57 protein-coding genes, 1 other RNA gene and 2 pseudogenes (2 of these 60 running past the window's edge) are annotated in these 55362 nt (G+C 63.5%); 32 read left to right on the top strand and 28 right to left on the bottom strand.

From position 1 onward, the window contains the following. Positions 1-1525, top strand: the 3' portion of a protein-coding gene (locus tag D3242_RS05160; protein ID WP_064983881.1) for an NAD(P)/FAD-dependent oxidoreductase. Its footprint begins 278 nt before the window's first position; 1525 of the gene's 1803 nt are visible here — the last part of the coding sequence; its start codon lies off the left edge, out of view; its stop codon occupies positions 1523-1525. A 276-nt stretch (positions 1526-1801) separates the two neighbouring features. Here the strand turns inward: D3242_RS05160 and tmpB are convergent, their stop codons facing one another. Together tmpB and tmpA are read right to left on the bottom strand one after the other, a co-directional pair. Then, the gene (gene tmpB, locus D3242_RS05155; RefSeq protein WP_038647641.1) at positions 1802-2386 is read right to left on the bottom strand and encodes a (R)-1-hydroxy-2-trimethylaminoethylphosphonate oxygenase; all 585 of its coding nucleotides are present in this window, start codon (positions 2384-2386) and stop codon (positions 1802-1804) included. Further along, positions 2383-3534 (bottom strand): 2-trimethylaminoethylphosphonate dioxygenase, encoded by a 1152-nt coding sequence (gene tmpA / locus D3242_RS05150; protein WP_019858997.1) that lies wholly within the window; start codon positions 3532-3534, stop codon positions 2383-2385. Before tmpA ends, tmpB begins: the two co-directional genes overlap by 4 nt. Positions 3535-3651: 117 nt before the next feature. Between tmpA and D3242_RS05145 the strand changes: the two genes are divergently transcribed. Next, positions 3652-4539, top strand: a complete 888-nt coding sequence (locus D3242_RS05145; RefSeq protein WP_019858998.1) for a LysR family transcriptional regulator — start codon at positions 3652-3654, stop codon at positions 4537-4539. Positions 4540-4544: 5 nt separating this feature from the next. Here D3242_RS05145 and D3242_RS05140 read toward each other — a convergent pair whose 3' ends face one another. After that, the gene (locus D3242_RS05140; protein ID WP_064983879.1) at positions 4545-4853 is read right to left on the bottom strand and encodes a hypothetical protein; all 309 of its coding nucleotides are present in this window, start codon (positions 4851-4853) and stop codon (positions 4545-4547) included. Between the two features lie 4 nt (positions 4854-4857). Next, positions 4858-5421 (bottom strand): XRE family transcriptional regulator, encoded by a 564-nt coding sequence (locus D3242_RS05135; RefSeq protein WP_064983878.1) that lies wholly within the window; start codon positions 5419-5421, stop codon positions 4858-4860. A 154-nt stretch (positions 5422-5575) separates the two neighbouring features. Here D3242_RS05135 and D3242_RS05130 point away from each other — a divergent pair, with 154 nt between their 5' ends. Beyond that, positions 5576-7408: an ATP-binding protein gene (locus D3242_RS05130; RefSeq protein WP_038647649.1), complete on the top strand. Its 1833-nt coding sequence runs from the start codon at positions 5576-5578 to the stop codon at positions 7406-7408. A 250-nt stretch (positions 7409-7658) separates the two neighbouring features. Here the strand turns inward: D3242_RS05130 and D3242_RS05125 are convergent, their stop codons facing one another. Together D3242_RS05125 and miaA are read right to left on the bottom strand one after the other, a co-directional pair. Further along, complete coding sequence (locus D3242_RS05125; protein ID WP_019859002.1) at positions 7659-8450, bottom strand: GGDEF domain-containing protein; 792 nt, start codon at positions 8448-8450, stop codon at positions 7659-7661. 105 nt (positions 8451-8555) lie between these two features. Then, a complete protein-coding gene (gene miaA / locus D3242_RS05120) occupies positions 8556-9521 on the bottom strand; it encodes a tRNA (adenosine(37)-N6)-dimethylallyltransferase MiaA (protein WP_064984303.1) in 966 nt (321 codons plus the stop codon). Here miaA and serB point away from each other — a divergent pair. Together serB and D3242_RS05110 are read left to right on the top strand one after the other, a co-directional pair. Further along, positions 9511-10398 carry a phosphoserine phosphatase SerB gene (serB, locus tag D3242_RS05115; RefSeq protein WP_081296078.1) on the top strand — a complete coding sequence of 296 codons (888 nt, stop codon included), beginning with the start codon at positions 9511-9513 and terminating at the stop codon, positions 10396-10398. The genes miaA and serB overlap by 11 nt on opposite strands. After that, positions 10395-10967 carry a GNAT family N-acetyltransferase gene (locus D3242_RS05110; RefSeq protein ID WP_064983873.1) on the top strand — a complete coding sequence of 191 codons (573 nt, stop codon included), beginning with the start codon at positions 10395-10397 and terminating at the stop codon, positions 10965-10967. The genes serB and D3242_RS05110 overlap by 4 nt, the downstream gene beginning before the upstream one ends. A gap of 32 nt (positions 10968-10999) precedes the next feature. On the opposite strand, the gene D3242_RS05105 is transcribed toward D3242_RS05110, so the two are convergent. From D3242_RS05105 to D3242_RS05080, 6 genes are all read right to left on the bottom strand, one after another. Beyond that, on the bottom strand, positions 11000-12514 hold the full coding sequence (locus D3242_RS05105) for a DegQ family serine endoprotease (RefSeq protein ID WP_019859007.1): 1515 nt from the start codon (positions 12512-12514) through the stop codon (positions 11000-11002). 149 nt (positions 12515-12663) lie between these two features. Continuing rightward, a complete protein-coding gene (locus D3242_RS05100; protein WP_019859008.1) occupies positions 12664-12852 on the bottom strand; it encodes a DUF2065 domain-containing protein in 189 nt (62 codons plus the stop codon). A gap of 3 nt (positions 12853-12855) precedes the next feature. Next, positions 12856-13821, bottom strand: coding sequence for a protease modulator HflC (gene hflC, locus D3242_RS05095; RefSeq protein ID WP_019859009.1), 966 nt, complete (start codon positions 13819-13821; stop codon positions 12856-12858). Continuing rightward, positions 13821-14936 carry an FtsH protease activity modulator HflK gene (hflK, locus tag D3242_RS05090; protein ID WP_019859010.1) on the bottom strand — a complete coding sequence of 372 codons (1116 nt, stop codon included), beginning with the start codon at positions 14934-14936 and terminating at the stop codon, positions 13821-13823. The genes hflC and hflK overlap by 1 nt, the downstream gene beginning before the upstream one ends. A gap of 169 nt (positions 14937-15105) precedes the next feature. Further along, a complete protein-coding gene (locus tag D3242_RS05085; RefSeq protein WP_019859011.1) occupies positions 15106-15624 on the bottom strand; it encodes a dihydrofolate reductase in 519 nt (172 codons plus the stop codon). Then, on the bottom strand, positions 15624-16640 hold the full coding sequence (locus D3242_RS05080) for a DUF4424 domain-containing protein (protein ID WP_064983871.1): 1017 nt from the start codon (positions 16638-16640) through the stop codon (positions 15624-15626). Before D3242_RS05080 ends, D3242_RS05085 begins: the two co-directional genes overlap by 1 nt. 233 nt (positions 16641-16873) lie before the next feature. Between D3242_RS05080 and cobF the strand changes: the two genes are divergently transcribed. The 8 genes from cobF (at position 16874) to D3242_RS05040 (ending at position 26701) form a co-directional block, all read left to right on the top strand. Next, positions 16874-17650 carry a precorrin-6A synthase (deacetylating) gene (gene cobF, locus D3242_RS05075; protein WP_064983869.1) on the top strand — a complete coding sequence of 259 codons (777 nt, stop codon included), beginning with the start codon at positions 16874-16876 and terminating at the stop codon, positions 17648-17650. Positions 17651-17981: 331 nt separating this feature from the next. Next, a complete protein-coding gene (locus tag D3242_RS05070) occupies positions 17982-19517 on the top strand; it encodes an FGGY-family carbohydrate kinase (protein ID WP_027047004.1) in 1536 nt (511 codons plus the stop codon). Continuing rightward, positions 19514-20290 carry a DeoR/GlpR family DNA-binding transcription regulator gene (locus D3242_RS05065; protein WP_064983867.1) on the top strand — a complete coding sequence of 259 codons (777 nt, stop codon included), beginning with the start codon at positions 19514-19516 and terminating at the stop codon, positions 20288-20290. The genes D3242_RS05070 and D3242_RS05065 overlap by 4 nt, the downstream gene beginning before the upstream one ends. Then, positions 20287-22038 carry a glycerol-3-phosphate dehydrogenase/oxidase gene (locus D3242_RS05060; RefSeq protein WP_064983865.1) on the top strand — a complete coding sequence of 584 codons (1752 nt, stop codon included), beginning with the start codon at positions 20287-20289 and terminating at the stop codon, positions 22036-22038. Before D3242_RS05065 ends, D3242_RS05060 begins: the two co-directional genes overlap by 4 nt. A 323-nt stretch (positions 22039-22361) precedes the next feature. After that, on the top strand, positions 22362-23021 hold the full coding sequence (locus D3242_RS05055) for a DUF2291 family protein (RefSeq protein ID WP_064983863.1): 660 nt from the start codon (positions 22362-22364) through the stop codon (positions 23019-23021). Further along, entirely contained in the window at positions 23018-24598 is a 1581-nt protein-coding gene (locus D3242_RS05050; protein WP_064983861.1) for a sugar ABC transporter ATP-binding protein, read from the top strand. The genes D3242_RS05055 and D3242_RS05050 overlap by 4 nt, the downstream gene beginning before the upstream one ends. Then, positions 24561-25715: an ABC transporter permease gene (locus tag D3242_RS05045; RefSeq protein ID WP_064983859.1), complete on the top strand. Its 1155-nt coding sequence runs from the start codon at positions 24561-24563 to the stop codon at positions 25713-25715. The genes D3242_RS05050 and D3242_RS05045 overlap by 38 nt, the downstream gene beginning before the upstream one ends. 56 nt (positions 25716-25771) lie before the next feature. Beyond that, a complete protein-coding gene (locus D3242_RS05040) occupies positions 25772-26701 on the top strand; it encodes a D-ribose ABC transporter substrate-binding protein (protein ID WP_019859021.1) in 930 nt (309 codons plus the stop codon). Positions 26702-26774: 73 nt separating this feature from the next. Here the strand turns inward: D3242_RS05040 and D3242_RS34450 are convergent. From D3242_RS34450 to modA, 6 genes and pseudogenes are all read right to left on the bottom strand, one after another. Continuing rightward, positions 26775-26898, bottom strand: a pseudogene (locus D3242_RS34450) (molybdenum ABC transporter ATP-binding protein); the annotation flags it as partial. Beyond that, positions 26889-27638 carry a class I SAM-dependent methyltransferase gene (locus D3242_RS05035; protein WP_019859022.1) on the bottom strand — a complete coding sequence of 250 codons (750 nt, stop codon included), beginning with the start codon at positions 27636-27638 and terminating at the stop codon, positions 26889-26891. The pseudogene D3242_RS34450 and the gene D3242_RS05035, both read right to left, overlap by 10 nt. Before the next feature lie 173 nt (positions 27639-27811). Continuing rightward, positions 27812-28153, bottom strand: coding sequence for a winged helix-turn-helix domain-containing protein (locus D3242_RS05030; RefSeq protein WP_010910183.1), 342 nt, complete (start codon positions 28151-28153; stop codon positions 27812-27814). Between the two features lie 91 nt (positions 28154-28244). Next, entirely contained in the window at positions 28245-29357 is a 1113-nt protein-coding gene (gene modC / locus D3242_RS05025) for a molybdenum ABC transporter ATP-binding protein (protein ID WP_019859023.1), read from the bottom strand. After that, complete coding sequence (gene modB / locus D3242_RS05020) at positions 29354-30058, bottom strand: molybdate ABC transporter permease subunit (protein WP_038647670.1); 705 nt, start codon at positions 30056-30058, stop codon at positions 29354-29356. Before modB ends, modC begins: the two co-directional genes overlap by 4 nt. Before the next feature lie 20 nt (positions 30059-30078). After that, entirely contained in the window at positions 30079-30873 is a 795-nt protein-coding gene (gene modA, locus D3242_RS05015; protein WP_019859025.1) for a molybdate ABC transporter substrate-binding protein, read from the bottom strand. A 211-nt stretch (positions 30874-31084) separates the two neighbouring features. Between modA and D3242_RS05010 the strand changes: the two genes are divergently transcribed. Further along, a complete protein-coding gene (locus tag D3242_RS05010; RefSeq protein ID WP_019859026.1) occupies positions 31085-31294 on the top strand; it encodes a TOBE domain-containing protein in 210 nt (69 codons plus the stop codon). 12 nt (positions 31295-31306) lie between these two features. Here the strand turns inward: D3242_RS05010 and D3242_RS05005 are convergent, their stop codons facing one another. Beyond that, entirely contained in the window at positions 31307-32101 is a 795-nt protein-coding gene (locus D3242_RS05005) for a thymidylate synthase (protein WP_019859027.1), read from the bottom strand. 181 nt (positions 32102-32282) lie between these two features. Beyond that, positions 32283-32594: a DUF2853 family protein gene (locus D3242_RS05000; protein WP_064983857.1), complete on the bottom strand. Its 312-nt coding sequence runs from the start codon at positions 32592-32594 to the stop codon at positions 32283-32285. A 169-nt stretch (positions 32595-32763) separates the two neighbouring features. On the opposite strand from D3242_RS05000, the gene ssrA reads away from it, so the two are divergent. Further along, positions 32764-33124: a transfer-messenger RNA gene (ssrA, locus tag D3242_RS04995) on the top strand. Between the two features lie 111 nt (positions 33125-33235). Beyond that, positions 33236-33786: pseudogene (locus tag D3242_RS04990) on the top strand (AAA family ATPase). 45 nt (positions 33787-33831) lie between these two features. Here D3242_RS04990 and D3242_RS04985 read toward each other — a convergent pair. Further along, the gene (locus D3242_RS04985) at positions 33832-35037 is read right to left on the bottom strand and encodes a multidrug effflux MFS transporter (protein WP_064983855.1); all 1206 of its coding nucleotides are present in this window, start codon (positions 35035-35037) and stop codon (positions 33832-33834) included. Positions 35038-35224: 187 nt separating this feature from the next. Between D3242_RS04985 and D3242_RS04980 the strand changes: the two genes are divergently transcribed. The 4 genes from D3242_RS04980 (at position 35225) to D3242_RS04965 (ending at position 37046) form a co-directional block, all read left to right on the top strand. Further along, positions 35225-35914 (top strand): TetR/AcrR family transcriptional regulator, encoded by a 690-nt coding sequence (locus tag D3242_RS04980; protein WP_019859030.1) that lies wholly within the window; start codon positions 35225-35227, stop codon positions 35912-35914. Between the two features lie 146 nt (positions 35915-36060). Next, a complete protein-coding gene (locus D3242_RS04975; RefSeq protein ID WP_019859031.1) occupies positions 36061-36597 on the top strand; it encodes an SspB family protein in 537 nt (178 codons plus the stop codon). Positions 36598-36613: 16 nt separating this feature from the next. After that, entirely contained in the window at positions 36614-36808 is a 195-nt protein-coding gene (locus D3242_RS04970; protein WP_019859033.1) for a DUF4169 family protein, read from the top strand. 10 nt (positions 36809-36818) lie between these two features. Then, positions 36819-37046 (top strand): ribbon-helix-helix domain-containing protein, encoded by a 228-nt coding sequence (locus D3242_RS04965; protein ID WP_019859034.1) that lies wholly within the window; start codon positions 36819-36821, stop codon positions 37044-37046. On the opposite strand, the gene D3242_RS04960 is transcribed toward D3242_RS04965, so the two are convergent. Further along, positions 37043-38839: a chloride channel protein gene (locus tag D3242_RS04960; RefSeq protein WP_081296077.1), complete on the bottom strand. Its 1797-nt coding sequence runs from the start codon at positions 38837-38839 to the stop codon at positions 37043-37045. The genes D3242_RS04965 and D3242_RS04960 overlap by 4 nt on opposite strands. A gap of 140 nt (positions 38840-38979) precedes the next feature. On the opposite strand from D3242_RS04960, the gene D3242_RS04955 reads away from it, so the two are divergent. From D3242_RS04955 to D3242_RS04945, 3 genes are all read left to right on the top strand, one after another. Beyond that, entirely contained in the window at positions 38980-39426 is a 447-nt protein-coding gene (locus D3242_RS04955; protein WP_019859036.1) for a MarR family winged helix-turn-helix transcriptional regulator, read from the top strand. A 124-nt stretch (positions 39427-39550) separates the two neighbouring features. After that, positions 39551-39856, top strand: a complete 306-nt coding sequence (locus tag D3242_RS04950; RefSeq protein WP_027047009.1) for a hypothetical protein — start codon at positions 39551-39553, stop codon at positions 39854-39856. A 32-nt stretch (positions 39857-39888) separates the two neighbouring features. Further along, a complete protein-coding gene (locus tag D3242_RS04945; protein WP_051112902.1) occupies positions 39889-40776 on the top strand; it encodes a sigma-70 family RNA polymerase sigma factor in 888 nt (295 codons plus the stop codon). A 74-nt stretch (positions 40777-40850) separates the two neighbouring features. Here the strand turns inward: D3242_RS04945 and D3242_RS04940 are convergent, their stop codons facing one another. Beyond that, positions 40851-44843, bottom strand: coding sequence for an AsmA family protein (locus D3242_RS04940; RefSeq protein ID WP_064983852.1), 3993 nt, complete (start codon positions 44841-44843; stop codon positions 40851-40853). A 133-nt stretch (positions 44844-44976) separates the two neighbouring features. On the opposite strand from D3242_RS04940, the gene D3242_RS04935 reads away from it, so the two are divergent. Continuing rightward, a complete protein-coding gene (locus D3242_RS04935; RefSeq protein WP_064983850.1) occupies positions 44977-45963 on the top strand; it encodes a Dyp-type peroxidase in 987 nt (328 codons plus the stop codon). Between the two features lie 30 nt (positions 45964-45993). Here the strand turns inward: D3242_RS04935 and D3242_RS04930 are convergent, their stop codons facing one another. Then, the gene (locus D3242_RS04930) at positions 45994-46515 is read right to left on the bottom strand and encodes a hypothetical protein (RefSeq protein ID WP_019859041.1); all 522 of its coding nucleotides are present in this window, start codon (positions 46513-46515) and stop codon (positions 45994-45996) included. A gap of 179 nt (positions 46516-46694) precedes the next feature. On the opposite strand from D3242_RS04930, the gene D3242_RS04925 reads away from it, so the two are divergent. Then, entirely contained in the window at positions 46695-47162 is a 468-nt protein-coding gene (locus D3242_RS04925; protein WP_167470414.1) for an Imm26 family immunity protein, read from the top strand. Between the two features lie 34 nt (positions 47163-47196). On the opposite strand, the gene D3242_RS04920 is transcribed toward D3242_RS04925, so the two are convergent. Continuing rightward, positions 47197-48627, bottom strand: a complete 1431-nt coding sequence (locus tag D3242_RS04920; RefSeq protein ID WP_027047010.1) for an FAD-binding oxidoreductase — start codon at positions 48625-48627, stop codon at positions 47197-47199. 102 nt (positions 48628-48729) lie between these two features. Here D3242_RS04920 and D3242_RS04915 point away from each other — a divergent pair, with 102 nt between their 5' ends. Then, the gene (locus D3242_RS04915; RefSeq protein WP_064983849.1) at positions 48730-49209 is read left to right on the top strand and encodes a thioesterase family protein; all 480 of its coding nucleotides are present in this window, start codon (positions 48730-48732) and stop codon (positions 49207-49209) included. Between the two features lie 246 nt (positions 49210-49455). Beyond that, positions 49456-49653 (top strand): hypothetical protein, encoded by a 198-nt coding sequence (locus tag D3242_RS04910; protein WP_013894716.1) that lies wholly within the window; start codon positions 49456-49458, stop codon positions 49651-49653. 39 nt (positions 49654-49692) lie between these two features. Here the strand turns inward: D3242_RS04910 and D3242_RS04905 are convergent, their stop codons facing one another. After that, complete coding sequence (locus D3242_RS04905) at positions 49693-50172, bottom strand: Lrp/AsnC family transcriptional regulator (protein ID WP_069092469.1); 480 nt, start codon at positions 50170-50172, stop codon at positions 49693-49695. Positions 50173-50261: 89 nt separating this feature from the next. Between D3242_RS04905 and D3242_RS04900 the strand changes: the two genes are divergently transcribed. The 3 genes from D3242_RS04900 (at position 50262) to D3242_RS04890 (ending at position 52897) form a co-directional block, all read left to right on the top strand. Continuing rightward, a complete protein-coding gene (locus tag D3242_RS04900) occupies positions 50262-51161 on the top strand; it encodes an EamA family transporter (RefSeq protein WP_064983846.1) in 900 nt (299 codons plus the stop codon). A gap of 145 nt (positions 51162-51306) precedes the next feature. Then, positions 51307-52458, top strand: coding sequence for a histidine kinase dimerization/phosphoacceptor domain -containing protein (locus D3242_RS04895; protein ID WP_064983844.1), 1152 nt, complete (start codon positions 51307-51309; stop codon positions 52456-52458). Then, positions 52451-52897 carry a response regulator gene (locus D3242_RS04890; protein ID WP_064983842.1) on the top strand — a complete coding sequence of 149 codons (447 nt, stop codon included), beginning with the start codon at positions 52451-52453 and terminating at the stop codon, positions 52895-52897. Before D3242_RS04895 ends, D3242_RS04890 begins: the two co-directional genes overlap by 8 nt. Here D3242_RS04890 and D3242_RS04885 read toward each other — a convergent pair. Then, positions 52894-53742 (bottom strand): dienelactone hydrolase family protein, encoded by an 849-nt coding sequence (locus D3242_RS04885; protein ID WP_051726923.1) that lies wholly within the window; start codon positions 53740-53742, stop codon positions 52894-52896. The two genes, D3242_RS04890 and D3242_RS04885, sit on opposite strands and share 4 nt — an antisense overlap. A gap of 282 nt (positions 53743-54024) precedes the next feature. On the opposite strand from D3242_RS04885, the gene D3242_RS33450 reads away from it, so the two are divergent. Both D3242_RS33450 and D3242_RS04880 read left to right on the top strand, forming a co-directional pair. Further along, entirely contained in the window at positions 54025-54180 is a 156-nt protein-coding gene (locus D3242_RS33450; protein ID WP_019859049.1) for a hypothetical protein, read from the top strand. Between the two features lie 9 nt (positions 54181-54189). After that, the gene (locus tag D3242_RS04880) at positions 54190-54627 is read left to right on the top strand and encodes a hypothetical protein (RefSeq protein WP_064983840.1); all 438 of its coding nucleotides are present in this window, start codon (positions 54190-54192) and stop codon (positions 54625-54627) included. 31 nt (positions 54628-54658) lie between these two features. Here D3242_RS04880 and D3242_RS04875 read toward each other — a convergent pair whose 3' ends face one another. Then, a protein-coding gene (locus tag D3242_RS04875) for a glucose/quinate/shikimate family membrane-bound PQQ-dependent dehydrogenase (RefSeq protein WP_064983838.1) crosses the window boundary here: on the bottom strand, positions 54659-55362 show its final stretch. Its footprint extends 1615 nt past the window's final position; only the last 704 of its 2319 coding nucleotides appear in the window; its start codon lies off the right edge, out of view — the gene reads right to left on this strand; the stop codon is at positions 54659-54661.

Here is a 55362-nt window from a genome sequence, read left to right as displayed (position 1 = left end):
CAGTTTCGAGACCGAAGTGGCGCGCGGCTTTGGCCATATCAGGCTTAAGGAAGGCAAGATCTGGACTCTGCTGACCACCATGGTCGAATTGAAAGGCCACGAGGAACCGGCCGGCTTCGCGCGGCCGATGGGGGCTAAGCATGGCTCGGGCAAGAACCGTCCGACATGGAAGGAAGAGCGTGAGAAGGAAGCCGCCGAGCTCGGCTTCAAGACGCAGCCCTACACGCTCATCATCGGCGGCGGCCAGGGCGGCATCGCGCTCGGCGCAAGGCTGCGGCAGCTCGGCGTACCGACCATCATCGTCGAGAAGAACGAGCGCGCCGGCGACAGCTGGCGCAAGCGCTACAAGTCGCTATGCCTGCACGATCCGGTCTGGTACGACCATCTGCCCTATATCGATTTCCCGAAGAACTGGCCGGTCTTCTCACCCAAGGACAAGATCGGCGACTGGCTGGAAATGTACACCAAGGTGATGGAGCTGAACTACTGGTCCTCGACGGAGGCCAAGAGCGCCTCCTATGACGACAAGAAGAAGGAATGGACCGTCGTCGTCCGCCGCGACGGCAAGGACATCACCTTGAAGCCCAAGCAATTGGTGCTGGCGACGGGACAGTCCGGCAAGGCCAATATGCCGAAATTCAAGGGCATGGAGAGTTTCAAGGGCGATCAGCACCACTCCTCGAAACACCCTGGCCCCGATGACTATGCCGGGAAAAGAGCCGTCGTCATCGGCTCCAACAATTCCGCCCATGACATCGCGGCGGCCCTTTGGGAAGCCGGCGCCGACGTCACCATGGTGCAGCGCTCGAGCACCCATATCTCCAGATCCGACACGTTGATGGAGATCGGACTGGGTTCGCTCTATTCGGAGCAGGCGCTGCAGAATGGCATCACCACGGCCAAGGCCGATTTGATCTTCGCCTCCCTGCCCTACAAGATCCTGCACGAGTTCCAGATTCCGGCCTATGCCGAGATGAAGAAGCGCGACGCGGCGTTCTACAAGGGACTGGAAAAGGCCGGTTTCATGCTCGACTGGGGCGACGACGAGTCCGGCTTGTTCATGAAGTACCTCAGGCGCGGCTCTGGCTATTATATCGATGTCGGCGCCTCCCAGCTGATCATCGATGGTTCGATCAAGCTGAAGAGCGGTGTCGCCGTCGAAGAGATCAAGCCGCATTCGGTTCTGCTCAGTGACGGATCCGAACTGCCCGCGGACCTCATCGTCTACGCCACCGGCTACGGGTCGATGAATGGCTGGGCCGCCGATCTGATATCGCGCGAAACCGCCGACAAGGTCGGGAAATGCTGGGGCCTCGGCTCCAACACCACCAAGGATCCCGGCCCCTGGGAAGGCGAATTGCGCAACATGTGGAAGCCGACGCAGCAGGAAGCGCTGTGGTTCCATGGCGGCAATCTGCACCAGTCGCGCCACTATTCGCAGTTCCTGTCGTTGCAGCTGAAGGCCCGGCATGCCGGCCTGCCGACGCCCGTCTACGGGCTGCAGACGGTGCACCACAAGGGATAGCGGGACTGGGTGGTCAGCTGCGGCCGGCACCAGGAAGGCGCGGCAAATGCCGCGCCTCCAGAATGCATCGCTATGCGCGCGGAATGTCTGTGACGTCGAGCGTTTCGGACCGGCTCGCCGGATCGAGGGAAGCTGGCTTGCCGACGAAGGCGCCGGGCTGCACCGGGGGGAACGCCTTCGGTATGACCGCGCTCTCGGCATTCCTCGGACCTGTGTGGCGTCACCGCCCCTTGCCCGTCGAAGCAGAAGCACATGGGTTTTGGTGATGAACCGCCGTTAGGCGTGGTTGGCGAAATCGCGCACCACGCGCTGCAGCAACGGCATGTAGTCGCGAAACGCCCGCGTCTTCATGTTCGCAACCTTGCCGCCCTCGTCCCAGATACGGACCCGCACCGCTTCCTCGTGGAACGGGTTTTTGCGGAAATCGGCCACCTCGTCGGCGCTCATTGGTCCGCCCTGCAGCGACAGCGTGTGGACCGAAGCCGGCGACAGCCTGGAGAAATAGGTCGGGTCGGTGGCGCAGAGATAGCGCTTGGCCGCGACATGCAGCCTCACACATTCGACGATGACCGGCGGGAAGAACGGCGCCAGCACCTCGCCGCCGGCCTCATCATGGTGCTTGTCCTCGACATCGTCGGGCGAATAGGTGCCGAACTCGCTGGTGTAGTGGCCAATGTCGTGCAGCAGCGCGGCCGCCACCAGCACTTCGGGCGCACCATCCTGCTCCGCCAGCCAGGCCCCCTGCAGCATGTGCTCGGACATGGTCACCGGCTCGCCGAGATAGGATTCCGCGCCCCGGCGCTCGAAAATGTCGGCGATGAATTCGACGATATTGTCCGCGTTCAAATCCTGGCCGCTCATTCCGCGGCCTCCTTGAAGCTGTGCTCGATCGCCGCAAGCGTCGACAGCAGGCCGTCCTTGTCGGCGTAGCAACCCTGCAGCCAGCGTTTGCCGGTGCCGGAAAACGCCTTGCGGGCATGCATGACACGCGTGTTGTCGACGATGAAGGCCTGGCCAGGTTGAAGCTTGAACGTCACTTCGAAGGCGGGATCCTCGATCAGCTCGGCGAACCGGCGATAGGCGGCATAGTAGGCGTCCATATCGGCGAACGACACGTCGACGACAGGCGCCAGCGAACGGTTGTTGAAGCGGATGCAGATCAGCTCGCCATCCGGTCCGAGCTCGATCATCGGCCGCTTCGCCTGCAGCCGCACGCCGGACGAGCCGGCATATTCGAAGCGCGCCGGACAGGAACTCAACAGCCGGAAGCCTTCAGCGTTTTCGGCCTGCAGCGCGGCCGCAACGGCAAAACCGTCGACCACGCTGGACTCGCCGCCCTCCACCGTGTTCTCGACACAGGCCAGGATCTGCAGCGTCGGCACCGGATCGCGATAGGGATTGTCGGTGTGCGCCTGGAGGCCGAGATTGGTGTAGGCGAGATTGTTCGGATTGACCTCGGCGCGCACTTCGAACCAGCGGCCGTAATTGGTCTCCCTGATATAGCCGAACAGGTCGGAGACCTTGCACAACGCCCCGGACTCCGCCGGCAGGCCGTCCATTACCGCAAAGCCGTAGGTTCGTACCGCCGAAAGCCATTCGCGCAGGACGCTGCGGCCATGAAAGGCCGCCTTGTAGCTGGCGCGCGGCACCGAATTCTGCATCGTCGCCTTGGTCCAGCGCTGGATGATATCGCCCGTCCAGCCGGGTTCGCGAAGCTCGTCGCGGTCATAGGCGTTGGCGCTGAGCCACTGCGCGGGAAAGCTGACCGTCTTTGCCTCCGGCACGAAGCTAACTTCCAGCGCGCCGCCCTTGATCGCGGCCGCGCCGATCCTCGTCTCGGCCGGAATGTCGAGGATGGTGATCAGCCGCTGGCCATTGCCGGCGCTGCGCGTCTTGTCGTCCAGCGCATTGTCACGCAGCCACATGGCGTGAAAGCGGGTGCGTCTCCCACCCTGCCAGCCAAGTTCGATCGTTCTGCCTTCGTCGCCAATCAGCGCGTGGGTGAGCATGGATCCGTTCCTGTCCTCTACGCCCGCGGCCCGGTCCGCAGGGTTTCGATTGCATGTTGGCAACAAGGCAGGCATAACTCAAATTATCATTTTTTAGCCAAAGACCACAAATTTCTAATGTCTCAAAAACCCATTCCCGCTCTGCCTCCCCTCGACTGGCTGCGCAGTTTCGAGGCCGCGGCACGGCTGTCGAATTTCACGGCGGCCGCGGCCGAACTCGGCCTGACCCAAGCGGCCGTCAGCCAACATATCCGGCTGCTCGAGGAGCGGTTGAAGACGCGCCTGTTCTCGCGGCTGGCGCGCGGCGTCGCGCTGTCGCCCGAGGGTGCCGCCTATCTGCCGCACATCCAGTCGGCTTTCGCCACCATCTCCAGCAGCACGACCGAACTGTTCGAGCCGCGCGCGCTGCAGACCGTATCGATCCGGGTGCCGATCTCCTTCGCCTTGCTGATACTGGTCCCGGCGCTGCCCGATCTCGCCCAGGCGCTGCCGCGCATCCAGCTCGATCTGGTGACGATCCATCGGCCGACCGATTACGACTTGCCGGGCTCGGCGCTCGACATCCGTTTCGGCAACGGCTCCTTTCCCGGACGCGAGGCCGACAGGCTGACTGCCGAGCGCCTTGTGCCGTTGGCAAGTCCGACCCTCGCCGGTGCCGCCGACTGGACAGCCCTGCCGCTGCTTCTGGTCGCCGGCGCGCGCGAAATGTGGGCGGAATGGTTCGCGGCCGCTGGACTGGCCGGCCACCCCCAGCGGTCGCATCGCTTCGACAGTTTCGTCGCGGCGATGGAAGCGGCGAGCGCTGGCACCGGCGTGCTTCTGGGGTCGCGGCCGCTAGTCGACGCTGCGCTCAAGGCCAGGAGCCTAGTGCCGCTTTCCGATTTCGAGCTCTCCAGCAGCTCAGGCCATTTTCTGACCAGCGCATCGACCGCGCGCCTGACCAGTGCCGAACAGGATTTCCGCCAGTGGTTGCTGGGGCACCTATCCAGAAAGGCCCCGACGTAGAGGCCTCAATCGAGAAGGCGCACGCGGCGTCGCTTGCGCGCGGCCTTGATGGCGCTGATCCGCTCGGTGTCTTCTTCTCGCAGATGCCGTCCACGCTCCAGGATCTCGAGCGTGTATTCCTCATAGGTCAGGCCCAGCCGTTCGGCCTTGTCCATGCGCATCAGCATGATTTCGCGGCTCGGCGCCTTCCATGCCTTGGCGTGCGCGACCTGCCAGGCCAGGAAAATATAGGGGTCGCCCTTGCCCCAGGGTGGCCCCTTATACTCATCAAGAGGCGGCCCCCCATTGTGGGAGCGCTTTGGCCGTCTCGCCATGATCTCAGCCCCTGACCAGCGCGACGAGATAGTCGGCGCCCGCCTCCAGGGCATGGAAGGTGCAGTCCGACGGCGCGCCGAGCGCCAGGCAGTCGCCGGGCTCGAGCCTGTGCACCACATCGCCCTCGGTGAATTCGAGCCGTCCGGAAATCAGCCAGATCTGCTGCTTGATGAAGGCGTAAGAAGCCGCCGGCAGACTGACCCTGGCGCCCGCCGGCAGATGCACCTTGATCAGTTCGAGCGGCATGTCGCCGGCCGGTGACAGATGCCGCCTGACATAGCCTGTACCGTGATCGCGCCACACCGGCTGATCGGCCTCGCGCTGCAGCCCGCCGCCTTGCAATTCCGCGCGCGCGATGAGGGTCGACAGCGTCATGCCGAACGCTGCCGCGATGCGCACCAGAAGGGCCGCCGTCGGGCTGGTCATGCCACGCTCGATCGTGCTCAGCATGGCCTTGGAAACACCGGACCGCTCGGCAAGCTCGGCCAGCGACCAGTCCCGCATGACCCTTTCGGCGTGGATCCGCCTGCCGATGGTCGAAGAAATATCGTTCGTTATATCGCCCATTCGTCCACTATAGCGAAATGCCTGAGATGGAGAAGAGCCGTGTCGCGACAATTTTCGCCAGGCGCTTAATCCTCTCTACACCATCCGACCTCATCCGGCCTTAACCCCATTCCGGTAGGGTCTGATATCAAGGGAAATGGGGATTGGCCTGTCCATGTATGTCGAACGCGAAGCTTCCGTCGGAGAACCGACATCGCAGGAGCGCCGCAACGCAGAGCAGAACGACCGGCGCATCCTGGGCAACGTCGTGCAATGCGACGGCGCGCGCGCCACCATCGCCGCCTATGCCGACGATGTCGACGGCGCGGTGACAGGCCTTTGGACGGTCGGCAAGATGATCTCGATCAATCTGGGCACGACCCGAACCGTTGGCCTGGTCTACGGCATCGGCAAATCGGACCGCGCCTGGAGCAGTGAAGGCCAGAACCCCATCGAGGTCAGCATCGAGCTGATCGGTGAAGTACGCGATGGGGCCGAGCCCGGAGCCAAGCCGATCTTCGACCGCGGCATCACCACCTATCCGCATATCGGCGCGGTTGCGCATCGCATCCGCAGCCGCGATCTGCAGGCCGTCTACGATCTGGCCGGCCGCCATTCCATCACCATTGGTTCGCTGTCGCAGGACGAGGCGATCGCCGCCAACATCGCCATCGACGACACGCTGGCGCGCCATTTCGCCATTGTCGGCACCACCGGCGTCGGCAAATCCACCGCCGTCTCCCTGCTGCTGCGCAAATCGATCGCGGCGCGGCCGGATCTGCGCATCCTGATCCTCGACCCGCACAATGAATTCGCGGCGTCGCTGCCGGAATATTGCGTCAAGGTCGATTCCAAGACGCTCGACCTGCCGTTCTGGATGTTCAAGCTCGAGGAATTCGCCGAGGTGCTGTTTCGCGGCCGTGAAACGGTTCCGGAAGAGATCGACGCCCTGCGCGACCTCATTCCGCTGGCCAAGAGCCTCTACCGCAACCCGAATTCAGGTGCCTATCTCAGGCGCGGCAACGACGCGTTGACCGCCGATACGCCGGTTCCTTACCGCATCGCGGACCTGCTCAAGCAGATCGACGAACGTATGGGCATGCTCGAAAGCAAGAACGAGCGCCCGACGCTCAAATCGCTGAAGACGCGCATCGAATCGGCGTCCGCCGATCCGCGCTATCGCTTCATGTTCAGTTCGCGCCTGATCGAGGATACCATCCACGAGACGATCGGCAACATCTTCCGCGTGCCGCATCACGGCCGGCCGGTGACCTGCTTCGAGATGGCCGGCATGCCTTCCGAAGTGGTCAACTCCGTCTGTTCGGTGCTGGCGCGCCTGGCCTTCGACCTCGCTCTGTGGAGCGAGGGCAAGCTGCAACTGCTGTTGCTGTGCGAGGAAGCGCATCGCTACATGCCGGCCGATCCGCGTCTCGGCTTCGCGCCGACCAGGCACGCGCTGTCGCGCATCGCCAAGGAAGGCCGCAAATATGGCTGCTATCTCGGCGTCGTCACGCAGCGCCCCGGCGAGCTTGACCCGACCATCCTGTCGCAATGTTCGACCTTCTTCGCCATGCGGCTCGCCAACGAGCAGGACCAGGCGATTATCCGCTCGGCCATCGCCGACTCCTCCGCCTCCACGCTTGCCTTCCTGTCGTCCATGGGACAGCGCGAAGCCATCGCCTTCGGCGAAGGCGTGGCGACGACCATGCGGCTGAAATTCGAAAGACTGCCCAGCCACCTGCTTCCCGGCGCGGCCAAGCGCGAACAGATCGAGTCGCCAAAGGCCGGCGACGATGTCGACCTGGTGGCGATCGTCGAGCGGCTGCGCAACGTGCCGAAACCGACGCCGCAGGCGATGGCCTTCGCCGAAGTGGTCGATTCCGGTCGCCAGGCCGGCGATCCCGACTACCGCAAGCCGGCAACCGGGCGCGTGCAATCGGATGACGATTTCGACATGCGCTACGGCCTGAAGCCCGCCACCTTCGGCCTGCGCCCCCAGAACGACTGAGCCTCCAGCGTCACGCCCATTGCCGGCAGTTCCGAGAAGCCGCGCCAAACTTCCATGGCTCTTCTTCGTTCGAACGCTTGGGTAAATCCCGTCAGGAAATTCGTCAGGCTGAGTCGGCTGGTGCTGATTTCGAGAACCGGAGCGGAGCGGACTTTTGGTCCGTAAGCTCAGTTCTACTGCGACGCAGTAGAACGGGGAAGCGCAGAAAACGGCAGCAGACGGCCGGCCTCACGAATTCAATGATGGGATTTTAGGCGCAGACGCGGTTGCGGCCCTGCCTCTTCGCCTCATAGAGCTGGCGGTCGGCACGGCGATAGAACTCCTCGGCCGTTTCCTTGCGGTCCCAGACGGCAAGGCCGACGCTGGTGGTGATCTTGAGCCGGACGTTGCCCGAAAGGATCGACATGTTGGCGATCGCCTTGCGGATGCGCTCGGCGAATTTGGCCAGCAGCTCCGCCTCCATGTTGGGCGTGACCACGGCAAACTCCTCGCCGCCCAGCCGTGCCACCACGTCGTGGAAACGTGTCATGTCCTTGAGGCAACTGGCGACGGCCCTGAGCACCTCGTCGCCGACATCGTGGCCGTGCGTGTCGTTGACCTGCTTGAAATGGTCGAGATCGAGGATCATCAGCCCGACCGGCTTTTCGATGCGGCGGAACTCCTCGAGATATTCCTTAAGCGCATCGTCGAAATAGCGTCGGTTCTGCATGCCGGTCAGGCTGTCTGTCAGCGCGGCGTGCTCGAGCGTTTCGGAGCGAGCGCTGAGCGAAACCGTCATGGCGCGCAGCTTGCCTTCTTCCGTCGCCTGTTTGCGGATCAGCGGATAGATGAAGAAGATGCCGAAAAACAGCGCGGTCGCAAGCAGCACGCCGGTCGCGAACAACAGCTTGTTGAGGTAGATGACCTTGTCCAGGCCCGACTGGGTATGGAGTTCCGTGGCGAAGGATTGCAAGAGCCCATAGGCGTGCAGCGTCACCAGGCCAGCGGCCAGGATCACGAAAATAAAGACGAAAAAAGCGGATTCCGCCTTATGGAAACGCATCTGCTCCCCAATGGAAAAGTGCCCATCGACCTTATGGCACGGACCGCCTTACGGAGCGTTAATCCCGGCAACTTCGGCGCGAACCCTTCCGTCATGGTCAACTTTTTAAGTTGCATTAGCAACAAGTGTTTGGATCGTGGTTTCGAGATCGTCACCGGGGCGCAATCTCTGCCATTCCGGCCCCAGCTGGTGGCGAAACCACGTCGCCTGCCGCTTGGCGTATTGCCGGGTTGCAATCTTGGCGCGCTCGATCGCCTCGGGAAAGCTCAACTCTCCAGCCATCGCCGCCTGCAGGTCGCGAACGCCGATCGCCTTCATCGCCGGCAGATCGGGATCGAGGCGAAGGGCCGCAAGCTGCCTGACTTCCTCCAGCGCTCCCTTGTCCAGCATCTGGTCGAAGCGCCTCTCGATGCGATTGACCAGCGCGGCCCGATCCGGCTCGATGACCAGGAAACGCGCCGTCTGCCTGTCGATGAGCGGCCGGCCGCGCTCCGCCTGCCATTCCAGGATCGATCGGCCGGAGGCGTCGAGCACTTCGAGCGCCCGCACGATGCGCTGGCTGTCGGTAGGCTTGAGCTGCATGGCGGCTCTCGAATCCTCGCGCAGCAGCAGGCCGTGCAGCTTGACCGCGCCTTGCTCTTTCAGCTCGTAGCGCCAGCGGTCGCGGATGCGCGGCGGAATGTCAGGCATTTCCGAAATACCCTCGGCCAGCGCGCGAAAATAGAGGCCGGTGCCTCCGACAAAGACCGGCCGCCGCGACAGCACGCCGTCGTCGATGAGTTTCATCACATCGCGCAGCCACGCGCCCGTCGAATAGGCGGTAGCGGGATGAACGTGGCCGTAGAGGAAATGCGGCACCCGTGCGAGGTCGGCCGCTTCCGGCCGGGCGGTCAGCACATCGAGCACCGAATAGCCCTGCATGGAATCGGTGTTGACGATGACGCCGCCTGCACGTTCGGCCAGTTCGAGCGCCAATGCCGACTTGCCGCTGGCGGTCGGCCCGGCTATCAGGATCGCGTTCTTCACGCGGCCTTCGCCCGCATCCGTGCCGGAATTCTCGATGCCGCTCATTGCCACGCTTGTTTCCCGTCCCGCTGACCGCGCCCTATCGCCGTCGCTTGCGAATATGGCCTCGCGGTCGGTGGGCGCAAGCACTGTCGTCTGGCTGGCCGAAGGCATTGCCTGCGATCTAGCCCTGCCGCAAGAGGCTGACACCGCCAATACCACGGCTACCCTGCGTGCCGCATTGGCCGGGGAACCGGTCGACCTGATCGTCCAACAGGCCGAAACGCGCCGCAAGAAAATCCTCATCGCCGATATGGATTCGACCATGATCGACCAGGAGTGCATCGACGAGCTGGCCGACGAGATCGGCGTCAAGGAGCACGTCGCGGCGATCACCGCGCGATCGATGAACGGTGAGATCGCCTTCGAGCCGGCGCTGCGCGAACGCGTCGCGCTGTTGAAGGGGCTCGATGCCGCCGTCGTCGACCGCATCGTCGCCAATCGGCTGACATTGGCCTCGGGCGGCCGCGCGCTGGTCCAGACCATGCGCGCCAATGGCGCCTGGGCGGCGCTCGTCTCGGGCGGCTTCGAAGTGTTCACGACCCGCATCGCGGCCATGCTGGGCTTTCAGGAGAACCGCGCCAACCGCCTGCTCGAACAGGATGGACGCTTTACCGGCCTGGTCGGCGAGCCGATCCTCGGCCGCGCCGCCAAGGCCGACGCGCTGCTCGAAATATCCGCACGCCTTGGCCTGACGCCGGCCGACGCCATCGCCGTCGGCGATGGCGCCAATGACCTCGATATGATCCGGCTTGCCGGCACCGGTGTGGCGCTTCACGCCAAGCCGACCGTGGCGGCGCAGGCCAAGGTTCGCATCGACCATGGCGACCTCACCGCACTGCTCTATCTGCAGGGCTATCGCCAGGAAGAGTTCGTCCAATGAAACCCATGCGCACCGAACGCCTCATCCTGCGCAATTGGGAAGAGCGTGACCGCGAGCTCTTCCATCGCATCAATTCGGACGAGCGCGTCATGGAATTCTTCCCGTTCCGTCGTGACCGTGCCGCGGCGGACGCCAAGATGGACGAATTCCGCGCCTGGATCGATGAGGACGGCTATGGCTTCGCCGCGGCCGAGATTGCCGCGACCGGCGAATGTATCGGTTTCGTCGGTCTCCTCGATACCGATCACGTGCCATCCCTGCCGGCCGGTACCATCGAGATCGGCTGGCGGCTGGCGCCCGAATTCTGGGGCAAGGGCTATGTCACCGAGGCCTCGGAAGCCTGGCTGGCTTACGGTTTCGAGACATTGGCCGTCGACGAGATCGTCTCCTTCGCGGTCGCAGCAAACCACCAGTCGACCGCCGTGATGAAACGCCTCGGCATGACAGCCGATCCCTCAGCCGATTTCGATCACCCCGACATTCCCGACAGCCACCCAAAGCTCAAGCGACATGTGCTCTACCGGCTTTCGCGCGAGAATTGGCGGGCAAGAAAAAAGGCGGCTGGTTAGCCGCCTTTTTTGGGAATCGCCGGATTGAAATCTCAATCCATCCGTATCGTCACGAAACGCAACTCACCGGTCTTCGACGCCAGCATCAGGAGCGCGTTCTTGCGGCCCTGCTCCTTCAGCGCGCCGATCCGGTCCATGACGTCCTTGGGCGTGGCGACCGATTCCTGCGCGATCTCGGTGATCACCTCGCCCGGCTGGATGCCGCGCTCGGCGGCGGCCGAATCCTTGGCCACGTCCGTGATGACGACGCCGGAGACATCGCCGGCGATGCTGAACTTCTTGCGCGTCTCGTCATTGAGCTCGCCGACGGTCATGCCGAGCACCGAGGCGGTCGAGACGGCTGGAGCCTGTTTGCCCTTGTCCTGGTCGGTGTTGCCGTTCTCGCCGCTGGCAAGCTTCTCGCCATCCTCGAGCCGGCCAAGTGTCACCTTCACCGTCTGCTCGACGCCCTTGCGCACGATCAGCACATCGACGGCCTTGCCGACAGGGCTTTCGGCGACCACGCGCGGCAGGTCACGCATTTCATGGATGTCCTTGCCGTCGAACTTGATGATGACGTCACCGGCCTGGATGGTGCCGTTGTCGACGGGGCCGCCCTTGATGACGCCGGCGACCAGCGCGCCCTTGGCGGTCGCCATGCCGAGGCTTTCGGCGATGTCGTCCGTCACCGGCTGGATGCGCACGCCGAGCCAGCCGCGCCGCGTCTCGCCAAACTGGCGCAACTGGTCGACGACGCCCGAGGCAAGCTGCGAGGGAATGGAGAAGCCAATGCCGATCGAGCCGCCGGACGGCGAGATGATCGCGGTGTTGATGCCGATGACTTCGCCGACGCTGTTGAACAGCGGCCCGCCCGAATTGCCGCGATTGATCGCGGCATCGGTCTGGATGAAATCGTCATAAGGACCGGAATTGATGTCGCGGTTGCGCGCCGAGACGATGCCGACCGTGACTGTGCCGCCAAGGCCGAATGGATTGCCGACCGCCATCACCCAGTCGCCGACGCGCATCTTGGTGGAATCGCCGAACTTCACCGCGGTCAGCTTGTGGCCCTTCGGATCGACCTTCAGCACCGCGACGTCGGTCTTGGTGTCGGTGCCGACCAGCGTCGCCTTCAGGGTCACGCCATCGGAGAAATTGACTTCGATGTCGTCGGCGTCGGCGATCACGTGGTTGTTGGTGACGACGATGCCTTGCTCGGCATCGATGACGAAGCCGGATCCCAGCGACTGCACTTTCTGCGCACTATTGTCCTTGTCGCCGCCGCGGTTCTTGAAGAAGTCGTCGAAGAAGTCCTGGAAAGGCGAGCCTTCGGGAAGCTGCGGCATCGGCACGGCGCCCGGCCCTTCCGTGCCCTTCACCGTCTGCGAAGTCGAGATGTTGACAACCGCGCCGAGCACGCCCTGCGCCAGGTCGGCCACCGAAGCAGGCCCATCGGCCGCGAAGGTTGGCGTCACGAAGGACGGGGCAGCAACAGTGCCGACAAGAAGCGCTGCCGTGCCGGCGATGAGCGTCCGCCGTGCCGCGCGCAAAAGGAGTGTGGATGTCATCGAGAAGCCTCCCGGTCTTTCTGAAAGAGAAAGCGCAACGGCGAAAACACCGCGTTGCGCTATGTTGGCAAAAAATACGGCACGTTTGCGGCTACGACTATCGGCAGAGGATTAATCCTCCGTTTTGCCGCGGACGAAAAACGGCCATCTCATCCGCCCCGCACCAGCCAGACGATGCCGACACCGATGGCGATCGCGACCAGCCCGGCGATCCGCAATGCGTTCTCCGGCATCGACAGCACCTCGCCCGCGAGCTTCCTCGCCAAGCCGGGAAAGCCGCCATAGACCAGGCCCTCTATGACGAGGACCAGGCCTATTGCCGCGAAAAAGTCCTGCACCGGCTATTTCTGGCCGGTGCTGGGTTGTGTCGTCGGCGCGGCGGGCGCCGTTGCCGGTGCGGCAGGTGCCGCCGGCTTCGCCGGCCCTTCCTTGCCATCCGGATCGCGGAAGTAGCGGAAGAACTCCGAACTCGGCGACAGCACCATGGTCGTCCCGGTGTTGTCCAGCGCCGTGCCGTAGGCATTCATCGACCTGTAGAAGTCGAAGAAGGCCGGGTCGCGCTTATAGGCATCCGCGAAGGTGGCGCTGCGCTGGGCTTCGCCCTCGCCGCGCAGAATCTCGGATTCCTTTTGCGCTTCGGCAACGATCTCGACCACTTCACGATCGGCGCGTGCCGTGATGCGCTGTGCCGCTTCATTGCCGCGCGCCCTAAGCCGGGCGGCCTCGGCCAGACGTTCCGCCTTCATGCGGTCATAGGTCTGCTGTGAGACCTCGGCCGTGAGGTCGGTGCGGCGGATGCGGACATCCTCGATCTGCAGGCCGAGCGAGGTGGCGTCGGGCCGGAGCTGATCGCGCACTTCACGCATCATCACGGCACGCTGTTCCGAGAGCGCCGCCTCGAAGTCGCGCAGACCGTAGACGCGGCGCAAGGCAGCGTCGAGACGCGTCCTCAGCCGCGCTTCGGCCAATTCGATCTGACCGGACACGGCGGCACGGAAGACGCGCGGATCCGAGATGCGATAGGCGATGAAGGCATCGACCTCATAGAACTTGCCACCAGACACCTGGACGCGGATGTTGTCGAGGTCGAAGCGCAGCACCCTGTTTTCGATCAGCTGCACCGTATCGGCGTCGAAGAACGAGAACGGCGCCTTGAAATAGATGCCGGGCTCGCTCTTGACGTCGACGATCTCGCCGAACCTCAACACCAGCGCCTGCTGGCGCGCATTGACCACGAAGACCGAGGAATAGATCAGGAACAGGATGACCGCCGCGACGACGACGAAAATGGGAAGACGGTTGGCCATCACTGGGTACCTCCCGTGTTCGCGGCAGGCGCGACCGGAGCCGGCGGTTTCGCCTGCAATGCCGGCAGCGGCAGATAGGGCACGACACCTTGTCCGTTGCCCTGCTCGACGATGACCTTGCTCGAGTCCTTCAGAACCTTCTCCATGGTTTCCAGATAGAGGCGCTTGCGGGTCACATCCGGCGCCTTGGCATATTCGTCATAGACCGAGATGAAGCGCTGGGCCTCACCTTCGGCTTCCTGCACCACACGGTTCTTGTAGGCGGCCGCGTCTTCGCGGATCTGTGCCGCCTCGCCGCGCGCCTGGCCGAGCTTCTGGTTGGAATACTGGTTTGCCTGCTCGACGAACTTGTCCTCGTCCTGCTCGGCACGCTGCACCTCGTCGAACGCATCGGCCACTTCGCGTGGCGGTGCTGCATCCTCGATCGACACGGCATTGACGTTGAGACCGGCCTTGTAGCCGTCCAACGTCGACTGGATGATTTCGCGCACCGACGCCGCTATGCCCTGGCGGTCATCGCGGAAAATGTCCTGTGCCGGCCGGCGGCCGACGGCTTCGCGCATGGCGCTTTCGGCAACCTGCCGCAGCATGCCGTCCGGATCCGAGACGTCGAACAGATAGGCACGGGGATCGGAGACCTGGTAGGCCACCGAAAACTGCACGTTGACGATGTTCTGGTCGCCCGACAGCATCAGGCCGTTGCCGCTGGTGTTGCCGCCGCCAATGTCGACGAGCTGCTCGGAAATCTTGGCCGTCTCGACGGTCTCGAGCGGCCACCAATGGAAATGCAGGCCAGGTTGTGAGAGTTCGGGCTTCGGCTTGCCGAAACGCAGTTCGACGGCGACCTCGTCGGGCTGCACGGTATAGACCGCCTGGAATGCCCACAGAACGACCAGCACCGCGGCGATCAGCCCGAACACCGCCGGACTGGCGCCACCGCCGCCGGGCAGAGCGCGCCGCAGCCGGTCCTGGCCGCGGCGGATAATGTCTTCGAGATCGGGGGGCGACCCTTGCGGGCCGCTTGGCCCCTTTGGCCCCTGCCCCCAGGGCCCCTGATTGTTACCGCCGCCGCCCCACGGGCCGCCGCCTCCGCCACTCTTGTCGTTCCAGGGCATGAATGTCCTTTCGCTTGGAATTCCCTCAAGCGCCGGAATTACGGCGCAAAATCCAGTGTTGTTCTTCTATAGGGACGCCACGGCACGCTTTCAACGCGATGCGCCGCCGACATCATCCGTTTTGGGCCGGTAGCGACCCTTTGTCGTCCTTCAATGCACTTTTTGTCTATCAAAGTATCGGGCGGCGGCGCTCATAAACGGAATAGCGTGTTGCGTGGCTGTCCTTTTCCCCCGCCGGAACCTCCTGCGAACTGACCACGCGCCATGTCTCAGCGTCGATCGGCGGGAAATGCGCGTCGCCATCGACGGCGGCCAGCACATGGGTGACGTGCAGCCGGTCGGCCAGCGGCAGCGCCTGGGCATAGATCTGACCGCCGCCGATCACGCAGGCCTCGTCGATGCCGGTCATGCAGCGTGCGCGCACCGTTGCCAGCTGGATGGCGGCCTCCAGCGTATGCGCCACCTCGACGCCCTCGGCGCGCCAGCTCTTGTCGCGGGTGACGACGATGTTGAGCCGGCCCGGCAGCGGACGGCCTATGCCTTCATAGGTTTTGCGGCCCATGATGATGGGCTTGCCCATCGTGTCGGCCTTGAAGCGCTTGAGATCGGTGGAGAGCCGCCAGGGCAGTCCGCCATCCCGCCCGATCACGCCGTTCTCGGCGATGGCGACGTAGATTGCCACATGCATCAGTTCGCGTCCCCGCCATTGCTGTCCGACGGTTCGAGCAGCAGGATATCGATGTCGTGCTCCGGGTAAAAATCGTTCGCGGTCATCTCGAAACTCGTCGGCCCGACCTTTTTGACATTATCGCCGCAGAACGAGACCAGGGCTTTGGGATTGCCCTTGTCGACGGTCAGCTTGAACTTACCGATGGTGCCCGCCGCCCAGTTGCCGCCGGTGGTCAGAATATAGGCGATGCGGCTTTCAAAATATTTGGGATAGCCGTCCGGATTGTCCTTCGCCGCCTTGCGCACCGCGCTCTCGAATGTGTCGTCCATGCAGTAGCGGGTCTTGTATGTCGCATACTGCCCCTGGAACTGGCCGTCATAGAAGAAGCTGACCGACGACGTGCCGCCGACGCTCGGCTTGTAGCGGTGGGAAACGTGAACGTCCTTGTTGGCCGGAAAGGTCGAGCGCCACCAGTAGGTCGAGCGCAATTGCCAGAACGGCGCATAGTTGGATTTCATGCCGCTGCCGTCATCGGCGGTGTCCTCGATGATGATGCCGCGGTTGACCCAGTCATCGGCCACCGCCTGTGGCAGCTTCGCCAATGCCGCCTTGGCCGCATCGCCGAACGGGTTGAACGGCACATTCTGCGCCTTGAGATCGGCGCCGATGTCGATGCCGAGCGCGAACACCTTCTGCTCGAGTTGAGGCTTTGCCGCGGCACCGTCGATCGTCACCTCGAAGCCGAGGAAATTGTCGCTTTGGTTTTCGGGGATGGCCGGCATTTCTTCGGGATCGCCCGAAATGTCGGGCATCGGGAAGGCCACGATCGCGTCGACATCTTTGTCGGTGTTGTTGTGGAAGACGTAGTCGACCGTCACCTTCTCAGGCGAGATGAAGAGATCCTCGCTTTGCATCGCAACGGCATCGCTGCGCGACAGGATCAGCCCGCCTGTGCCAAGCTCGGCAACAGAATCGTTGGCCAATGCGGGTGCCGCCGAAAGCGCCAGCGCCGCAGTCAGAACATATCGCAACATCGAAGCCCCCTCGGCAAGATTGCCCTGACGACCCTAGCCGTTTCAATGCGGGGTTTCAAAGCCCTTCCACTTGCGTGACTACGCCACACCGGCCTGGACATGCCAGCGGTCTGGACACGCGAGCGGTCTGGACACGCGAGCGGTCTGGACACGCGAGCGGTCTGGACACGCGAGCGGTCTGGACACGCGAGCGGTCTGGACTAACAGCTTCCGATCGGGCAGGAGTTCGCCCCATGCGCAAGCTTCTCGTCATCGGCATCGGCGCCGGCAATCCAGACCACATGACGGTTCAGGCCATATCTAGCCTGAACCGTGCCGATGTGCTGTTCATCCCCGACAAGGGCGCCAAGAAGAACGACCTTGCCGAATTGCGGCGCGAGATCTGCGACCGCTTTGTCACCAATCCGAAATCGCGCCGCGTCGAATTCGACGTGCCGGTCCGCGCCGAACCGACATCTTCCTACCGCTCGACCGTCGATGACTGGCACGAAGCCATCGCGGCCATCTACGAAGCCTTGATCCGCGACGAGATTGACGAGGATGGCTGCGGCGCCTTCCTGATCTGGGGCGATCCCTCGCTCTACGACAGCGCGTTGCGCATTCTCGAGCGCGTGCGCCTCAGGAACAACGTCGCCTTCGAACTGGAGGTCATCCCTGGCATCACCGCCATCCAGGCGCTTGCCGCCAGCCACAAAATGGCGCTGAACCGCATCGGCGATTCGTTCCTGGTCACCACCGGCCGCAGGCTGACCGAAGAAGGTCTGGCCAGCAATGCCGGCAGCACAGTCGTCATGCTGGACGGCAAATGCGCCTTCAACACACTGGCCGACCCGGATGTCGTCATCCATTGGGGCGCCTATCTCGGCACGCCGGACGAGATCATCGTCTCCGGTCGCCTCGGCGATGTCAGCGCCGAGATCGAAAAGGTCCGGGAGGAAGCCCGCCGGCAAAAGGGCTGGATCATGGACACCTATCTGCTGCGCAAGCCCGGTGAGCCAGAGGATATCTAGCCACTGCCCTGGCAGTCGCCACGCAAGCGGGTAACAAGACCGGCGAGACGGATTGTCGGCCCTCAAGAGTTAGAAAAAACAGCGTTTTATGCCAATTTGATAATCAAGCTCCGCCTGGCGGAGCCTGCTCGTCTGGCGTATATCACACATATTGACGTTAAATTCACAGAATTGTATGGTCAGTTGGCCGGTTCGAATCCTGCCGCTGTTTCATCGGCGGCCGCAATCGGCAATGGCGGATCCCGGCGAGGATGATTTCCATGATGTTCAGCGCCAACCTTGCTTGGAACCAATTCGCAACGCGTACCGGCTCACGCTGAACGGGATCATCATGTCCAGCCTGCTTGGGATCGACAACGGCCTGACGGTGACGAAGGCAGTGATCTTCGATGCCGACGGCACCCAGCTGTCAGTGGCCAGGCGCCGTGTGCCGCAATCGATGCCGCATCCCCGCTGGGTCGAACGCGACATGCTGGGCCTCTGGCAGGCGACCGCCGAGGCGATCAGGGAAGCCATTGCCCTGAGCGGTCGGCCAGCTGGCGATATCAAGGCCGTGGCGGCGACCGCGCATGGCGACGGGCTGTATCTGCTCGACAGGAACCGCCGACCGCTCGGCCCCGGCATCCTGTCGCTCGACAGCCGCGCCGGCGAGATCGTCGACGAATGGGCAAAGGGTTCGGTGTTTGCCGAGGCCCTCGCTTTGACCGGACAGGTTCCGCACGCTTCGGCGCCATCGGCGATACTGGGCTGGCTGAAAAAGCATGCGCCGGAACGCTTCAGCCAGATCGGCCATATCGTCGGTTGCAAGGACTGGCTGCGCTTTTGCCTGACAGGCACCGTCGGCACCGATTTGACCGAGGCGAGCACCTCGTTCACCGACGTCCGCACGCAAGTCTACGCGCAGGAGGCGATGCGCATCTTTGGCCTGGAGGAGCTGTTCGCGGCTTTGCCCGGGGCTGCACATTCGGCCGACATTGTCGGCTACGCCACCGCCGAAGCGGCCGCATTGACCGGGCTTGCGGAAGGAACTCCGGTTGCTTGCGGCCTGCATGACGTCACCGCCTCGGCGCTTGGCATCGGCGGCCACGAAGAGGGCGTGGTCAGCATCGTCGCCGGCACCTACTCGATCAACGAAGTGGTCTCCGCCGAGCCGCGTACCGACCAGCGCTGGTTCTGCCGCAACGCCATCGACCTCGGCCGCTGGAACAACATGTCGATCTCGCCGGCCTCGACGGCGAATTACGACTGGTTCCTCGACACGCTCTGCCGGGCCGAACAGGACGAGGCCAAGAAGACCGGCCGCTCGATCCACGAGATGCTGGCGACCGAAATCGACACCGCGCTGAAGAAGCCGTCGACCCTGCTCTTCCATCCCTATCTGTTCGGTTCGCCCTACGGCAATGCCGCCAGCGCCAGCTTTGTCGGCTTGCGCGGCTGGCACGACCGCGGCGACATGCTGAAGGCGGTGCTGGAAGGCATCGCCTTCAACCACCGCACCCATGTCGAAGCCCTGCGCGACGGCTTTGCCGTCCGCGAGGTGCGTTTGACCGGCGGCGGCTCGCGCAATCCGGCCTTCGCGCAGATGTTCGCCGACGTGCTCAACGTGCCGGTCACCGTCACCTCGACCGACGAGGCGGCCGCCTACGGCGCCGCCCTTTGCGCCGGCGCGGCAGTCGGCCTGTTCGCCTCGCCGCAGGAAGGCGCGCGCGCCACCTGCACGGTGAGCCGCGAATACCGCCCGGACCCGGCACGCAGCGCCGTCTTCGACGAGCGTTATTCCATCTATGGCCGCATCGCCGAACAGCTCAGGCCGAAATGGGCCGAAATCGAAAGCCTTGCAGCGCAAGCAATGGGGGGCACAGCATGATCAAGGCCGACGAACGGCGCGAAGAGATCGCCGAATATGTGATAAAACTCGGCCAGGTGCGCATCGACGATCTGGTCGAGCATTTCGGCGTGTCGCGCATGACCATCCACCGCCACATCGACCAGCTGGCGCATCAAGGCGTGCTGCGCAAGCTGCATGGCGCCGTCACCGTGCAGCCATCCGGCCTCTATGAAAGTGCCTTCCGCTACCGGGTGACGGTTGGGCGGGCGGAGAAGGACGCACTGGCCCGCGCCGCCATGGATTACGTCGAACCGGGACAGGCGATAATCCTGGATGACTCGACCACAGCCAACGCCGTTGCGCCACTGCTGCTCGAGGTCACGCCTCTGACCGTCATCACCAACAGCGTGTCGACGGCTGCATTGCTGACCAATGTCGACGACATCGACTTCATCTGCCTCGGCGGTCAGTACCACCGCACCTACAACGCCTATATCGGCATCGTCTGCGAGAATGCGATCTCGCGGCTGCGCGCCAATCTCCTGATTTGCTCGGCCTCCGCGATCAGCGGCACCACGGCCTTCATCCAGGATCAGCATGTGGTGCGGGTAAAGCAGGCGATGATGGCGGCGGCGATCAAGCGCATCCTCCTGGTCGACCATTCCAAGTTCGACAAAGTGGCCCTGCACGTGCTCGACGACCTGGTCAGCTTCGAGGCGGTCCTGGTTACCGACGGCATCAGCGACAAGCATGCGCAAAAGCTGGAGCAGGCCGGGGTCCAGCTGCGTATCGTCAAGACGGCGAGGCCATGACATCAACGGCCGAAAGCCAGCACGGCTCCGAGCAACGGACCGGTGTCCCCGGCGATATCGATGTCGTCATCCTCGGCGCCGGCATCAATGGGGCAGGCCTGTTTCGCGATCTCAGCGCGCAGGGCGTCAGCTGCTGCATCGTCGACAAGGCGGATTTCGGCTCCGGCACCAGTGCGGCGCCTTCGCGCCTGATCCATGGCGGGCTGAAATATCTGGAGACCGGCGAATTCGGGCTGGTGGCGCAGTCGACGCTGGAGCGCAACCTGCTGCTCAAGAACGCGCCGCACTATGTCAGCCCGCTGCCGACGGTCATCCCGATCTTCTCCTGGGGCAAGGGCATGTGGGCGGCGCTGCGCACGCTGCTGGGCTCGACCAGCGCGCCGCGCAGCCGTGGCGCGATCCTCATCAAGATCGGCCTGATGATCTATGATTTCTACGGCTCGCGGCACCGGGTGATGCCGCGCCATCGGCTTGTCGGACGCCGTCAGGCGCTTCGCGACATCCCGGCGTTGACTGGCTCGATCGTCGCCACCGGCACCTACTACGACGCCAAGATCACACATCCCGAACGGCTGGTGCTCGAGCTAATCGCCGATGGTCTGGAGGCCAACCCTAACTCCAGCGCGGCCAACTACACCTCGCTGGTCTCTTCCTCGAACGGCGTGCTGGCCTTCAGACGACAGAACCGCGGCGAATTCTCGTTGCGGCCGAGGCTGGTCGTCAACGCCGCCGGCCCATGGATCGACCATGTCAACGCGGCACTCGGGGCGCCGTCCAGGATGATCGGCGGCACCAAGGGCTCGCACATCCTTCTCAAGCACGAAGCGCTGGTGCAAAGTCTGGCCGGGCGCATGCTCTATTTCGAAGCCGATGACGGGCGCATCTGCCTTGTCTACGACTATCTCGGCAAGGCGCTCGTCGGCTCGACGGATCTCGCGGCCGATAATCCGGATACGGTTCGCTGCGAGCCGGCGGAGATCGATTATCTGCTGGAAAGCGTGCGCACGCTGTTGCCGGGCATGCGTTTCGAACGCGACCAGATCGTCTATGCCTATAGCGGCATCAGACCCCTGCCCGCATCCGACGCCGCCATCCCCGGCCTGATCAGCCGCGATCATTCGGCGCCGGTGGCGGAGTCGGAGCCATCGCGGCCCTTCCCCATCATCTCGCTGATCGGTGGCAAATGGACGACATTTCGCGGTTTCGCCGAGGAGGTCGCCGACACAGTGCTCGATCGTCTCGGCCGCATCCGCAAGGTGACGACGCGCTCGATGCCGATCGGCGGCGGCAAGGACTTTCCGGCCGACACAACTGCACGATCAAGCTGGCTGGCCAAGGCCGCGTCGGCCTCGGGCATCGACGAGGCCCGGCTCGACCTGCTGCTGTCGCGCTATGGCACCAAGGCATTGCCGATAGCCCGGCACCAGAGCGCATCGAGCAATGAAGACCGCTTGCCGGACTCGCATGACTACAGCGTATCGGAGATCGACTACATCGCTCGCAGCGAATTCGTCGAACATCTGGCCGACATCGTCATGCGGCGCACGACGCTGGCCATCAGCGGTTCCCTGACGACAAGCGATTTGCAGCAGATCGCCCTGATTGCCGGCCGGGCGCTCGGCTGGAACGCTCAGAGGATCAGCGAGGAGATCGACGCGGTTGTCACGCAGCTCAACGGCAACAATTTGATGGGGCTGCAACCGGAGCACCTGCCGCGAACCACGAGTGATCGCGCCAAACTGGCTTGAGCGCGGCACAGCCTCATTGCTGACTTGAAAGCAAGCGTGTCACAGCACCTGTGAGATATTGTCGATTTTTGAAAACCTAAACAATATCAATATCATATATGGATATATATCAGCCGATCGGTCACATGAATGTTACATTGTCAGCAAAGTATCACAGTCATTGACGGTAACTTAACATCGATGTATGGTCGATTGCGCTGGAGGAGCACGCTGCGGGAGGGGTCGATGCAAGCGGACCAACCGCACAGCGGCTTATGCGGCGCTTCGCGCCGACAAGACGAAATGCCACCTCTCATCGCCGCCACTACACAGGTCGTCACAGCATGAGTTCGCAGCCAGCAACCACCACGATGAACCGGCGAGGATCGCCAGGCGTCCGCTGGGTGGCCGTCGCGATCGCGATCCTGGCGCTGCTCGGCGCAATGATCCTCGACACCAAGATCGTCACGATCGGCTCGGCCGAAGACACCCGCAAGGCGGCGTTTTCGCCGGAGGCGTTCGGCAAGGCTGAATTTCCGAACGTGCAATCCGCCGTCGAGCAGCGCGCCGTCGATGCACCGACGCTTGCAGCCGCCATCGCCAAGGACAAGGCGGCCGCGGAGAAACAATATGGCGTGCCGGCCAATGTCGGCACCGAATTCTCGGTCAAGTTCACTGGCGTCGTCGGCGAGGGAAAGTCGGGCATCTACACCGTCAAGGTGGCTGACGTCCCGGACAATCTGGTCATTCGCATCCAGACCGGACCGGCGATCAACGGCACCGATCTGCGCGACGCCACCGGCGCGATCACCTTCGGCCAGTTCACCAACCAGATCGAGTACCAGAATGCGGGCTCGGCCCTGAACAACGAGATGAAGAAGCAGGTGCTGTCGGCCATCGACAACACCCAGCTCACCGGCAAGACCATCTCGGTCGTCGGTGTCTTCAAGCTGATCAACCCCAAAGGCTGGCTGGTCGCGCCGGTGAAGCTGAGCGTCCAATGAATGCGGCGCCCGAATTCGAGCCGGCGCCGGGCGACACCGTGCTCGCGGCCCGCCACATCGTAAAGACCTATGGTGGCACGCACGCGCTCAAAGGGGTCAATTTCGACATCCGCCGCGGCAAGGTCACGACGCTGTTCGGCGAAAACGGCGCCGGCAAGTCGACATTGATGAAGATCCTCTCCGGCGTGACGACGCCGACATCGGGAACCATCGAGCTCGACGGCCAGTCCGTCACCTTCTCCTCAGCCTCCGACGCCCGCGATCGCGGCATCTCCATCATCCATCAGGAACTCAGCCTCGCGCCCAATCTGAGCGTGCGCGACAACATCTTCATGGGCCGGGAAATACGCGGCGCGACCGGTGTCGATTTCGCCGAGGAGGCCCGCCAGACGCGGCGGCTGATGGCCGACCTCGAGGAAGACATCGATCCACTGACTCTGGTTCAGGACCTGCGCCTGGGACAGCAGCAGATCGTCGAGATCGCCCGCGCGCTCTCGGTGGATTCACGCATCCTGATCATGGATGAACCGACCTCGGCGTTGAGCGCCACCGAGGTGGAGGTGCTGTTCAGGGTGATCCGCGACCTCACGGCCCGCGGCGTCTCGATCGTCTATATCTCGCACCACCTCGAGGAGGCGTTGCAGATCACCGACCACGCCGTGGTGCTGCGCGACGGCGCCATCACCGCGACGGCCAACGCCAGGCACATCAACCTCGAATGGATCGTCCGCAACATGGTGGGCGAGAACTTCGATTTGGGCTCGCCGCCCACCGGATACGCCTTCGGCGAGGTTGCCTTGTCGGTCGAGGATGTCAGTGTCCCCGATGCATCGAGCTCGGAACGTTCCGTGGTCGACAGGCTGTCGCTTGCCGTGCGCAGCGGCGAGATCGTCTGCATCTACGGGCTGATGGGCGCCGGGCGCACCGAATTGCTGGAATGCATCGCCGGGCGCCTGCAGCCATCGGGCGGGCGCATCCTGCTCGGAGGCAACGACATCTCCCGCTTCGGCATCGCCGAGCGCATCGCCAGGGGGCTCGTGCTGGTGCCCGAGGATCGCCAGCGTGACGGCCTGGTTCAGACGATGTCGGTCGGCGCCAACCTGTCGCTCGCCAGCATCGGCGCTTTCGTCAGGGGAATGCTGTTGTCGCGCTCGCAGGAGCGGACGCTGGTCGAAGCCTCCATCCGTGACGTGCACGTCAAGACCGCGGGCGGCAGCGCGCCTATCGGCTCGCTGTCCGGCGGCAACCAGCAGAAGGTGGTCATCGGTAAGATGCTGACCACCAATCCCAGGGTCATGCTGCTGGACGAGCCGAGCCGCGGCATCGACATCGGCGCCAAGGCCGAGGTGTTCCGGCTGCTCAGCGAGCGGGCGGCGCGCGGGCTCGCCGTCGTCTTCTCGACCTCGGAAGTCGCCGAATGCCTGAGCATCGCGCACCGGATCATCGTCATGCATCGCGGCAGGATCTCGGCCGAATTCGGTGGCGATGCCACGAAGGAGGAGATCATGGCCGCTTCCGGCGAGGCCGTGGTCTCCGACCATGAAGAACACAGGAGCCACCACCGTGACCGACGCTAGCCCCGATCGCAGCCGCTCCCCGAGGGTTTCGGCCGACGGCTTCAGCCTGGCCAAGCTTTTGCTGGAGGGCCGCGCCTTCTTCGCGCTGATCGCCATCATCATCGTCTTCTCGCTGCTGTCTCCCTACTATTTCTCGGTCGGCAATTTCCTGACCATGGCCTCGCATGTCGCCATCTTCGGCATACTGGCGGTCGGCATGCTGCTGGTCATCCTCAATGGCGGCATCGACCTGTCGGTCGGCTCGACGCTGGGCTTCTCCGGCGTGATCGCCGGCTTCCTGATGCAGGGCGTGCAGCTGACCTCGTTCGGCGTCATCCTCTACCCGCCGGTCTGGGTCGTCGCGGTGCTGGTCTGCGTGCTCGGCGCGCTGGTCGGTCTGGTCAATGGCGTCCTTATCGCCTGGCTGAAGGTCCCCGCCTTCGTCGCCACGCTCGGCATGCTCTACGTCGTGCGTGGCGCGGCCCTGCTGATGACCAATGGCCTGACCTACAACGATCTCGGCGGCAAGCCGGAGCTCGGCAACACCGGCTTCGAATGGCTGGGCTTCAACCGCCTGCTCGACATCCCGATCGGCGTGCTGGTCATGGCCGTCATCGCCATCATCGGCAGCATCATCCTCAACCGCACCGCCTTCGGCCGCTGGCTCTACGCCTCCGGCGGCAACGAACGCGCCGCCGAACTCTCCGGCGTGCCGGTCAAGCAGGTGCAGGTGTCGGTCTATATGCTCTCGGGCATCTGCGCCGCCGTGGCCGGCCTCATCCTGTCCTCCGAACTGACCTCGGCGGGTCCGACCGCCGGCACGTCTTACGAGCTCACGGCAATTGCCGCAGTCGTCATCGGCGGTGCGGCGCTCACCGGTGGCCGGGGCAACATCCGCGGCACGCTGGTCGGCGCCTTCGTCATCGGCTTCCTGTCCGATGGTCTGGTGATCATCGGCGTCTCTGCATATTGGCAAACAGTGTTCACCGGCGCGGTTATCGTGTTGGCGGTGCTGCTCAACGCCATCCAGTATCGCCGCCGCGTCAAGCTTCCGAGCACGGCCGGCGGCTCGCCCACTTCTCCACAAAAGGACAAGGCCACAACGGCCGATCCCGCCCTCGAGAAGACCGCCGGTTGACCGGCGCGATTGCTAACCAAAGGAGGAACTCTATGTATCGTAGTGCCAGAATTCTGATGCTCTCGGCCTTCGCCCTGGCCGCACCGATCGTCGCGGCAAGCGCGGCGTCGGCCAGCGGCCTCATCTCGATCATCGTCATCGACCCCGCCAACCCCTACTGGCTCACCGAAGGCAATGTCGCCAAGGCCGAAGCCGAAAAGCTCGGCTACACTGCGACCGTCGGCGCCTCCAAGGCCGACACCAACACCGAGAGCAAGCTGATCGACACGGCGATCACCAACAAGTCCGTAGCCATCATCCTTGATCCGGCCGATGCCAGCGGCTCGATCGGCGCGGTCAAGAGGGCGATCGCCGCCAACATCCCGGTCTTCCTCGTCAATGCCGAGATCAACCAGGAGGGCCTCGCCAAGGCGCAGCTTGTCTCGAACAACGCCCAGGGCGCCGCGCTCGGCGGCCAGCAATGGGTGACGGCCATCGGCGAGAAGGGCAACTATGTCGAGCTGCTCGGCGCCCCCTCCGACAACAACGCCGCGACACGGTCGAACGGCTACGAGACCGTTATCAGCCAGTATCCCGACCTCAAGAAGGTCGGCTCGGAAGTCGCCAACTGGGACCGCACCCAGGGCCACGACAAGATGCAGAGCCTGCTCCAGGCCCATCCCGACATCATCGGCGTGACCAGCGGCAATGACGAGATGGCGCTCGGCGCGATCGCTGCGCTGAAGGAGGCCGGAAAACTGTCGAGCATCAAGGTTGGCGGCTTCGACGGCTCGCCGGACGCTGTCGCCGCCATCAAGGCCGGTGACCTGCAGTACACCGTGCTGCAGCCGGTGGCCGTCTACTCGGCGAAAGCCGTGCAGCAGGCGGACTCCTTCATCAAGACCGGCAAGACCGGCGCCGCGACCGAAAAGCAGCTGTTCGATTGCCTCCTCATCACCAAGGACAATGTCGACAAGTATACGGCTCCGTTCACGCTCTCGGAGTAAGAAACCCGACGAGGGGTGGCCTTTCGGTCGCCCCTCTGTCCTATCATGCGGGGCGGCACGGTTGCGCCATTGCAATATAGGCCAGGATCTCTGCCTTGCGCCTCGTCGAACGAGGCCAGAGGCTCATCCATGAGCAGCAATCTGGGTCTGGCGAGCAGTGCCCGCCTCATCGCCACGGGCTGCTTCTCTAGGCCAGCCGTCGCTTCAAAATGGCGCAGAACTCAAAAGTGTTGTGCGGCGTGGCATAGACTTGCTCCACTTCCAGCCCGATCAGGCCGAGATTGGAAAGCACCTCTATTCCCGAGCGAAAACTTTGAGGTGTAAATTGCCAAGCGTGAACATCGATGTAGGCCCCAGCGGAGGTGTCGTACTGGCTCATGGCCACGGAAACACTGGACAGATTGTGACGAAATCTTGGTACCCCGTGATCGCCGGTCCAATGGCGAACCGGATCATTATGCGTGGCTAGAGCAATGTGTTCGATGACGCTCTTTGCGGTGTGAACTTTGTTGCCTCGAGCGCCGATGAAATCGGCAATCGAACTCTCTGCGATGAAATGGTCGAAGCAGTAACGCTTGTCCGGGATAATCAGGAGGTATCTGCCTGTCGCAGTGAGAATCCTCGCGACCTGATTCAAGTGGTAAATCAGGTCCGGTTGATGCTCGACGCAGTGACTGCTCAGGCAAAAATCAAACTTTTTGTCTACGATGCTCAAGTCGCCGGTGCTGGAAACATAGTCGATATCCACCGGGACGGTGTAGACATAGCCGATCGCATTAGCCCTGTTGATCAGTCCTTGTTTGTCCATGACGTCGAAATATTTAACGTTTGGACCGCGCAAAGTCGGATTCGTGAAAGGCCCCACCTCAAGCGTTGATTTGCCGTCAACAAGAGAAGCGAGGGCATTTCGGTTGAACTCTGGCGGAGCGGCGTCCATCTCAATTTCCTCGTTGGTCGCGTTGCGAAACTACCAATCATGGTCGCGCGTGGGAATCAATCGCGACTGGGGATTGCGGTGATAATGTAGGCGGCACGATCGCAGCATCTGGTTCGCGCGGTGACCTGCCCCGATTGCGTTGGCAGCGCGAAACCTCGCTCCGCCGACGCCTCTCAGCCCGCATCGATCTCCGCCTGCAGTGCATCCATATGCGTCGCCGCCGCCGCGGTGGCCGCACGCTCGATGGCGCGGAAACGGCTGACCACCGCAAGGCCGATAGCCGTCAGCTGCGCGCCGCCGCCCTTGCGGCCTCCGGTCTGCGCGGCGACCAGCGGCTTGCCGAACACCCGATTCATGTCCTCCACCAGATCCCAGGCGTGCTTGTAGGACATCTCCATGCCGCGTGCGGCGGCCGAGATCGAGCCGAAGGTGGCGATCTGCTCCAGAAGCTCGATCTTGCCCGGACCGATCCGCCCGTCGGGATCGAGATTTATCCGCAAGCTCAGCGATGGCATCTATGCTCCTCCGCGGTCACCAGGACTCCTGCCGAAGCCACTTCAGCGATAGCGTTATTCCAAATCAATATAGCGGCGATCGCCGCTTCTGTCAGCCATCGACCTCGAGCGGCAGGCCGGCGCCGGTGTTGGCCCGGTCGAAACTCACTGTCTTGACCACGGCGAAAACCTTGCCGCCGAGCCGCAGTTCCAGCGCCTGCCGCGACTGTTCGGTGATGCGGGCGAGCACGGTTGCGCCGTTGCAATCGATGTCGACCTCGACCGCCGGCCCTTCGCCCGGGCGGATCGCAACGATCGTGCCGGGCAGGATGTTGAGCGCGCTGAGGCCTGTCGGCTTCTCCGCAGCGATCATCACATCACGGGCACGGATGCGGACACGCACGGGAGCCCCGGTTTTCATCGCCAGGCGCGGCACGCGGATCTCTCCGGCGGCCGAGACGAGCACGGTCATGCCGAAAGTCTCGTCGTGGCGCAGAACCTTGGTGTCCAGCACCGCACCGCCCTCGCCGCGCTCTTCCGTCGGCAGCAGGTCGAGCCTTTGCATCACCACTTCGGTCGGGCCACCGGCAACGACCTTGCCTTGCGCCAGCATCACCACGTCGCTCGCCAGCCGCGCCACCTCGGCGACCGAATGGCTGACATAGACGATCGGAATCTTCGTCTCATCGCGCAGCCGTTCGATATAGGGCAGGATCTCGGCCTTGCGCGCCTCGTCGAGCGATGCCAGCGGCTCGTCCATGAGCAACAATCTGGGGCTGGCGAGCAGCGCCCGGCCGATCGCCACGCGCTGCTTCTCGCCGCCCGAGAGCTTCACCGGGCGCCTGTTCAGCAGCGGGCCGATGCCGAGCAGGTCGACGACGGCATCCATGTCGGCGTAGCGCTCCTTGGCCGGCGTGAACCAGCGGCCGTAGCGCAGATTGCTGGCCACGCTCATATGGGGAAACAGGCGTGCGTCCTGGAACACCATGCCGATGCGGCGCCTGTGCTTCGGCACGAAAATGCCGGCATCGGTGTCGACCAGCGCACGGCCCTCCACCTCGATGCGGCCCTTGTCGGGTCGGATCAGCCCGGCGATCATGTTGATGAGCGTGGTCTTGCCCGAGCCGGATGGCCCGAACAGCGCGGTGAGCCGCCCGGCGCTCTCGAAGCGCGCCTCGATGGCGAAATCGCCGAGCCGGTGGCCGATGTCGACGCGGACGCTCATTCGATGTCCATCCGCCGCCCAACCCGTCGCGCCAGCACTTCCGAGGCGACCAAAGCCGCCATCGAGATGACGACCGAGATCAATGTCAGCCGCAATGCTCCCTCATCGCCACCCGGCACCTGCGTAAAAGTGTAGATCGCCGAGGGCAGCGTCTGCGTTTCGTTGGGGATGTTGGAGACGAAGGTGATGGTGGCGCCGAACTCGCCCATCGCCTTGGCGAAGGCCAGGATGGCGCCCGCGATCAGCCCGGGCAGGATCAGCGGTAGAGTGATGGTGGCGAACACCCACAAAGGATTGGCGCCAAGCGTGCCCGCCGCCGCCTCCATCTTGCGGTCCACCGCTTCGATCGACAGCCGGATTGCCCGCACCATCAGGGGAAAGCCCATGACGCCGCAGGCCAGTGCCGCACCCGTCCAGCGAAACGAGAAGACGATGCCGAAATGCTCGGCCAGGAAGGCCCCGGCCGGGCCGCGCTTGCCGAAGGTCAAAAGCAGGAGGTAGCCGGTCACGACAGGCGGCAGGATTAGCGGCAGGTGAACCACGCCGTTGAGCAACGTCTTGCCCCAGAATTGTCCGCGGGCAAGCAGCAGCGCGATGGCTATGCCCGGCGGCAGGCTGGCGAGCATCGCCACGGTCGCCACCTTGATGGACAGCCGGACCGCATTCCATTCGTCGGGAGTGAGGTCCAGCAGCCAGGTCATATTGCGCTATCAGGCCCTGTTCAGTTGCTCGGCGTGAGCACGGTAAAACCCTGTTCCTTGAAGAGCGCGCCGGCCTTGGCGGACTGCAGGCATTTCAGGAAAGCCGTCGTATCCTTGTCCTTCGAATCGGCGGTCTGGGCAACCGGATAGATGATCGGCGGATGCGAATCCTCCGGGAAGGTGCCGACCACCTTGACGCCCTTGTCGGCATGCGCGTCGGTGGCATAGACGATGCCGAGAGCGGCCTCCCCTGTCGAAACCAGCTTGAGCGCCGCACGCACGTTCTCGGCCTGCGCCACCTTGCTTTCGACCGAGGACCAGACGCCGAGCGATTCCAGTGCCGCCTTGCCGTACTTGCCGGCCGGCACCGCCTTGAAGTCGCCCATGGCGAGCTTGCCGTCGCCGACCAGCTTGGCGAGGTCGAAACCCTTCTCGATCTTCGTCTCGACCGTCGAATCCTTTGGCGCTACCAGCACGATCTCGTTGCCGAGCAGCTTCACCTCGGTATCGGGCTTGGTCAGCTTCTTGTCGGAAAGATATTTCATCCAGTCGAGATCGGCCGAGATGAAGACGTCGGCCGGCGCTCCGCCTTCGATTTGCTTGGCCAGTGCCGAGCTTGCCGCATAGGAAACAGTCGCGGCCTCGCCGACATCGGCCTCGCAAGCCTTGTTGACCGCGTCGAGCGCGTCCTTGAGGCTGGCCGCCGCGAAAACCACGACCTTGTCTTGCGCATGTGCGGCCGGCATCGCTGCCATCGCCGTCGCCGCAAGACCGCCAATGGCGATCGCCTTCAACCCGAAACCCTTGCGCGTCATCGAAAACTCTCCCTGGTTTGAAATCCGTGCGGCGCGAAGCCTGCCGATCGATATATCCGCATGAATATAACAAGGGAAGGCCCGGCGGCTCGCGAAAACGCCTATGCCCCACCGATCGTTCTGGTAAGACGAGCAGGAAACCCAATGCATGTCGCCCAAAAGTGACCTCGGTTTTGCGAGAACGGCCTGCATGAAAGCAACGGAGAGCCCAATGAAGATCAGCGCCCGCAACGTGCTCAAGGGAACGATCACCGAGATCGTCAAGGGAGCCACCACGTCGCATGTCAGGATCGACATCGGCAGCGGCGCCATCGTCACCGCCTCGATCACCAACGAGGCCGTCGCCGACCTCAAGCTCGAAAAGGGCAAGCAGGCCTATGCCGTGGTCAAGGCCTCGGACGTAATGGTCGGCATCGACTGAGCCGTCTGCGGCTCAAACGGCGATGGGCGCCTTGATCGAGGCATCGGCGACATAGTTTTCCAGCCGGAAATCCTCGAAGCGGAAGGCGAACAGGTCCTTCACCTCCGGATTGATCCACATCGTCGGCAGTGCCCTCGGCGTGCGCTGCAATTGCTCGCGCGCCTGTTCAAAGTGGTTCGAATAGAGATGCGCATCGCCCAGCGTGTGGACGAAATCGCCCGGCTTCAGCCCGGTCACCTGCGCCACCATCAGCGTCAGCAGCGCGTAGGACGCGATGTTGAACGGCACGCCGAGGAAGATATCGGCCGAACGCTGGTAGAGCTGGCAGGACAGCCGGCCTTCGGACACGTAGAACTGGAACAGGCAGTGGCAGGGCGGCAGCGCCATCGCCTCCACCTCGGCCGGGTTCCAGGCCGAAACGATCAGCCGGCGCGATTGAGGATTGCGTCGTATCTCCTTGAGAAGGCCCGCGATCTGGTCGATCGAGCCGCCATGGCCGTCCGGCCAGGAACGCCACTGCCTGCCGTAAACGGGGCCAAGGTCGCCATTCTCGTCCGCCCATTCGTCCCAGATCGTGACGCCGTGGTCGGTCAGGTATTTGATGTTGGTGTCGCCGGCCAGGAACCACAGGAGCTCATGGATGATCGACTTCAGGTGCAGCTTCTTGGTCGTGGTGACCGGAAAGCCGCGCGCCAGGTCGAAACGCATCTGGTAGCCGAAGACGGAGCGCGTGCCGGTGCCGGTGCGGTCGCCGCGATCGGCGCCGTTGTCCAGCACATGCCGCAAGAGGTCGAGATATTGGCGCATCGGTTCCAGCTCGATTCGAGATTTCACCAATCATAGCGCATGTGCGCGCCGGCGCCACGCCTGTCTGAGATTCTTTCCCCACCCGGACATGAAGCGGAGCGCTCTTCAGAACCCGCGCTGGCGGACCGAAAGCGCATAAAACCGTGCCGATCGGTCGCCAGAGCAGAAATTGTCAGACCTCTCAGAGCGAGCCGAGTTTGCCCAGATCCTTGGCCACCAGATAATAGAAGGTCACGCGGCTCTTGGTGTTGTCGGCGTGCATCGCCTTGCAGGTCTTCTCGATCGACGCGTCGGCTTTCGCCCCATCGCTGACGCCGAGCTTCTTGGCCACCCAGCTCTCCTTGACGCGCTCGAGCTCCTTCGGGTCTGTGCAGGACACCAGCGAGGAATCGCGGTTCCTCAGCGCAATGCCCAGATGCTTGACGATCTTTTCGACCGCGTCGGCACTGGCGCCCGCGTCGTACTTCTTCACATCCGCAAGATAGTCGGCCATCAAAAATTCCCCTCGTCGGCGCCACGGATCCGATCGATGAGGGCTGTGGCGCGCTTCGCAATCCGTGCGCTAGGTCGGTTACTCCTCACCGCTCGCAAAGCTTCCGTTGTGACCGCGCCCAAGTCAACCCTTGCCGTCGCAATTTGACACAGGGACAAAGCCTCATTGCGGCCTTTCATTTCCGGCGAACGCCCCCTATATTCGATTTGTCGGCTTGACCGACTATGGCGATAAATGGGCGATGAAATAAGCCGTTCGGACCCGGGGGCGGTACCCGGCGCCTCCACCAAAAGCCGCTGTTGACGACAGAGCGGTTTTTGCTGGGGGCGAAATAGGATCGACGAAGGTGTAAAGATCGTACTTTTGCCCGGCATTGTACCACCGTCATCGGGCTAAACTTATAGTTGCCAACGACAACTATGCGGAAGCACGTCTCGCTGCTTAATGCAGTGCGATAGCTTCAAATCAAGCCCTAGGGGTTCGCACTTCTAGGCGGGGTTCGGAGGTACCTGGCAACAGAAACCTCCACTTCTCCCTCTCTCGATCCACGTCATGCGCAACGGCCGCTTTTGCCGTCCGGACTTCGCACGGCCTCGGGCCGCGAAGCCGCCGCTCGCGTGTCTTTTTCTCCATGGGCAAAAATGCAAAACGATTCCGATCGATTCTTCGTGCTGACCGGTGGTCCGGGCTCCGGCAAGACCACTTTGATCGCAGCCCTGCGTCGGGCGGGCTTTGCGACTTCCGTTGAAGCCGGACGCGGCATCATCCGCGAAAGTCCTCGATAGGCGGAACCGCCCTGCCCTGGAGCGACCGCGCGCTGTTCGCCGAACTCATGCTGTCGTGGGAGATGCGCTCATATCGGGACGCGATCGAGCAGAAGGGACCGGTTTTCTTCGATCGCGGCGTGCCGGACACGCTCGGCTATCTCAGGCTGAGCGGCCTGCCCGTGGCAGAACACATCAGTGCCGCCGCCAAGCGCTTGCGCTACAATCCGCGCGTGTTCGTCGCTCCGCCCTGGCCGGACATTTTTGCGCAGGACGAAGAAGGCAAGCAGACTTCAGACGAGGCCGAGCGCACCTACCATGCGATGGCCGGCGTCTATACGGAGCTGGGTTACGAACTTGTTGCGCTGCCCCTGGTTCCGGTCGAGACACGGTTGCGTTTCGTATTGGCCGAGGCAGGGCTGAAATGAAAAGGCCGGGAAAACCCGGCCTTTTCATGCGCTTGCGAGCAGTGCCTATTCCGCCGGCGCTTCGACCGCCTCGCGCGAACGGCCGAGCGTGACCTTGGCCAGCGTGAAGGAAATTACCGCGCACAACGTGATGCCGGCGACCATTGGCAGCGGCGTGCCGTCGAAGAATACGCCGGCGACGCCCATGGCGAGCGCGCCGATGGCGAAGTGCAGCGTGCCCATCAGCGCCGAGGCCGTGCCGGCGATCTCGCCGTGCTCTTCCATGGCCAGCACCGAGGTGGTCGGAATGACCAGGCCAAGGAAGCCGTAGCCGACGAACAGCAGGGCTGCCATCACGTCGAGCCGATCGACGCCCGTCGCCATGATCGCGAGCAGCACCACCATCGTCGAGGCGTAGCCGGTCACCGCGACACGCACCACGCGCCGCAGTCCGAAACGCTCGGCCAGCAGGCCCGTCAGCTGCGACATGCCGATAAAGGCCACCGCATTGATCGAGAAGAACACGCTGTAGATCGAAGGCGACAGCCCGTAATGGTCGATCAGGATGAAGGACGAACTCGACAGATAGACGAAGAAGCTCGCAATGCCAAAGCCGGCGATCGCCACCAGGCCAAGGAAGTTGCGGTCACCCATCAGGAAGCGGTAGTCGGCAAGCGCGGTGCCGAAGGAGGAACCGACGCGCTCTGCCGCCGGCCGCGTTTCCTTGAGCGAGGTCGCGAGCAGGATGGTGGCAAGGGCCGCCGCCCCGGTCACCGTCCAGAACACGGCGCGCCAGCCGAAATTCTCGATGATCTGGCTGCCGGTCAGCGGCGCCAGGATCGGCGACACCGAAAACACCAGCATCAGCAAGGACATCAGCTTGGCCGCCTCATTGCCCGTATGCAGGTCGCGCACGATGGCGCGCGGCACGGCCATGCCGGCGCTGGCGCCGAGGCCCTGCAGGAAGCGGAAGGCGGTCAGCCATTCGATGGTCGGCGCCATGGCCGAACCGATGCCGCCGACCATGAACAGCGCAAGACCGCCATAGAGCGGCAGCTTGCGGCCGACCATGTCGGAGATCGGCCCGACGACGATCTGGCCGAAGCCCATCGACAGGAAGAAGATCAGCAGGCTCATCTGCACGGCGGCGGTGCCGGCGTGCAGATCCGCGCCGATCGACGGCAAAGCGGGAAGATACATGTCGATCGCGAAGGGGCCGATGGCGGACAACAGGCCGAGCACGACCGCGATGCGGAGGAATTTGGGACTCATGATATTGGCTTCTTTCGAAATCTGGTTGCCGCCGCCAAGCGACGTCTGACCTAGGACGTTCCATCCCGTGAGGTTCCGACACTCCAGCAGCGAATCTTGTCGTCTCCCGGCGCGAAATCTCTTTATCGCATGTCCACAAATTTAGACAGTCTTGTCTAAATCGTCAATCACCTCTATATAGATTTTCATGAGAGCGAGCGTTTCTCCTGACACTTTCCCGCCACGCGGCCATGAGGCCAAACGCCTGTCGATCATCGACGCCGCCGCTGGCGTGTTCTGCCGCGAAGGCTTCGCCGGCGCCAATATCGACCTGATCGCCGCAGAGGCCGGCGTCTCGCGCCAGACCGTCTACAACCACCATGGCGACAAGGAAAAGCTCTTCATGGCCGTGGTGCGCGACCTCACCGATCGCTGCAATGTCGGCATCTTCGCCACCATTGCCACCTTTCCTGACCAGCCCGGCGATCTCGAAGCGGATTTGATCGGCTTTGCCGTGCGCCTGAATCAGAACTGCATCTGCAATCGCGACGGAAAATTCCTGCGCAAGTTGATCCAGACCGAAGGCGAACGCTACCCCGAACTGTTTGCCGAATGGCGCGAACAGGGTCCGGGCACGACATTGCCGGCAATCGCCGCCCGCTTCGCCCGCCTCGCCTATGGCGGTTACCTGACGATCGACGACCCCGACGTCGCGGCGCGCCAGTTCTTCGGCCTAGTCAATGCCGAACTGCAGACCACCTTCATGCTCGGCGGCACGCCGCGCGAGGACGAAGTGGTGCGATCGGCGACGAATGGCGTGCGCACCTTCCTGCGCGCTTTCGGCAAGCGCCCTTCCCCGGGCAGCGTCAAAAAGCACACTGCGCTGGCCAACGCATAACATTTGCGGTTGCCGGTAAGCCGACTTGCCGATCAAATCGTTGGCAATAGTCCTCGCTTCGACGCGACGGTGGGCTATATCAGGTTTACGCCGCGCTCAAGCTTGATTACAGCTATGCGGACGATTCAACGGAACCCGACCACCACATGGCCGACGACCACATCCGCTACGACATTCTGGCCCAGGAGGCGTTGCGCGGCGTCATGCGCAAGGTCCTGGCCGAGGTCGCACGCACCGGCCTCCCCGGCAACCATCATTTCTTCATCACCTTCCTGACCGGCGCGCCCGGCGTGCGCGTCTCGTCGCGCCTGCGCGAGCGCTATCCCGAGCAGATGACCATCGTCATCCAGTTCCAGTACTGGGACCTCAAGGTGACCGACACTGGCTTCGAGGTTGGCCTGTCCTTCTCGGACGTGCCGGAGAAACTTGAAATCCCGTTCTCGGCCGTGCGTGGCTTCTATGATCCCTCGGTGAATTTCGAGCTCGAGTTCGACGTCAAGACCGATGCGCAGCCTGAAGAGGAACCGGCCCAGCCGGCGCCCGAGACGCTGACCATCGTTTCCGAGAAGAAGCCGAAGGCCGAGAAAAAGGCTGCCGCCGAGCCGGAGAAGAAGCCCGCCGCGACCGAGGCCGGCGCCAAGGGCGCCGAAGTGGTTTCGCTCGACGCCTTCCGCAAGAAATAGGTTCGCGGTCCGCGCCATGGCCGACATCGTCAATCTCCGCCAGGCTCGCAAGCAGAAGGCGCGGGACGAGAAAACGCGCGTCGCCGAACAGAACCGGGCCCTGCATGGCCGTTCCAAGGCGGACAAGCAACGCGACCGGTTGAATGCCGACAAGGCCGAAAAATTTGTCGCCGGCCATCGCCTCGACCCGTCCGGCAAAGATAAGCAGTGAGTATTCGGCCGTGAGCGTCGTCGAAAAGCGCTCGGTGACCATTCGCGGCCATCGCACCAGCTATTCCCTCGAAAAGCCCTTCTATGACGACCTCGTCGCCATCGCGGCGGCGAGAAAGCTGACGCTGGCCGCGCTTGTCGCCGAAGTCGATGAGACACGGCCCCGCGAGACCAACCTGTCCTCGGCGCTGCGGCTGCATGTGCTGGAATGGGCGAAGCGCGGAGCCAGCTTGGACTAGACGCCCTCGACCGCGTCCGCCTTTTTCCCGCGCCTGGTACCGAAGCCAAGCAAGGTCGAACGGTCGCGTTCCTCGGCCTGTTTTCTCGACCGCACGCGCATCAGATCCTTCCAGCCGACATAGCCGACCAGTTGCAGGCTCTCGCGGGTCACGACCGGCAGATGCGAGACATTGGCCATCAACAGCTTGTCGGAGAGGCCTTCGAGATACTCGTCGGGAAAAGCGAGCGTCACCTTGCTTCCAGCAAGCAGGTCGCAGAGCGTCGTCGTCCTGTGCTTGCCGGCGCGGCGCCAGCGCAGGATAGCCGGCGGATCGATGAGGCCGAGCACCCGCCTGTTCTCGTCGATCACCGGGAAGCTCGGATGCCGGGTTTCCGGCGCGATCAGGAAGGCGGCGGCGCCATGCAGCGTCATCGTCGCCGGCACGCTCTCGACCTGCGCCGTCATCACCTCGCGCACCCTGGTCAGCGCGAAGGGATCGACGCGGTATTCGCGCACGAGGTGGTGCCCCCGCCTGGCGATCTTTTCGGTCAGGATCGACCGCTTCATCAGGAGCACTGTGACGGCATGCGCCGCGGCACAAGCCGCGATCAGCGGCACCAGCACATGCGTGTTGCCGGTCAGTTCCACGGCGAAGAACGTCGCCGTCAGCGGCGCCCGCATCGTGCCGCCCATGGTCGCCGACATTGCAAGCAGCGCCCAGAAGCCGGGATCCGCCGCGGGCAGGATGCCGGCGAGCACCGCCCCCATTGCGCCCCCCATGATCAACAGCGGCGCCAGCACGCCCCCTGATGTTCCCGAACCGAGCGCCACCGACCAGATGATGGCCTTGACCGCCAACAGCAGCAGTGCCGCGGCTGCGACCGTTCGACCATCCAGCATGTCGGCGATGTTGTCGTAACCAACGCCGAGCGCCCGCGGCTCGATCAGCCCGCCGATGCCGACCACCAGGCCGCCGATCATCGGCCACCACATCCAGTGGATGGGCAGTTTCTGGAAGGCGTCCTCGCAGGCATAGACCATCTGGGTGAGCAGCCCCGACAAGAGGCCGGCGCAGATGCCGACCAGAACCCAGCCGCCAAGCCCCACGAACGAGATCGCCATGCCGCCTTGAAACGGAAAGATCGGCCCAGGCAGATGCAGCGCGGTACGCTCGACCTCGGCAATGATCGCCGCAACCGCCACGGGGATGAAGGAGCGCGGCGTCCATTCGAACAGCAGCAGTTCCACCGCCAGCATGATGGCCGCGATCGGCGTCCCGAACACGGTGGTCATGCCCGCTGCCGCGCCTGCCACCAGCAGCGTCTTGCGTTCGTTGTCGGTGACCGGCAGCATCTGCGCGATCAGCGAGCCGATCGCGCCGCCGGTCATGATGATCGGGCCCTCGGCGCCGAACGGCCCGCCGGAGCCGATCGAGATCGCCGACGACAACGGCTTCAGGATCGCCACTTTGGCATCGAGCTTCGAGCGCCCGAGCAGGATCGCCTCGATCGCTTCGGGAATGCCATGGCCACGGATCTTCTCGCTGCCATATCTAGCCATCAGGCCGATGATCAGGGCGCCGATGACCGGCACCACCACCGCGGCAAGCCCAAGCGGCGTATCCTGCAATTTCAGCTCGGCGAACGTGAACTGGCCGAAATAGGCAACGTTGGTGGCAAGCCGGATCAGTTTCAAAAGCACGATACCGGCGAACAGCCCCGCCGTGGCGACCACCACGGCGATGGTCGCGATGGTCAATACCCGCGCGTCGGTGGTGAAATCCCTGAGATGGCTATTTTCGGAGGGCTTCATGGCGGGCTTTCTGGCGGCGGCCGGATCTCGAATATGCGGCACGGCGAAGACGCCGGCCGGCTTGTCGGCTCGCTATGTATCGTAACACGATATAAATTCAAGCTGGTTTTGCATCAAAACCGTTTGAGCCTTTGGCCGGAATGGAACAAATGTCTGGAATGACGCAGCCCGGAAAATCTCGCCCCGCCATCGAACTGGCCGACTACCAGCGGCTGTCCGAGTTTCGCTATCTGATCCGCCGCTTCCTCGAATTCAGTCAGCTGCAGGCGGAAGACGCCGGCCTGACGCCGCGCCAGCATCAGGCCTTGCTGGCGATCAAGGGCTATCCGGGCGGCGGATCGGTGACGGTCGGCGATCTGGCGGAGCGCCTGCGCATCCGCCATCACAGCGCCGTCGAGCTGATCAATCGCCTGAGCGACGCCGGACTGGTCGTGCGGGACCAGGACAAGGACGACCATCGCCGCGTGCTGCTGCGGCTGACCGAACGCGCCGACGATTGCCTGGCCGAACTGTCAGCGGCGCATCTCGATGAGCTTTCGCGCATCGAGCCCATGCTGAGGCGCTTGCTCGATCAGGGCCGCGAGTGACGCTTCGGCATCCTGCGCTGGATGGCACCTTTATTTTTCGGGCGCCCGCATCTTTTGGCTTCCCGGCATCGTCTAGGCGATGAGAGGCCCAAAGGGCGCAAGGCAATCGAGAGGAAGACCTGCGATGAAACGCCATCTGATACTCTACAAGATGAAGCCCGAACGAGCCGATGAGAACGAGCGGCTGATCCAGGCCGTTTTCCAGGAATTGCGCGACAAATCGCCGGACGGCGTCCGCTACATGACGTTGCGCGCCGCCGATGGGACATTCATCCATCTGGTCGAAACGCAAACCGATGCGCATTCTGATAGCATCACCGGCCTGGCCACATTCGAGGCTTTTCAAAGCGGCTTCAGGGATCGCTGCAGCGAACCTCCGCAACGCGACGAGGTGACCGTGGTGGGCAGCTACCGGATGCTGAATGCGTGATCGAGGAAGATGAGGTCACAGAACGGAGGCTCATGAACATTCCCATTCCTGGCGGGCGGCATGGGCTCTTTGAACGCCTGTTTGGGGAATTGCGCCCCAAGCTGCACCGCTACTGTGCCCGCATGACCGGCTCGGTGTTCGATGGCGAGGATGTGTTGCAGGAGGCGCTGGCCAAGGCGATCGAGGCCCTGCCCGTTGCCGGCCCGATCGCCAACCCGGAAGGCTGGCTGTTTCGCATCGCCCACAATGCGGCGCTCGATTTCCTGCGCCGCCGCGCTCGCGAACAGGCCTATTCCGACGAGGATTTGGACATGATCGCCGACCCGGCGAATCCCACCATCGATCGCCAGGCCGCTTCCGCGGGGCTGCATACTTTCATGCGCCTTCCCGTCACGCAGCGAAGCAGCGTCATCATGATGGACGTTCTGGGCTATTCCCTGCAGGAGATCAGCGCCACCCTCGATACCAGCATCCCCGCGGTCAAGGCCGCGCTGCATCGCGGCCGCGACCGCCTGCGCCAGATTGCGCACGAGCCCGACGACCGCCCTCTCCCGAAACTGGGCGCCGCGGAACGTCAGTTGCTCAACGCCTACATCGATCGCTTCAATGCCCGTGATTTCGACGCGGTGCGCGACATGCTGGCTGAAGAGGTGCGGCTCGAACTGGTAGCCAAGACACGGCTCAACGGCCGCAAGGAAGTCGGCACCTATTTCGGCAACTATTCCCGGGTGCGCGATTGGCATCTCGTGCCCGGCTTCGTTGAAAACAGGCCAGCAATCCTCGTCCGCGACCCCAACGACCCGACGGCCCGACCCGCCTATTTCATCCTGCTGGCCTGGCACGACGGCAGGCTCGCCGCCATCCGCGATTTCCGCCACGCCCGCTATATCGCCGACAGCGCCGAACTGCTCGTTCTTTGAAACGATTTCGGGACGGGAAGGCCTCGCCCTACTGCCCTACTGCCCTACTGCCCTACTGCCCTACTGCCCTACTGCTACTGCAACGACTTCAACAAATTGTCGATCGTGAACGGATTGGACTTCGGCTTGGCTGGCGGCGGCGGGTTGCCGTTTGCTTCCGGCAACGGCGCAGGCTCGGCCTTGGGCGCCTGTTCGGCGGCCTTGCGCTCGGCTTCCAGCCTGGCCTTTTCCTGCGTGGCGATGCGCATCGCCTCTTCCGCCTTCTGCCTCTCCTGCTCCGCCTTGGCCGCTTCGTCGGCGGCCTTCTGCTCGGCCGCGGCCTTGGAATCGGCATCAGCCTTTGCCTTTGCATCCGCTTCGGCCTTGGCCTTGGCATCAGCGTCCGCTTGGGCCTTCGCCTCTGCGTCGGCCTTCGCCTTGGCCTCCGCTTCGGCCTGCGCCTGGGCCTCGGCCTCCGCTTTCGCCTTGGCGTCGGCCTCGGCTTTCAGCCGCGCCGCCTCTTCCTGCTGGCGCAGTTCCTCGGCAGCCTTGTCGCGCGCGTCCTGCAGTGCCGCGTAATAGCGGACTTCGCGCCGCAGGCGCTGCTTCTCCAGCAACGCCGCCTGCATCGCCTCGACGCGCTGCTGCTCCTTCTCCAGCGCGCGCTGGGTCAGGAACTGCGCCAAAGGCTCGCTGTCGAACTGCCGCTTGACGGCGCCGAACGGCCCCTCGGCGGTGAAATTGACGACCGGCTCGGAACCGACCAGCGCCTCCTCGCCGGGCCGATAGGTAATGGCGCCCTTGGCGGAAACCGTGCTGGTGTTGAGATCGGCAGTGACATCGGCGGACAAGGTCGCCGCCGGGTTTTCGAGGCTGATCGGCGGTACCCTCAGCGTGCCGCCGGCAATCGTGAAGGCGATATCGGCATTCCCGGCGGGGAAATTGCCATCGGCAGCGATATCGGGCGCAAAGCCCGCTGTCTTGGCCGCGTCGATGTCGCGCCCGATCGCGTCCGCCTTGGCCAGCAAAGCGTTGAACGCGTCGGGATTGACGCCCGCCACCTGCAACCCCTTGAGCGTCGCCGTGCCGGACCCCGACAGGGCGGCGATCATCGCTTCGACCGACTTGCCGCTGGTCGACAGCGTCGTCGAGAAATCGCCGACGCCGCCGATACCGATATCCGGCAGCACGTTCGCCAGATCGGCGCCAGCCAGCTTCATCTGGCCAGTGAAAAGCCCGGTGCCCTCATTGTTCTTCAATTCGAACAGGCCGGTCAGCGCTCCGCCAAGAAATTTCGCCTTCAGGTCCGAAACGCGGATGCCTTCCTGGTCGAGCCTCAGCGAAAAAGCGGCGTCATAGGCGGTGGCGAACGGTCCGGCGGCAAGCGCCGCCGTCGTCAGGTCGAGTGCGGCGGTAAACGGCAGGCTGGACTTCTGGCTGAAGGGTGCTGCCGGCCAGGAGCCGCTCTTGTCGCTCGCGCTCTTGTCAGCCGCATTTTTGTCGGCGCCGTCTTTGTCAACAAGGAAGGCGGAATCGCCGAACAGCGCCACGGCCATCGGATCGAGATCGAGCTCGTCGAGTGCCAGCGCGCCCGCCAGATGCAGCACGCCGTCCTTGGCGTCGATGTTGACGTCGCCGGACACCGCCGCCTCGTTGATCGCGCCGCTGACATTGTCCAGCACCAGCAGGCCGTTGCCGTAATCGCCCTGCGCCGAAAGCGACGTCGACATGCCCGCCCCCATGCCCGGCAGGCCGATGCCCGACGTCATCAGCCACGGTTCGATGTCGGCCGCATCGAGATTGATCTTGCCCTTGGCGGCAGGCCCTTGCGGCGTGTCGGCAACGGTCCCCTCGAAGCTGGCCTTGAAGTCATTGCCGGCAAGGCTGAAAGTCGTCGCCAGCCCGCCGCCCAATGTGCCTTTGGCCTGAATGTCGGTCGTTGCCTCGCCCAGCATGCCGAGCGGCAGCGCCGGCAGGCCGTAAAGCGCGAGCAGCGCGGTGGCGTCGGGGTTTTTGGCGTTGAAGGTCAGTGTCACCGGCGCCTCGAGAAGCTTGTCCGGCGCGCCCTTGCCCGACAGCGAAGCGGAAAAGGCCGAGCCGCCGGCCTTGCCCTGCCCACTCACCGCCAGGCCGGTCGTGCCATCGCCATTGTCGGCGGCACTCGCCACAAGGTCGACGCGTGCATCCTGGAACAGGTCGGGATAGGCGGCAGCGCGGCTCGCCAGCCCCTTCAGCACCGCATTGTCCGGATAATGCTGCGCGGCGACGTCGATCAGCGGCTTGAGGTCCACAGCGACAACCGATGCGTCGAGCTTGCCGGTCGGGCTCGCCGGGAAATCCTTGATCCGGCCCGTGGCGCTGATCGAGGCGCCGGCCAGTCCGCCGACCGACAGCCGATCGACTTCAAGCAAGCCGTCACGCAGCCTGAGCGCGGTATCGACCGTGTCGGCGGTCAACCCGCCGGCGCTGACCGGCCCGGCCTTGATTTGGAAATCGAGATCGCGGTCGGCAAAGCGGTTGGCGCCCTTGTCGCTCACGAAGATCGAGGCGAAGGCCGCCAGCCCATCGACATCGAGTTCACCGCCTTCGAGCCGCATCAGCACCGATGGCCTGGCTTCGTCAGGCTGGCTGGAATCGATACGGCCGGAGAATTTCGCTTTGCCCAGGATCAGTTCGAGATCGCTGAAAGCCTGGCGCTTTTCCGTCAGGTCGACCTTGGCCTTGAAGCCGGCGGCGGGCAGACGGCGGATTGCCTCATCGACATCTTTCGACAGCCAGGCGGCAAAACCGGATGGTTGCGCCACGGCCAGCAGCAGCGAGCCGGTGAAGCCGAAATGGCCCTCGACGCTGAGCATGCCATCGGCTTCCAGCGTGGTGCGTCCAGGCAAGGTCGCGGCCAGCGATTTCAACGACCAGCCGCCCTCGGCCGGCTCGGCGGACAGATGCACGTCGCGCACCGTGGTGTCGCCGGCCACCACGGCCGGCAGCTTGACCTCGACGGTGCCGGGGATGGTCGGCTTCGGCAGAGCGATCAGCGCCTGCTCGAGCCCGGCAATGCGCTGGTCGAGCGTCAGGCCGGCGCCGGCCTCTGCGCCCACGGCCTCGTCGAACTGCACCTGCGCGCCATTGGCCTCGATGGCGAAATTCGGCTTCTGGCCGAGATCGACAGAAGCCTTGCCGTCGGCCGTGTAGGGATTGTCCAGCGGTCCCGTCTCGAAACGGAACTCGTCGACGCCGAGCTTCTGGTGGTCGAGCGAGAACTTGCCGTTCAACCGAAAGCCCGGATCGGGCTTGCCGGCGCTGACCTTCACCGTCTCGCCATCGGTGCCGCGCAATTGGGCTGAATTCTTATCGGCGCCGGAGATCTTGAACTGGCCGGAATAGACAGCGGCACCCTTGACGATGCCGGCATTGCCGTCGGTTTCGATGACCAGCGGATAGGCGTCGGGATCGGCCTTCAGCCGCAGCCGCATCTGGCCGTTGCCCTCGGCCTTGCCGGTCGATGCCGCGACCGTGGTGCGCAATCCGTCCAGCCGCAATGTGCCGTCCATGCGCCACGGGCCGGCCAGAGACTTGGCCGAAATGGTCGAATTGATCTCGGAGAAGATATGGCTGCGTCCGCCGGCGGCATGGCGCAGTTCGATCCGCCCTTCCGTCACCGTCAGCTTCTCGATCGAGATCTGGTTGAGGTCGAAGGGCGAGGACGGCCTCATCGCCCAGTCGACGGTGCCGTCATTGGCAATGTCGATGGTCGCCTTCGGATGCACCAGCCGCATGTCGAAGATCAGCACCTCGCCGCGCAGGAAGGGCGCCAGTTCCGCATCCATCGAAAACGTCTCGACGGTCATGGCCGGCTGGCCATTGGGGCCACCGGCAACGGCAACGTTGGAGAAGGTCACCGACGGGAACGGCAACAGCCTTGCCGTGGCGTCGCCCTGCACGGTCACCTTGCGGCCAAGAATGGCGCTTGCCTCGCGCTCGAACTGGGCGCGGTAGCCGGTCCAGTCGACAAAGTACGGAACCACCAGCGCCGCGCACAGCACCAGCACGAACAGGCCACCGAAGATCACGAACAGGCGTGCGAGCATCAGCTCCGAACAGGTTGATTGAAATTCAGCCGCACTCTACCCGCATCCGCGTGTCGATAAAGAGGCAATTCATCCAGTATTGCGTCATCCCGGCCGATCTGAAACAAATCCGGCAAAAGCGGAGATTTTTCAGATGTCAGGCAAGAACTGGGACCGCGTGCCGATCGACGCGCAGAGCGTCGATGCGCCGCTTTCGCAATCGGCGATTTTTCTTATCGTCACCGTCGCCGGCGAACAGATGGCCCTTGCCAAGGTTTGTTCCGTGCTCGGCGAGCTTGACGATCTGGTCAAGACTGTCGGCTTTCGCGATCTCGGCGGCCGCCTGTCGTGCATTGCCGGCATCGGCCGCGATCTCTGGGACCGCCTCAGCCCAAACCGGCGGCCGCAGGAACTGAAACCGTTCGCGCCGATCAAAGGCGCGGTCCATTCGGCGCCATCGACGCCGGGCGACCTTCTCTTCCACATCCGGGCCGAACGATCAGACATGTGCTTCGAGTTCGAGCGTATCCTGCTCGACCGGCTTGGCCCTGATGTGACCGTCGTCGACGAAGTGACGGGCTTTCGCTATTTCGACGCCCGCGACCTGCTCGGCTTCATCGACGGCACCGCTAACCCGACCGGCCTCGACCTGCCGGCCTCGGCGCTGGTCGGCGACGAGGATGGCGACTTTGCCGGCGGCTCCTATGTCGTCGTCCAGAAATATCTGCACGACATGCAGGCCTGGGCGCGCATTCCAACGCCCGAGCAGGAGGCTATCATCGGCCGCACCAAGATCGACAACATCGAAATCGACGATGACGACGCGCCGCGCAAATCGCACAAGTCGCTGGCCACCATCGAGGATGCCGACGGCAACGAATACGACATATTGCGCGACAACATGCCGTTCGGCCGGCCCGGGCAGAATGAGTTCGGCACCTATTTCATCGGCTATTCCAGGTATCTCTGGGTCACCGAAAAGATGCTGCAGCGCATGTATGTCGGCGACCCGCCGGGCGCCTACGACCGCCTGCTCGATGTCTCGACACCGCAGACCGGCACTATATTCTTCGCGCCAACCCGCCCAATGCTGCAGGCCCTTGTCGAGGGCGCGCAGCAGCAGCTTCCCGCAGCACGGTAGAGCGGCTGCGGACAGCCCTTGTCGCTGGGATCAGCGTGCGTCGCGCTTGGCTTGCGCCACCTTGCCGGCCTTGCGCTGCCGGCCGAGTTCGGCCGGCCGGACCAGCTTCGGCGCCCGCTCGTTGGTCACGGCCCGCATGCCCTTGTGAGCCGTGCGTGAATTGTGTGCGGGACCGTCCGCCGGCGCACTTTGCTTCATGGCCAGCGCCTTGCGTGCATTCCCGACCAGCGAAATGCGAGCCGCCAGCTGGCGTCGCCGTTCGGCCTCGCCATTCAGCCGCCGCATCGCCATGGCCAGCACCGCCAGTTTCACCTGCGAACCACTATCGGCCTTTGAGGCGGCAGCCCGTTTCGGCGCGCCCTTGCCGCGTATTTCACGCCGGCGGCGGTGTGCTTCGGTCTGCGCCTTGTCGCGCCGCTCGCGCAGCAGCTTGACCAAGCCGGAAAGGTCGGCATCGGAAAGCTCCTGCACCGCCGGATGGTGTGATTTCTCCACCAGTTCCTTTTCGTCGGCGCTCAGCGCGCGGGCTTCTTCCTTGCGTGAAATGGCCATGACAGTTCTCCTCCGCTGGCAACGCCTGACTTGTCAGGCTTGCCGCGGAAGGAGCCTCGACCCGAATGGTGGCGCGGTCAAGACGAGCTATTGGTTGCGGCCTCAGCCGAAAAATTGTCTGCTGGCGATCCACGACAGTGGACTAACTCCGTAGCGATCAAATGACTGGGAGGTCGAAATTGGCGAAACGGCTGCCATATCGCGAGGGCTCGGTCTTTCGGATTCCCCTGCCCGATGGAAGCTTTGCGAGCGGAGTGGTGGCGAGAATGGCCCCGCGAGGACGAATACTTCTGGGCTACTTTTTCGGGCCGAAAATGTTTTCGGCGGATATAGCCGCGAGCGATCTTCTGCCGAGTGAAGCTGTTCTCGTCGGGCGATTTGGCGATCTACATCTCATAGACGGCAAGTGGGAGATCTTTGGAGAGATGGGCGGCTGGAACCGGGCCGATTGGCCTATCCCAGAATTCATCCATCACGACGCGCTACACATCTTGCCAGACACGATCGTCCGATATTCAGACGACGATATCGTCCTGGGAACCAGAGAACGGAGACCTGTGATCCCAACAGGCCTCGCTGAAGATGGACTGATGGGTGCGGAGTTTGTCGAAATCAGTTTGAGCGAGCTACTGGCGGACAGACCGTAAATGCGGGTAGTTGGCTTGCGCACCTGCCAATTTTCTAACCTCGACCGATCCACCCCACAGCCGGCAATATCTTGCCGGGATTCATGATGTTTTGCGGGTCGAGCGCCTGCTTGATGGAACGCATGATATCGACACCGTGGCCGAGTTCGCTGCGCAGGAAGCCGATCTTGCCCTGGCCGATGCCGTGCTCGCCGGTGCAGGTGCCGTCCATGGCGATCGCCCGCAGGTTGAGCCGCGCGACGAATTTCTCCGACAGCGCGATGTCATTGGGGTCGTTCACATCCATCAGCACCAGCACGTGGAAATTGCCGTCGCCGGCATGGCCGACGATCGGCGCGATCAAGCCCATTTCGGCGATGTCGGCCTCGGTCTCGGTGACGCATTCGGCAAAGCGCGAGATCGGCACGCAGACATCGGTCGACAGGCCCTTGGCGCCAGGCCGCAGTGTCAGCGAGGCCCAGTAGGCGTCATGCCGGGCCTTCCACAGTTTGGTGCGTTCCTCGGCGACGCTGGTCCACAGGAACGGCCCGCCGCCATTTTCCTCGGCGATCATGCCGAAGGTTTCGGCCTGTTCGGCCACGCCGGCATCGCTGCCGTGGAACTCGACGAACAGGCACGGGCTCTCGGGATAATCGAGCTTGGAATAATTCTTCATCGCCCGCATCTGCAGCGCGTTGACCAGCTCGATGCGCGCCACCGGGATGCCCATCTGGATCGTGGCGATGACGGCGTTGCAGGCCGCCTCGACACTCGGAAACGGACAGACGCCGCCGGAGATCGCCTGCGGAATGCCTTGCAGCTTCAATGTCAGCGAGGTGATGATGCCGAGCGTACCTTCCGAGCCGACCAGCAGCCGCGTCAGATCGTAGCCGGCCGAGCTCTTTTTCGCCCGCTTGCCGGTCGTCACCGTCTCGCCATCGGCCATGACGGCCGTCAGCGACAGCACGTTCTCGCGCATCGTGCCGTAGCGCACCGCATTGGTGCCGGACGCCCGCGTCGCCGCCATGCCGCCGAGCGAAGCATTGGCGCCGGGATCGATCGGAAAGAACAGGCCGGTGTCGCGCAGATGCCGGTTCAGATCCTCGCGCGTCACACCGGGCTCGACCGTGCAATCGAGATCCTGCGGATTGACGGAAAGAATGCGGTTCATGCGCGAGGTGTCGACTGAGATGCCACCGCCGGGCGCATTGGTGTGGCCTTCCAAAGAAGAGCCGACGCCGAAGGCGATTACCGGCACGCGGTGCGCGGCGCAGGCGCGGACGATCTCCTGCACTTCTGCCGTCGTCTCCGGGAAAGCCACGCCATCGGGCGCCTGTGTCGGAATGTAGGTGGTCGTATGCGCATGCTGGGAGCGGATAGCCTGGCCGGTCTGAAAGCGCTCGCCCAGCTGTTGCTTGAGGATGCCAAGCACCGCGGCGATGCCTTCCTCGTTGCGTTCGACCGGATTGAGGTCGCTCAGAGCCATAAATTCCTCCGCGAATGGACCAGCGTCCATGCTTGTTATGCGATTATGGATGCGTAGTCTCAGCGGCCACGCCGTGTCCAGCACCAGAACAAGGAAGTTTCAATGTCCATCCCCGCCCCGTTCGTCTCCAAGCCCATGGACATCGAGAAGGACTGGATCGACTACAACGGCCATCTCAACATGGCCTATTACAACGTGCTGTTCGACCGCTGCTCGGACGAAGCCTTCGAGGCGATGGGCATGGGGCTGGACTACGTGAAGGGGCGCCGCCTCACCATCTACACCGCCGAAGTCCATGTCTGCTACGTCCAGGAACTGCATCTGGACCACAAGGTCCAGGTGTCCTTCCAGCTCATCGACCATGACGAGAAGCGGCTGCGGGCCTACCAGGAAATCCGCCATGTCGACGGCTGGCTCGCCGCCACCTCCGAGACACTGTCGCTGCATGTCGACATGTCGGGGCCGAAGGTCGCGCCCTTCCCCGCCGATGTGATGGCCAAGGTCGAAGCCATGCGCGCCGCCCATTCGGTGCTGCCGATGCCCGAGCGTGCAGGCCGTTCGATCGGCATCAAACGCAAATAGGGCGAGGGCGACACCTGTCCGAACAGAGTGACGGGACATCAAAGCCACACCGGCGAGCCAAAATCACCGAACCCTCAAATCGGCTGGCACCCCGTGCTTGAAGCCACCCGGCACCCGCATTAACCTTACCGAGGTTTTAACGGGAACAAGCCAATTGAGCCGTTGAACGACTCAGCAGAGCGGTCGAAAACGTCCGCACTGGGTTGTTTTACGGACGGCGGGGCGAAGCCGGTTCGAGGGACGTGCATGAAAACCGACATCAAGGTCGAGGTGGACAGGCTGGCCGCCGATCCGCGCATCACCGACTATGATTTCTGGCGTTCGCTCAAGAACGTCGACAACGAGATATTCCACATCGCCAACAACAACGAGCCGATCCCGTTCGACATGATCCGCTGGCGCAGCATTTTGAAGCGCGCCCGCCTGAAGCGCGGTCACGCATAGGCTGGCGAAACGGCTCGCGAAAACATCAAATCACGCAGTTCACGGCGACCGCTTCACCGCCGCCAGCGGCGAGCGCGCCACCACCGGTGACGACTGGATGATGGCCGTGTTCGTCATCGCATAGGGAATGATCCGGTCGATCACCCGTTCGAGTTCGGCCACCGAGCCGACATGCGCGAGCGCGATGAAGCAATCCTCGCCGGTCACGCGGTCGCATTGCGCGATCTCCGGCGTTTCGCGGATGATCTCGGCCACCACGGACAATTGCCCCGGCACCGGCCGGATACGCAGCCATGCCGACAGCTTCAGGCCCAGCGCGGCGGGGTTGATCTTGACGCAATAGGCCTCGATCACGCCGTTTTCCTGCAGCCGCTTGATGCGCTCGGCGACACTCGGCGCCGACAGGCCGACCGAACGCGCCAGCTCCGCCGTACTGGCGCGCGCATCCTTTTCCAGCAGGCGCAGGATCTTCATGTCGGCCGCGTCGAGATCGATATTTTCAGTTCGAAGGCGTTTCACGGATAAGTCCTTGCCTTTCGAAATAATATTGCGAGAGTAGTCGGCCATTCGCCATATAAAGTGGAAGAACTGCCTGCGATACTGATCCGATGGACGATCAGACGCAAGCCCCCGTTTCCCGCCCTGCTCCCGCCTTCGACGGCCTGGCGACAAGGCTGCCGCCGCATGTCTGGTTCGGCGTCAGCGCCGTCTTCCACTATCTCGGCCCGGCCTTCGCCGTGCTGCTTTTCTCGCATGTCGGCGTGCTCGGCATGGCTTGGCTGCGCATCGCCACCGCGGCGCTGATCTTCGCGCCGCTGACGCGCCCCTGGCGAAGCTTCGCCCGCGCCGATCCGCCGACACGCCTGCTGTTGCTGGCCTTCGGCGCTTGCCTGGCGGTGATGAACTGCTCGTTCTACCTGGCCCTCGCCCGCTTGCCGATCTCGCTGGTTGCGGCAATCGAATTCGTCGGCACCATCGGCGTCGCGCTGATCGGCCTCAGGAGCGCCCGCAACCTGGTTGCCCTTGCGGTGGCCGTCACCGGCACCTTGCTGTTGATCGACGTCAAATGGTACAGCGATCCCGTCGGCCTGTTCTGGGCTTTCCTCAACGGCGCGCTCTTCGTTGGCTACATCGTGCTCGGCCACCGTGTCGCCCGTTCCGGCGCCGTCGACGGCATTGCGGGCCTCGGTGCCGCCATGGCGGTGGCCTTCATCGTCGTGCTGCCGATCGGCTTCAGCGACGCGCTGCCGGCTTTCTTCTCGCCGCCACTGCTCATTGCTGCAATAGGCGTCGGCATCTGCTCCTCGGTCATTCCTTATATCTGCGACCAGCTTGCCATGTCGCGATTGCCGCGCTCGAGTTTCGCGCTGATGCTGTCGCTGCTGCCGGTCACCGCGACGCTGATCGGCGTCATCGTGCTGCGCCAGATTCCAAGCCTCGGCGATTGCCTGGGGATCGCACTAGTCGTCGCCGGCGTTGCCTTCCACAAGCCTCCATCCAGCGACTAGACACCGGGAAAACCGTTTATCGTCAATTGCTTGCACAAGTGCCGAGTCGGTTCCCGATCTCATCTGACTGCGACAAGACGTCTGGAATTGAACCAAATCCGCCTTCGAGCCGTTGACCCCCACGAAAACGGCTTGGAGTGACACAATGGACTGGAAACGGACCAGGGAGCCTGCCGACGCTTGGCACATGACGGACGACCTTCATGTCGAGCATGGCAAGGGCGACCCGTTCGCGGCGGCCATCCGCGCCACCCGCATGTCGATGATCATCACCGATCCCCGGCGGCCCGACAACCCGATCGTCTTTGCCAATGACGCGTTCTTGCGGCTGACCGGCTATGAACGCCACGAGGTGCTGGGCAAGAACTGCCGCTTCCTGCAGGGGCCGAAGACCGACAAGGAAGCTGTCGGACAGATCCGCACCGCAATCGAGGACAAAGCCGATGTCAGCGTCGACATACTGAACTATCGCAAGGACGGTTCAACCTTTTGGAACGCGCTCTACATCAGCCCTGTCTCTAACGACAAAGGCGAGGTGCAGTTCTTTTTCGCCTCGCAACTCGATGTCTCGGACCGCAAGCGCTCGGAGCATCGCATCACCGCCGACAAGGACCGCTTCGAGAAAGCGGTGAAGGAACGCACCGCGGAACTGGAAGCAGCACTGGAGGCGCAGACCACCTTGCTGCACGAGGTCGATCATCGGGTGAAAAACAATCTGCAGATGATCTCTTCCCTGATTATCATGCAGCGCCGCACCATAAAGGATGAGGCGACCAGGCATTCGCTGACCACAATGCTGGAGCGCATCGAAGCACTCAGCACCGTGCATCGCCGGCTCTACCAGTCGAAGGATGTCAGCCGGTTCGACGTCTCGGATTTCGCCAAGGACCTGGTGACGGATCTGCTGACGGCCTCGGGGCGCTCAGGGATCAAGCCGAAACTCGAGCTCGACCCAATCGTGATTTCAGCCGAGAAGGCGACGCCTGTCGCCCTGATGGTCAATGAACTCGTCACCAATGCCTTGAAGCACGCTTTCAAGGAGGGATCGGACGGGACCACGGCGGGGCGCATCGGCATCAAGATGAGCCAGCCCGACGGCCACTTCAACATCGAGGTGTCCGACGACGGCGTCGGCATGGCCGAGGCCAATGGCGACGCCTCGTTCGGCATGCGCCTGATCAAATCGCTCGCCCGCCAATTGCACGCCGACATCGAATGGCGTGACGCCGGCCCCGGCACCAAGGTCGTGATCTCGATGCCAAACGAACCGCAGCAAAAAGGACTCTCTCATGACTGACCCGCTCAAGGTCCTGATCGTCGAGGATGAAGCGCTGTTGGCGATGGAACTGGAAAGCCTCGTCGAGGAGGCTGGCCATAGCGTCGTCGGCTGGGCGACGTCTTCGGCGGAAGCAAGAAGCATGGTCGAGTCCACGGATGCCGACATCGCCTTTGTCGACATTCACCTCACCGACGGCCCGACCGGCGTCGACGTGGCCCACTATATCGGCGAGAAGAAACGTTCGATGGTGGTGTTCATGACCGCCAATCCGAAACGCATCCCCGATCATTTCGCCGGTGCGATCGGCGTCATCGCCAAGCCCTATACGATGAACGGTCTGACGTCGGCATTGCGGTACTTGCAGGAAGGCGTGCGCCGCCCGCCGCCGGTCTCCACGCGGCCGGCCGGCTTCACCCTGTCGCCGGCCTTCGAAGCGGTCTGGGCGCCCGCCGCCTAAGCCAGTTTCTCCTTCAGGAAGGCGATCGTCCTACCCCAGGCTAGGTCGGCCGCCTTCTTGTCGTAGCGCGCCGCCGACGTATCATTGTTGAAGGCATGGTTGGCGCCTTCATAGACATAGACCGTGTATTCGACATGCGCGGCATCGAGCGCCTTCTTGAAGGCATCGATGCCGGCATTGGTGCGATCGTCCAGGCCGGCATAGTGCAGCAGCAACGCGGCCTTGATCTTCGACGCGTCGGCGGCATTCGGCTGCATGCCGTAATAGGCGACGCTGGCGGCGAGGTCGGGCGCGTTGACGGCCAGCATGTTGGCCGTGCCGCCGCCCCAGCAGAAGCCGATGGCGCCGACCTTGCCGTTGCCATCCTTGTCGGCCTTGAGGAAGGCGACTGTCGCCACGGCGTTGGCGACGGTCTGCGCCGGATCGAGTTTGGTGAACATGTCGCGCGCCTTGTCCTCGTCATCAGGCGTGCCGCCAAGCGGCGACAGGAAATCCGGCGCCAGCGCCACGAACCCCTCCAGCGCCACGCGCCGGGCGACGTCGCGTATATGCGGGTTGAGCCCCCGGTTTTCGTGGATGACGATGACGGTGCCGAGCTTACCCGTCTGGTTCGCCGGCTTGACCAGATAGCCCTTCATCTCGCCGCCGCTGCCGGGATAGGTGATGTCCTCGCCTTTCACGCGGGCATCGTTTTCGGCGACGATCGCCGCCTGGGCGGAATTCGCCGCCAGCATCGGCGCGATCGCCGCCGCCGCGGCACCCGATCCGGCAAGCCTGGTCAGCTGTTCCATGAAGCGGCGGCGATCGAGCGTCAGATGCGTGTATTCGTCATAGGCATCGATCATCGCCCGGGTGATGTCAGGTTTGTCAGCGATGGTGGATCTGGTCACGGGGGCGCTCCTCGACTTTGATGTCCTTGCGTTCGCAAGATAGGGGCGAGCCTCACATCGTCCAGTCACGGCTCGGTGACGCTTCCGTTCCCTGGCAAGCTGCGGCAACCATCATCACAATTTTGTCATCGGCGACGAATCTTGATGGCACTGCCACAATGGTGGGGGAAACTGACTATCCGGCCGCCCCATGGCGCGGTCACGGCCCCGAAGGGTCCGATCTGAAAGGAAATGCCGATGACCGTGCCTTCGCCGATCCTGGCAACCGCCTTCATGCTTGCCACAGCCGCCATTCTGGCGATGCGCGCAACCATTGTGGCGGCGAACCGCAAGTCCATGGTCAAGGTCCGCAGCCGCCAGCGCCATCCGGCAAACACGAAAACCCAGGGTTGAGGTGAAGTCATGGACGTACAGGATATCGTGAACACCGTCTCGCAGAAGGCCGGCCTTGACCAGGCAACGACCGAAAAAGTCGTCGGCACCATTTTCTCGGTGCTCGAGCACGAGGCCGAAGGCACCAGCGCCTCATCCTTCTTCGCCAAGATTCCAGGCGCCGATGCATTGGCGCAGAAATATGACGTCATGGCCGCCGCTCCGGCCGGCGCCGGTGGCGGCTTCCTGTCCTCGCTGCAAGGCGCGCTTGGCGGCGTTCTCGGCGAAAAGGCAGGCGCGCTGGTCAACGGCCTCGCCGCGCTGAAGGCATCCGGGCTCGACATAGCGCAGATCCAGAAGGCCGGCGCCACGCTGGTCCAGCAGGCCGAAGCCGCGGCCGGCCCCGATCTGACCAACCAGGTGCTCGGCTCGGTGCCTGGCCTCAAGAGCCATCTCGGGCTCGGCTAGCGCCAAGACCGCTTTGGTTAGCGCGACACAGCTATTTCGGCAGCGCGTACGCCATCACATAATCCCCCGGCTTGGTGCCGACCGAGCCGTGGCCGCCGGCAACGATGACCACGAACTGGCGCCCGTCGGCGACCGTGTAGGTCATTGGCGTCGATTGCCCGCCTGCCGGCAACCGGGCCCGCCAGAGCTGCTTGCCTGACGTCAGGTCATAGGCGCGCAGATAGTCGTCGACCGCCGCGCCCAGGAAGGCGACGCCGCCGGCGGTGATCATCGGCCCGCCAATGCCGGGCACGCCGACCTTCAGCGGCAACGGCAGCGGCGTCATGTCGTAGACGGTGCCGTTGCGGTGCTTGTAGTTGATCGTGCCCGTCCTGAGGTCGACGCCTGCGACATAGCCCCACGGCGGCGCCTGGCAAGGGATGCCCAGCGGCGACAGGAGCGGCCCCATCACCACCGCATAGGGCGCGCCCTCATTGCGGTTCAGCCCCTGTTCGCTGCCCTTGGTGCTGTCACCCGGCGGCGGCACGTCGGCGCGGGGAATGAGTCTCGACGTAAATGCCAGGTAGGTCGGCATGCCGAACATCACCTGCCGCACCGGATCGACCGCCACCCCGCCCCAGTTGAAGACGCCGAAATTGCCGGGATAGACCAGCGATCCCTGCAGCGAGGGCGGCGTGTAGCGGCCTTCATAGCGCAATTTGTGGAAGGCGATGCGGCAGGCCAGCTGGTCGAACA

It is taken from the genome of Mesorhizobium jarvisii (assembly GCF_003601985.1).
GTDB classification, from domain to species: domain Bacteria; phylum Pseudomonadota; class Alphaproteobacteria; order Rhizobiales; family Rhizobiaceae; genus Mesorhizobium; species Mesorhizobium jarvisii.
The sequence above is the reverse complement of the archived record's forward strand: the minus strand, read 5'-3'. Positions and strand labels throughout refer to the sequence as shown.

Coding starts and splice junctions, on each gene's coding strand:
- tmpB (WP_038647641.1), bottom strand. CDS start 2,386: ATGAGCGGCCAGGATTTGAACGCGGACAATATCGTCGAATTCATCGCC.
- tmpA (WP_019858997.1), bottom strand. CDS start 3,534: ATGCTCACCCACGCGCTGATTGGCGACGAAGGCAGAACGATCGAACTT.
- D3242_RS05145 (WP_019858998.1), top strand. CDS start 3,652: ATGTCTCAAAAACCCATTCCCGCTCTGCCTCCCCTCGACTGGCTGCGC.
- D3242_RS05140 (WP_064983879.1), bottom strand. CDS start 4,853: ATGGCGAGACGGCCAAAGCGCTCCCACAATGGGGGGCCGCCTCTTGAT.
- D3242_RS05135 (WP_064983878.1), bottom strand. CDS start 5,421: ATGGGCGATATAACGAACGATATTTCTTCGACCATCGGCAGGCGGATC.
- D3242_RS05130 (WP_038647649.1), top strand. CDS start 5,576: ATGTATGTCGAACGCGAAGCTTCCGTCGGAGAACCGACATCGCAGGAG.
- D3242_RS05125 (WP_019859002.1), bottom strand. CDS start 8,450: ATGCGTTTCCATAAGGCGGAATCCGCTTTTTTCGTCTTTATTTTCGTG.
- serB (WP_081296078.1), top strand. CDS start 9,511: ATGCCGCTCATTGCCACGCTTGTTTCCCGTCCCGCTGACCGCGCCCTA.
- miaA (WP_064984303.1), bottom strand. CDS start 9,521: ATGAGCGGCATCGAGAATTCCGGCACGGATGCGGGCGAAGGCCGCGTG.
- D3242_RS05110 (WP_064983873.1), top strand. CDS start 10,395: ATGAAACCCATGCGCACCGAACGCCTCATCCTGCGCAATTGGGAAGAG.
- D3242_RS05105 (WP_019859007.1), bottom strand. CDS start 12,514: ATGACATCCACACTCCTTTTGCGCGCGGCACGGCGGACGCTCATCGCC.
- hflC (WP_019859009.1), bottom strand. CDS start 13,821: ATGGCCAACCGTCTTCCCATTTTCGTCGTCGTCGCGGCGGTCATCCTG.
- hflK (WP_019859010.1), bottom strand. CDS start 14,936: ATGCCCTGGAACGACAAGAGTGGCGGAGGCGGCGGCCCGTGGGGCGGC.
- D3242_RS05085 (WP_019859011.1), bottom strand. CDS start 15,624: ATGCATGTGGCAATCTACGTCGCCATCGCCGAGAACGGCGTGATCGGG.
- D3242_RS05080 (WP_064983871.1), bottom strand. CDS start 16,640: ATGTTGCGATATGTTCTGACTGCGGCGCTGGCGCTTTCGGCGGCACCC.
- cobF (WP_064983869.1), top strand. CDS start 16,874: ATGCGCAAGCTTCTCGTCATCGGCATCGGCGCCGGCAATCCAGACCAC.
- D3242_RS05070 (WP_027047004.1), top strand. CDS start 17,982: ATGTCCAGCCTGCTTGGGATCGACAACGGCCTGACGGTGACGAAGGCA.
- D3242_RS05065 (WP_064983867.1), top strand. CDS start 19,514: ATGATCAAGGCCGACGAACGGCGCGAAGAGATCGCCGAATATGTGATA.
- D3242_RS05060 (WP_064983865.1), top strand. CDS start 20,287: ATGACATCAACGGCCGAAAGCCAGCACGGCTCCGAGCAACGGACCGGT.
- D3242_RS05055 (WP_064983863.1), top strand. CDS start 22,362: ATGAGTTCGCAGCCAGCAACCACCACGATGAACCGGCGAGGATCGCCA.
- D3242_RS05050 (WP_064983861.1), top strand. CDS start 23,018: ATGAATGCGGCGCCCGAATTCGAGCCGGCGCCGGGCGACACCGTGCTC.
- D3242_RS05045 (WP_064983859.1), top strand. CDS start 24,561: ATGAAGAACACAGGAGCCACCACCGTGACCGACGCTAGCCCCGATCGC.
- D3242_RS05040 (WP_019859021.1), top strand. CDS start 25,772: ATGCTCTCGGCCTTCGCCCTGGCCGCACCGATCGTCGCGGCAAGCGCG.
- D3242_RS05035 (WP_019859022.1), bottom strand. CDS start 27,638: ATGGACGCCGCTCCGCCAGAGTTCAACCGAAATGCCCTCGCTTCTCTT.
- D3242_RS05030 (WP_010910183.1), bottom strand. CDS start 28,153: ATGCCATCGCTGAGCTTGCGGATAAATCTCGATCCCGACGGGCGGATC.
- modC (WP_019859023.1), bottom strand. CDS start 29,357: ATGAGCGTCCGCGTCGACATCGGCCACCGGCTCGGCGATTTCGCCATC.
- modB (WP_038647670.1), bottom strand. CDS start 30,058: ATGACCTGGCTGCTGGACCTCACTCCCGACGAATGGAATGCGGTCCGG.
- modA (WP_019859025.1), bottom strand. CDS start 30,873: ATGACGCGCAAGGGTTTCGGGTTGAAGGCGATCGCCATTGGCGGTCTT.
- D3242_RS05010 (WP_019859026.1), top strand. CDS start 31,085: ATGAAGATCAGCGCCCGCAACGTGCTCAAGGGAACGATCACCGAGATC.
- D3242_RS05005 (WP_019859027.1), bottom strand. CDS start 32,101: ATGCGCCAATATCTCGACCTCTTGCGGCATGTGCTGGACAACGGCGCC.
- D3242_RS05000 (WP_064983857.1), bottom strand. CDS start 32,594: ATGGCCGACTATCTTGCGGATGTGAAGAAGTACGACGCGGGCGCCAGT.
- D3242_RS04985 (WP_064983855.1), bottom strand. CDS start 35,037: ATGAGTCCCAAATTCCTCCGCATCGCGGTCGTGCTCGGCCTGTTGTCC.
- D3242_RS04980 (WP_019859030.1), top strand. CDS start 35,225: ATGAGAGCGAGCGTTTCTCCTGACACTTTCCCGCCACGCGGCCATGAG.
- D3242_RS04975 (WP_019859031.1), top strand. CDS start 36,061: ATGGCCGACGACCACATCCGCTACGACATTCTGGCCCAGGAGGCGTTG.
- D3242_RS04970 (WP_019859033.1), top strand. CDS start 36,614: ATGGCCGACATCGTCAATCTCCGCCAGGCTCGCAAGCAGAAGGCGCGG.
- D3242_RS04960 (WP_081296077.1), bottom strand. CDS start 38,839: ATGAAGCCCTCCGAAAATAGCCATCTCAGGGATTTCACCACCGACGCG.
- D3242_RS04955 (WP_019859036.1), top strand. CDS start 38,980: ATGGAACAAATGTCTGGAATGACGCAGCCCGGAAAATCTCGCCCCGCC.
- D3242_RS04950 (WP_027047009.1), top strand. CDS start 39,551: ATGAAACGCCATCTGATACTCTACAAGATGAAGCCCGAACGAGCCGAT.
- D3242_RS04945 (WP_051112902.1), top strand. CDS start 39,889: ATGAACATTCCCATTCCTGGCGGGCGGCATGGGCTCTTTGAACGCCTG.
- D3242_RS04940 (WP_064983852.1), bottom strand. CDS start 44,843: ATGCTCGCACGCCTGTTCGTGATCTTCGGTGGCCTGTTCGTGCTGGTG.
- D3242_RS04935 (WP_064983850.1), top strand. CDS start 44,977: ATGTCAGGCAAGAACTGGGACCGCGTGCCGATCGACGCGCAGAGCGTC.
- D3242_RS04930 (WP_019859041.1), bottom strand. CDS start 46,515: ATGGCCATTTCACGCAAGGAAGAAGCCCGCGCGCTGAGCGCCGACGAA.
- D3242_RS04920 (WP_027047010.1), bottom strand. CDS start 48,627: ATGGCTCTGAGCGACCTCAATCCGGTCGAACGCAACGAGGAAGGCATC.
- D3242_RS04915 (WP_064983849.1), top strand. CDS start 48,730: ATGTCCATCCCCGCCCCGTTCGTCTCCAAGCCCATGGACATCGAGAAG.
- D3242_RS04910 (WP_013894716.1), top strand. CDS start 49,456: ATGAAAACCGACATCAAGGTCGAGGTGGACAGGCTGGCCGCCGATCCG.
- D3242_RS04900 (WP_064983846.1), top strand. CDS start 50,262: ATGGACGATCAGACGCAAGCCCCCGTTTCCCGCCCTGCTCCCGCCTTC.
- D3242_RS04895 (WP_064983844.1), top strand. CDS start 51,307: ATGGACTGGAAACGGACCAGGGAGCCTGCCGACGCTTGGCACATGACG.
- D3242_RS04890 (WP_064983842.1), top strand. CDS start 52,451: ATGACTGACCCGCTCAAGGTCCTGATCGTCGAGGATGAAGCGCTGTTG.
- D3242_RS04885 (WP_051726923.1), bottom strand. CDS start 53,742: ATGATCGATGCCTATGACGAATACACGCATCTGACGCTCGATCGCCGC.
- D3242_RS33450 (WP_019859049.1), top strand. CDS start 54,025: ATGACCGTGCCTTCGCCGATCCTGGCAACCGCCTTCATGCTTGCCACA.
- D3242_RS04880 (WP_064983840.1), top strand. CDS start 54,190: ATGGACGTACAGGATATCGTGAACACCGTCTCGCAGAAGGCCGGCCTT.